Source organism: Bacillus sp. COPE52 (assembly GCF_003355115.1).
Classification (GTDB): Bacteria; Bacillota; Bacilli; order Bacillales; family Bacillaceae_G; genus Bacillus_A; species Bacillus_A toyonensis.
The window spans coordinates 1,783,432-1,841,102 of record NZ_CP031292.1 but is presented as its reverse complement, the minus strand read 5'-3'; the positions used below and the strand labels follow the sequence as shown (position 1 = coordinate 1,841,102).

45 protein-coding genes, 6 pseudogenes and 1 riboswitch (2 of these 52 only partly in view) are annotated in these 57,671 nt (G+C 33.3%); of the genes and pseudogenes, 12 read left to right on the top strand and 39 right to left on the bottom strand.

The features are described from left to right. From DPQ31_RS09305 to DPQ31_RS09295, 3 genes and pseudogenes are all read right to left on the bottom strand, one after another. Nucleotides 1–355: the 5' portion of a protein kinase family protein gene (locus DPQ31_RS09305; RefSeq protein WP_000026521.1), read on the bottom strand. The gene continues 305 nt to the left of window position 1, outside the view; only the first 355 of its 660 coding nucleotides appear in the window; it begins with the start codon at nt 353–355; its stop codon lies beyond the left edge, outside the window. A 435-nt stretch (nt 356–790) separates the two neighbouring features. Beyond that, a pseudogene (locus DPQ31_RS29280) lies at nt 791–1,126 on the bottom strand (WYL domain-containing protein); the annotation flags it as partial. 457 nt (nt 1,127–1,583) lie between these two features. Next, a pseudogene (locus tag DPQ31_RS09295) lies at nt 1,584–2,054 on the bottom strand (ATP-binding protein); the annotation flags it as partial. 507 nt (nt 2,055–2,561) lie between these two features. Here DPQ31_RS09295 and DPQ31_RS29825 point away from each other — a divergent pair. Continuing rightward, nucleotides 2,562–2,672, top strand: a pseudogene (locus DPQ31_RS29825) (IS6 family transposase); the annotation flags it as partial. Nucleotides 2,673–2,743: 71 nt separating this feature from the next. On the opposite strand, the gene DPQ31_RS09290 reads toward DPQ31_RS29825, so the two are convergent. The 3 genes from DPQ31_RS09290 to sdaAB all read right to left on the bottom strand — a co-directional run bounded on the left by DPQ31_RS09290 (nt 2,744) and on the right by sdaAB (nt 5,967). Then, nucleotides 2,744–4,063: an aromatic amino acid transport family protein gene (locus DPQ31_RS09290; RefSeq protein ID WP_087970015.1), complete on the bottom strand. Its 1,320-nt coding sequence runs from the start codon at nt 4,061–4,063 to the stop codon at nt 2,744–2,746. Between the two features lie 293 nt (nt 4,064–4,356). Further along, on the bottom strand, nt 4,357–5,247 hold the full coding sequence (gene sdaAA / locus DPQ31_RS09285; protein WP_087970014.1) for an L-serine ammonia-lyase, iron-sulfur-dependent, subunit alpha: 891 nt from the start codon (nt 5,245–5,247) through the stop codon (nt 4,357–4,359). Nucleotides 5,248–5,268: 21 nt separating this feature from the next. After that, nucleotides 5,269–5,967, bottom strand: coding sequence for an L-serine ammonia-lyase, iron-sulfur-dependent subunit beta (gene sdaAB, locus DPQ31_RS09280; protein ID WP_208731815.1), 699 nt, complete (start codon nt 5,965–5,967; stop codon nt 5,269–5,271). A 714-nt stretch (nt 5,968–6,681) separates the two neighbouring features. On the opposite strand from sdaAB, the pseudogene DPQ31_RS09275 reads away from it, so the two are divergent. After that, nucleotides 6,682–6,837 (top strand): annotated as a pseudogene (locus tag DPQ31_RS09275) (IS3 family transposase); the annotation flags it as partial. Nucleotides 6,838–7,391: 554 nt separating this feature from the next. Here the strand turns inward: DPQ31_RS09275 and DPQ31_RS09270 are convergent. The 6 genes and pseudogenes from DPQ31_RS09270 to DPQ31_RS09250 all read right to left on the bottom strand — a co-directional run bounded on the left by DPQ31_RS09270 (nt 7,392) and on the right by DPQ31_RS09250 (nt 14,978). Continuing rightward, nucleotides 7,392–8,900, bottom strand: coding sequence for a transglutaminase domain-containing protein (locus DPQ31_RS09270; RefSeq protein ID WP_208731814.1), 1,509 nt, complete (start codon nt 8,898–8,900; stop codon nt 7,392–7,394). Nucleotides 8,901–9,764: 864 nt separating this feature from the next. Beyond that, nucleotides 9,765–9,951, bottom strand: a pseudogene (locus DPQ31_RS29115) (hypothetical protein). A 761-nt stretch (nt 9,952–10,712) separates the two neighbouring features. After that, nucleotides 10,713–11,180 (bottom strand): hypothetical protein, encoded by a 468-nt coding sequence (locus tag DPQ31_RS09265; protein WP_000775812.1) that lies wholly within the window; start codon nt 11,178–11,180, stop codon nt 10,713–10,715. Nucleotides 11,181–11,734: 554 nt separating this feature from the next. Next, nucleotides 11,735–13,198 carry an exo-alpha-sialidase gene (locus DPQ31_RS09260; protein WP_199631568.1) on the bottom strand — a complete coding sequence of 488 codons (1,464 nt, stop codon included), beginning with the start codon at nt 13,196–13,198 and terminating at the stop codon, nt 11,735–11,737. A gap of 370 nt (nt 13,199–13,568) precedes the next feature. After that, a complete protein-coding gene (locus DPQ31_RS09255) occupies nt 13,569–14,306 on the bottom strand; it encodes a YrrS family protein (protein ID WP_208731813.1) in 738 nt (245 codons plus the stop codon). Between the two features lie 237 nt (nt 14,307–14,543). Beyond that, nucleotides 14,544–14,978 carry a sodium:proton symporter gene (locus DPQ31_RS09250; RefSeq protein ID WP_208731812.1) on the bottom strand — a complete coding sequence of 145 codons (435 nt, stop codon included), beginning with the start codon at nt 14,976–14,978 and terminating at the stop codon, nt 14,544–14,546. Nucleotides 14,979–15,849: 871 nt separating this feature from the next. Here DPQ31_RS09250 and DPQ31_RS09245 point away from each other — a divergent pair. Continuing rightward, entirely contained in the window at nt 15,850–16,395 is a 546-nt protein-coding gene (locus DPQ31_RS09245) for a hypothetical protein (protein ID WP_208731811.1), read from the top strand. 212 nt (nt 16,396–16,607) lie between these two features. Here the strand turns inward: DPQ31_RS09245 and DPQ31_RS09240 are convergent, their stop codons facing one another. The 3 genes from DPQ31_RS09240 to DPQ31_RS09230 form a co-directional block, all read right to left on the bottom strand. Further along, entirely contained in the window at nt 16,608–18,287 is a 1,680-nt protein-coding gene (locus tag DPQ31_RS09240; protein WP_208731810.1) for an SH3 domain-containing protein, read from the bottom strand. A gap of 616 nt (nt 18,288–18,903) precedes the next feature. Then, nucleotides 18,904–20,544, bottom strand: a complete 1,641-nt coding sequence (locus tag DPQ31_RS09235; RefSeq protein ID WP_208731809.1) for a multicopper oxidase family protein — start codon at nt 20,542–20,544, stop codon at nt 18,904–18,906. 118 nt (nt 20,545–20,662) lie between these two features. Continuing rightward, a complete protein-coding gene (locus DPQ31_RS09230; RefSeq protein ID WP_000842958.1) occupies nt 20,663–21,946 on the bottom strand; it encodes an aminopeptidase P family protein in 1,284 nt (427 codons plus the stop codon). A gap of 204 nt (nt 21,947–22,150) precedes the next feature. Here DPQ31_RS09230 and DPQ31_RS09225 point away from each other — a divergent pair, with 204 nt between their 5' ends. Both DPQ31_RS09225 and DPQ31_RS09220 read left to right on the top strand, forming a co-directional pair. Continuing rightward, a complete protein-coding gene (locus DPQ31_RS09225; protein WP_098226071.1) occupies nt 22,151–23,137 on the top strand; it encodes a F510_1955 family glycosylhydrolase in 987 nt (328 codons plus the stop codon). A gap of 15 nt (nt 23,138–23,152) precedes the next feature. Next, nucleotides 23,153–23,881, top strand: coding sequence for an urease accessory protein UreH domain-containing protein (locus tag DPQ31_RS09220; RefSeq protein WP_222615861.1), 729 nt, complete (start codon nt 23,153–23,155; stop codon nt 23,879–23,881). 50 nt (nt 23,882–23,931) lie between these two features. On the opposite strand, the gene DPQ31_RS09215 is transcribed toward DPQ31_RS09220, so the two are convergent. Continuing rightward, on the bottom strand, nt 23,932–24,807 hold the full coding sequence (locus DPQ31_RS09215; protein ID WP_208731808.1) for a LysR family transcriptional regulator: 876 nt from the start codon (nt 24,805–24,807) through the stop codon (nt 23,932–23,934). 143 nt (nt 24,808–24,950) lie between these two features. On the opposite strand from DPQ31_RS09215, the gene DPQ31_RS09210 reads away from it, so the two are divergent. After that, nucleotides 24,951–25,658: an alpha/beta fold hydrolase gene (locus DPQ31_RS09210; RefSeq protein ID WP_000109315.1), complete on the top strand. Its 708-nt coding sequence runs from the start codon at nt 24,951–24,953 to the stop codon at nt 25,656–25,658. Between the two features lie 71 nt (nt 25,659–25,729). Here the strand turns inward: DPQ31_RS09210 and DPQ31_RS09205 are convergent, their stop codons facing one another. Continuing rightward, nucleotides 25,730–26,644, bottom strand: coding sequence for a membrane protein (locus DPQ31_RS09205; RefSeq protein WP_000994708.1), 915 nt, complete (start codon nt 26,642–26,644; stop codon nt 25,730–25,732). A 244-nt stretch (nt 26,645–26,888) separates the two neighbouring features. On the opposite strand from DPQ31_RS09205, the gene DPQ31_RS09200 reads away from it, so the two are divergent. Beyond that, nucleotides 26,889–27,119, top strand: a complete 231-nt coding sequence (locus tag DPQ31_RS09200; protein WP_000789785.1) for a DUF896 domain-containing protein — start codon at nt 26,889–26,891, stop codon at nt 27,117–27,119. 49 nt (nt 27,120–27,168) lie between these two features. On the opposite strand, the pseudogene DPQ31_RS09195 reads toward DPQ31_RS09200, so the two are convergent. From DPQ31_RS09195 to DPQ31_RS09160, 8 genes and pseudogenes are all read right to left on the bottom strand, one after another. After that, nucleotides 27,169–27,662 (bottom strand): annotated as a pseudogene (locus DPQ31_RS09195) (CcdC family protein). A 15-nt stretch (nt 27,663–27,677) separates the two neighbouring features. After that, a complete protein-coding gene (locus DPQ31_RS09190; RefSeq protein ID WP_208731806.1) occupies nt 27,678–28,073 on the bottom strand; it encodes a DUF2871 domain-containing protein in 396 nt (131 codons plus the stop codon). Nucleotides 28,074–28,220: 147 nt separating this feature from the next. Then, nucleotides 28,221–28,616: a cytidine deaminase gene (locus tag DPQ31_RS09185; protein WP_000358537.1), complete on the bottom strand. Its 396-nt coding sequence runs from the start codon at nt 28,614–28,616 to the stop codon at nt 28,221–28,223. 33 nt (nt 28,617–28,649) lie between these two features. Next, nucleotides 28,650–29,951, bottom strand: coding sequence for a pyrimidine-nucleoside phosphorylase (locus tag DPQ31_RS09180; RefSeq protein WP_001983022.1), 1,302 nt, complete (start codon nt 29,949–29,951; stop codon nt 28,650–28,652). Between the two features lie 36 nt (nt 29,952–29,987). Continuing rightward, nucleotides 29,988–31,169, bottom strand: a complete 1,182-nt coding sequence (locus DPQ31_RS09175) for a NupC/NupG family nucleoside CNT transporter (RefSeq protein WP_000876190.1) — start codon at nt 31,167–31,169, stop codon at nt 29,988–29,990. A 101-nt stretch (nt 31,170–31,270) separates the two neighbouring features. Continuing rightward, complete coding sequence (deoC, locus tag DPQ31_RS09170) at nt 31,271–31,942, bottom strand: deoxyribose-phosphate aldolase (protein WP_001017434.1); 672 nt, start codon at nt 31,940–31,942, stop codon at nt 31,271–31,273. Between the two features lie 306 nt (nt 31,943–32,248). Further along, nucleotides 32,249–33,196: a DNA-binding transcriptional repressor DeoR gene (locus DPQ31_RS09165; RefSeq protein ID WP_000409788.1), complete on the bottom strand. Its 948-nt coding sequence runs from the start codon at nt 33,194–33,196 to the stop codon at nt 32,249–32,251. 369 nt (nt 33,197–33,565) lie between these two features. Next, entirely contained in the window at nt 33,566–34,156 is a 591-nt protein-coding gene (locus tag DPQ31_RS09160) for a TetR/AcrR family transcriptional regulator (RefSeq protein ID WP_097954176.1), read from the bottom strand. A 626-nt stretch (nt 34,157–34,782) separates the two neighbouring features. On the opposite strand from DPQ31_RS09160, the gene DPQ31_RS09155 reads away from it, so the two are divergent. Further along, entirely contained in the window at nt 34,783–35,448 is a 666-nt protein-coding gene (locus DPQ31_RS09155) for a CPBP family intramembrane glutamic endopeptidase (RefSeq protein WP_098226068.1), read from the top strand. 339 nt (nt 35,449–35,787) lie between these two features. Here DPQ31_RS09155 and DPQ31_RS09150 read toward each other — a convergent pair whose 3' ends face one another. The 5 genes from DPQ31_RS09150 to DPQ31_RS09130 all read right to left on the bottom strand — a co-directional run bounded on the left by DPQ31_RS09150 (nt 35,788) and on the right by DPQ31_RS09130 (nt 42,691). Then, complete coding sequence (locus DPQ31_RS09150) at nt 35,788–36,414, bottom strand: LysE family translocator (protein ID WP_098226067.1); 627 nt, start codon at nt 36,412–36,414, stop codon at nt 35,788–35,790. Between the two features lie 234 nt (nt 36,415–36,648). Beyond that, nucleotides 36,649–37,728, bottom strand: a complete 1,080-nt coding sequence (locus DPQ31_RS09145) for a non-hemolytic enterotoxin subunit C (protein WP_001244615.1) — start codon at nt 37,726–37,728, stop codon at nt 36,649–36,651. A gap of 134 nt (nt 37,729–37,862) precedes the next feature. Further along, on the bottom strand, nt 37,863–39,071 hold the full coding sequence (gene nheB, locus DPQ31_RS09140; protein WP_000162968.1) for a non-hemolytic enterotoxin NHE subunit B: 1,209 nt from the start codon (nt 39,069–39,071) through the stop codon (nt 37,863–37,865). 31 nt (nt 39,072–39,102) lie between these two features. Beyond that, nucleotides 39,103–40,263, bottom strand: coding sequence for a non-hemolytic enterotoxin NHE subunit A (gene nheA, locus DPQ31_RS09135; protein WP_098056096.1), 1,161 nt, complete (start codon nt 40,261–40,263; stop codon nt 39,103–39,105). Nucleotides 40,264–40,864: 601 nt separating this feature from the next. Further along, nucleotides 40,865–42,691, bottom strand: a complete 1,827-nt coding sequence (locus DPQ31_RS09130; protein WP_208731805.1) for an APC family permease — start codon at nt 42,689–42,691, stop codon at nt 40,865–40,867. Between the two features lie 144 nt (nt 42,692–42,835). Further along, a riboswitch (cyclic di-AMP (ydaO/yuaA leader) is annotated at nt 42,836–42,983 on the bottom strand. A 140-nt stretch (nt 42,984–43,123) separates the two neighbouring features. Here DPQ31_RS09130 and DPQ31_RS29275 point away from each other — a divergent pair. Then, nucleotides 43,124–43,252 carry a hypothetical protein gene (locus DPQ31_RS29275; protein WP_000038255.1) on the top strand — a complete coding sequence of 43 codons (129 nt, stop codon included), beginning with the start codon at nt 43,124–43,126 and terminating at the stop codon, nt 43,250–43,252. A gap of 62 nt (nt 43,253–43,314) precedes the next feature. Here the strand turns inward: DPQ31_RS29275 and panE are convergent, their stop codons facing one another. Continuing rightward, nucleotides 43,315–44,259, bottom strand: coding sequence for a 2-dehydropantoate 2-reductase (panE, locus tag DPQ31_RS09125; protein ID WP_208731804.1), 945 nt, complete (start codon nt 44,257–44,259; stop codon nt 43,315–43,317). Between the two features lie 174 nt (nt 44,260–44,433). On the opposite strand from panE, the gene DPQ31_RS09120 reads away from it, so the two are divergent. Next, entirely contained in the window at nt 44,434–45,909 is a 1,476-nt protein-coding gene (locus DPQ31_RS09120) for a hypothetical protein (RefSeq protein WP_199631577.1), read from the top strand. Between the two features lie 228 nt (nt 45,910–46,137). Here the strand turns inward: DPQ31_RS09120 and DPQ31_RS09115 are convergent, their stop codons facing one another. Beyond that, nucleotides 46,138–47,097: an oxygen-dependent tRNA uridine(34) hydroxylase TrhO gene (locus DPQ31_RS09115; RefSeq protein ID WP_000246236.1), complete on the bottom strand. Its 960-nt coding sequence runs from the start codon at nt 47,095–47,097 to the stop codon at nt 46,138–46,140. Nucleotides 47,098–47,592: 495 nt separating this feature from the next. On the opposite strand from DPQ31_RS09115, the gene DPQ31_RS09110 reads away from it, so the two are divergent. Continuing rightward, nucleotides 47,593–48,888, top strand: a complete 1,296-nt coding sequence (locus tag DPQ31_RS09110; RefSeq protein ID WP_001030659.1) for an Nramp family divalent metal transporter — start codon at nt 47,593–47,595, stop codon at nt 48,886–48,888. A 57-nt stretch (nt 48,889–48,945) separates the two neighbouring features. On the opposite strand, the gene DPQ31_RS09105 is transcribed toward DPQ31_RS09110, so the two are convergent. The 3 genes from DPQ31_RS09105 to DPQ31_RS09095 form a co-directional block, all read right to left on the bottom strand. Continuing rightward, nucleotides 48,946–49,806: a M23 family metallopeptidase gene (locus DPQ31_RS09105; protein WP_199631578.1), complete on the bottom strand. Its 861-nt coding sequence runs from the start codon at nt 49,804–49,806 to the stop codon at nt 48,946–48,948. 71 nt (nt 49,807–49,877) lie between these two features. Then, on the bottom strand, nt 49,878–50,978 hold the full coding sequence (locus DPQ31_RS09100; protein ID WP_208731803.1) for a sensor histidine kinase: 1,101 nt from the start codon (nt 50,976–50,978) through the stop codon (nt 49,878–49,880). Continuing rightward, nucleotides 50,944–51,642 (bottom strand): response regulator transcription factor, encoded by a 699-nt coding sequence (locus DPQ31_RS09095; RefSeq protein ID WP_000414522.1) that lies wholly within the window; start codon nt 51,640–51,642, stop codon nt 50,944–50,946. The genes DPQ31_RS09100 and DPQ31_RS09095 overlap by 35 nt, the downstream gene beginning before the upstream one ends. 144 nt (nt 51,643–51,786) lie before the next feature. Here DPQ31_RS09095 and DPQ31_RS09090 point away from each other — a divergent pair, with 144 nt between their 5' ends. Further along, a complete protein-coding gene (locus DPQ31_RS09090; protein WP_208731802.1) occupies nt 51,787–52,317 on the top strand; it encodes a GNAT family N-acetyltransferase in 531 nt (176 codons plus the stop codon). A 160-nt stretch (nt 52,318–52,477) separates the two neighbouring features. On the opposite strand, the gene DPQ31_RS09085 is transcribed toward DPQ31_RS09090, so the two are convergent. From DPQ31_RS09085 to DPQ31_RS09070, 4 genes are all read right to left on the bottom strand, one after another. Continuing rightward, complete coding sequence (locus DPQ31_RS09085; protein ID WP_208731801.1) at nt 52,478–53,629, bottom strand: TIGR04053 family radical SAM/SPASM domain-containing protein; 1,152 nt, start codon at nt 53,627–53,629, stop codon at nt 52,478–52,480. Between the two features lie 430 nt (nt 53,630–54,059). After that, nucleotides 54,060–54,815 (bottom strand): class I SAM-dependent methyltransferase, encoded by a 756-nt coding sequence (locus DPQ31_RS09080; RefSeq protein WP_199631580.1) that lies wholly within the window; start codon nt 54,813–54,815, stop codon nt 54,060–54,062. A gap of 394 nt (nt 54,816–55,209) precedes the next feature. Beyond that, nucleotides 55,210–56,838, bottom strand: coding sequence for a peptide ABC transporter substrate-binding protein (locus DPQ31_RS09075; protein ID WP_097959013.1), 1,629 nt, complete (start codon nt 56,836–56,838; stop codon nt 55,210–55,212). Nucleotides 56,839–56,993: 155 nt separating this feature from the next. After that, nucleotides 56,994–57,671 carry the 3' portion of a bifunctional S-methyl-5'-thioadenosine deaminase/S-adenosylhomocysteine deaminase gene (locus tag DPQ31_RS09070; protein WP_208731800.1) on the bottom strand. The gene runs 648 nt beyond the window's last position, so 678 of the gene's 1,326 nt are visible here — the last part of the coding sequence; its start codon lies off the right edge, out of view — the gene reads right to left on this strand; the stop codon is at nt 56,994–56,996.

The following is a 57,671-nucleotide window of genomic DNA, read 5'->3' as shown; positions in this document are numbered from 1 at the left end:
TAGGAATTTTAATCCCCTTATGAATAGCATCGTATAAGGTAATTTCTTTTAAACGTTTCAATACTATGAAATTTTCTCCTTTATATATAAGCCTCGAATAAGAAGGATGATTTCCGATTCTTCGGTATACTTCTGACTCTTTTTCAATTCCTTCTCCTTTTCGAGCATAAACTTTCACTACCCAACCTTTGTGTTCTTTGTGCATAAATACCGCGGCATAATTACCTGTCCCTAAACACTTCCAAAGTCTAGGAATATCTTTAACTACTACAGGCTCGAATTCATCCTCACTTCTTATGCTTACCTCTTTTAATAATTCGTCCTTTATCAATCCCACAAAACTATTTATACTCATCATTTCCACTCCGTTTTTGCTAAAAGGGGTCCCACCCCATCGCTATTAAGCTAAGAAAATACAACTACTCCAGAACGAGATTTTGTCCTAACTTGTAATAAAAATAAATCCTATTGCGATAAAAGACAATAATTTTTCGTTCTGGGGACACCATAAATATTAACTTTATAACAGTGGGCTAGTTTAAAATTGCATCAAAAACCTAATTGAAATTAAATCAGGAATGTTATTTAAACCGATTTTAACCTGCTAATTTGCAGGTGAACTATTTTCTATTTCATAACAATCTACCAGTATTTCTTTTAAATATTCCTTATATTTGGAGCGTAGCATTTCCGGAGAAATGATTTTAATTTCTTTATCGAAAGACAAAAAATACTGAACCAGAAAATCCATCTCCTTTTCTCCAAAAGTCACAATAATGTATTTGTTTTGTTATTCTTCTTGAAGAGACATGTTATCGTAAATGCGTTTATAGAATTGTTCAACCCCTTTCTCACTAACTTTAAAAGAAAAAGGTCGTTGTGTATTGAATTGTTTTCTATATAACGAACTAATTGTCTCTTCAGTAAAAGGAATGCTTTCCTTATCTTCATACTTTGTATATTGAATATAGTCACAACGGAAATTTCGAAATTCTTTTTTGTCTAAATCCCAACTAAAGCAATACCAATTTCCATTTGTGATTAATAATCTTAAGGGTTGAATGATTCTTGAATTGTTGCCATAGCGACAATCATTAATTTCTATTACCTTTTTATTCAGTATGGCAGAGAAGAGTTCTTCTCAAAAGTACGACTCCTTTTTTTGATTTATTCCTACAAATTGGATAACTTGATTTGCCTAATGAACTACCTCTTTTTGCCTCTTTGGGGTCCCATATCAAAAAAAGAAAATTGTACATTTGGACACAATTTAGACGCAAAATATCCAATTCCTTGTACGATAGGGAATCGGATATTTATTTTACTGTTTTATATAGTGTACAATTTCTCGCTTACGAGGTCTGTGTAGCAACCGAACCAAATCTTACTTTAAGTATTAGTGGACATCAAAAATAGTAATGACTAATCCAGATTAACATCCATCCGATTCACAATTACATATACCAATATGTTAAATAGCTAAATAATACAAACGGTATGAAGTGAATTTCTACTCTTTTCATACCGTTTTAAATTTGTTTATAAGTTTCATACGAAATTCGTGGAAAGATGGCAGCATCTCTTTATAAACAAGGATCAAAAGTTACCATACCTGACAACGGAAATATTAATGTAACTCTAGTTCCTTTATTCACTTCAGATTCAATGCCAATTTTCATTCCTAATTTTGAGCACAGTTTTTCGCATAGATACAAACCCATTCCTGTACTTTTGCTAAATCTCCTTCCATTCTCTCCAGTAAATCCTTTTTCAAAAACTCTATTTATATCTTTAGTTATTATCCCTACTCCATTATCTTCTATAGTTAGTATTACTGAGTTAGTTTTCTTAATTGTGTATATACGTATCATTTGTTCTTTGTTATTTGAGTACTTTATAGAATTTCCTATTATTTGATTAATAATAAATTCAACCCATTTTCCATCACTATATACAATCTCATCAATATCCTGTATATCTAATTTTATTCTCTTATGAATAAAATCTCTATAATTTCTTCTAATTACAGTTCTTACTACATCATCAAGGTTGATACGTACAGATTTTAAATTCGGATGGTTTGCTAGCGTTTCGTTAAAGTGTTGGTCGTACGCTTTATAGGAAAAGCCCTAATTTACTTCTTCATATTCCTTCATAATTTTATAAAAGGTGTTTTTCTTTAGTTCTAACATTTCCATAAATATAACAACAGTTATTTCTCTATTCTTCCATTTTGAATGAGTTTCCTCTATGTATGTATAATTATATGTTTTATATCGCTTTAAAGGATATTTCTACATTTCTATTAAAAAATCTTTAATGGGCGCCAAACTTTAAAATAAAAGTCATAATTACTCCAAAAATAAAGGAAGACATACAAGAGGTACCGCCCATGCATATCAACTTAAGAAATTGATTGTTCCCCAAAACAAAAAAACACTACATTCTCATAAATAACTGTTGTAGTGATATGAATTTTTCATTTTGGGATACTTTAAAATATTAGCTTGATAGGTATGGGACAACAGTCTAATATGCTTGAATTATAATCAGTGTAAGTAGCTAAAAAAGTAATTGCTGGAATAGAAGTTAAGCATATGATCAAAAAAGGACAAACTCTCCAAGGTGAGAAATTTGTCCAAAACCATAATCTATTTGATTTCACAATATAAAATTCGATTCCGCTAGCAATCTTTCTTTTTTCATATCTCACGATTTTCACATGAGAACCCAAAATAGTGGATTAGAATAATGATTTAATACTTGCTAGTACAGTAAGGATACCTATAATAATGACAAATACATTGCTCGCTTTCCCTTTGTATTTAGCTAGTACCGGTACTTTATAGATCGCATACATCGGTAATAGACATAAGATAGCGGCTACTAACGGACCGCTAAGAGCATCAATAAGTCCAAGAATACTTGGATTTGCATAAGCAACATACCAACATGTTAATACGACAAAAGTAAGGATGATTGTCTTAACTGTTTTTTCTCCTATATCTTTCCCACGTGTTTGACTGGACTTGATAATCATATCACGCATTACTTCATATGCTCCTATATAGTGTCCAAGGAAAGACTTTGTTATGGCCGTAAAAGCAATGATAGGAGCTGCAATAGTAATTACAGGCGAATTAAGCTCATTAGCAAGATATGACAAGATTGATAAGTTCTGTTCTTTTGCCATCATGAGATCATTTGGAGTCAAACTTAAGGTACTGCTCCAAACAAAGAACATAACAACAGAGAATGTCATAATATAACAAACTTTTTGTATTTGAGCACACTTGGCATTAGTAGCTTCTATTCCATAGGTAGCTCTTTGTTTCATAACAAATGATGAAATCATTGGAGAATGATTAAACGAGAATACGATGATTGGTAGAATCATCAATATCGTTCCAAAATATCCTGTTCCTGTTGAAGCAGTAGAAACATTTGAAAAACTAAGCATTGACGTATTCCACTGTGGAATCAAAGATATTGCGATAAAAAGTAAAGAAGCTATGAAAGGATATACTAGCATGCTCATTATTTTCACAGTGATATCTTGACCAAAATTTAGTATAGCGATAAGACCAAGTACTAATACAAGCGATAAAATGGCCCTTGGAGGTTCTGGCATATGCAATTGATGCACGATAAAACTACTTGCAGTATTTGTAAGTGCAACCGAATACATCAGCACGATCGTATAAATTGAAACAAAATATACTATGTTAAAAATAATACTTGCCTTATTTCCGAAATACTCTCTTATTGTCCCTGTTATCCCCTCATCAGCAGAATTAGAAGCGTAAATCATTTTAGCAAGCGCCCTATGTGAGTAATACATTACAGGGTATGCTAGTATGGTAATTAGTAGTAATGATAATAAACCACCTGAACCTGCATTAATAGGTAAAAAGAGTACTCCTGCTCCAATTGCTGTTCCAAAAAGGCTCAATGCCCAGGTAGTATCCTGCTTATTCCATTTTTTAGGATCTGGATATTTATCATTTTTTACTGCAGTATTATCAGCTTGAAATTCTATGTTTTTTGCAGTATTCCCATTCATATAATACTTCCTCCTTGTGTCCTATTCTTACGTCTCTTTTTAGACTTAGGAATATAGATCGTTCTTGAAAAATGAATTGCTTAAAAAGTGCGCCACATCGTTTATCCTTCTTCTCATTTGACCAAAATCAAAAATTCCACTAGTCATCAACCTGATGGGTTTGTTACCACTTACAAAATATTTCAATTATATAGTAGTATATTTTAGTGGTAATTCCCCCAATATACAGACATGCTTAGGCGAACAATAGAGAATAAATTTGTTAAATTTTTCACAATGTATCCGATAACTGTTCATTGATCTAATTGTTTCTCTCCAAAGATTTTATTTTTAATGGAAATCCCTGTAGGTGTAGAGGCAATTCCGCCTAAACCTGTCTCTCTTAACTCGCGAGGCATTTGTCTTCCAACTCTATACATCGCTTCAATAACTTCATCAGCACTGATGAGATTGTTTACGCTGGCTAATGCGATATCCGCTGCCGCTAAAGCATTTGCCGTTCCAATGGCGTTTCTCTTTACACAAGGAATTTCTACCAAACCAGCGACCGGATCACACACTAAACCAAGTAAATTTTGTAATGCGGTTGAGAAAGCTTCAGAAGATTGTTGTGGTGTTCCTCCGGCAGCTTCTACCGCTGCTGCAGCCGCCATTGCTGAGGCACTGCCCACTTCAGCTTGACATCCTCCGTACGCTCCTGAAATACAAGCGTTGTTTGCGACTATCGTTCCAAATAACGCTGAAGTGAATAGAAAATGAATCATATCTTTATGACTTAACTGCAACGTATCTTTAATACTAAATAAGACTCCCGGGATTGTCCCACTCGCACCTGCTGTTGGAGTTGCACAAATAGCTCCTAATGCAGCATTTACTTCATTAACACCGATAGCACTTTGAATCCCTAGCACCATCAAATCGCCAGAAAGAGTTTTCCTATTTTCTCGATAATTTTTAATCTTAACAGCATCACCTCCGGTTAAACCGGTTGGAGAAAATACCCCGTCGCCCTCGATACTTTTATTTATGGCATTTTCCATAGTCGCTAAATTCCGTTCCATTTTACTCCAAACTTCTTCATAAGAAGTTTTAGTTTGTTTGATTTCCTGTTCCATTGCTAATTCATAAATTGGCTTTTGGCTTTTATTAGCTGCATCCACAATTTCTTTTATGGTCATATACATTTTTTTCACTCCTTAATGGAACTAAAGAATAATAAGGTTAGCTATATTACTTAAATTTCCCAATTCCTTCTGAGCATTACCAGGCAATAGAGAATCCAAAGCGAATGCATATAAATATTTCTTGTTATCTTCTAAACTATGAAAGTTGTTAATTTCCACATCATATTGTTTAAAGATCCTTCGTAAGACAAATTCAAAGTCAGCTCTTTCAGAAATCGCAATAATAACTGGCAATGGCCCATGCAGATCTAAGCTAAATCCGTCAATTTCAACATGTTTGACTTCAATCAATCCACCACCGACCGAAATACCCATCGTTCTAATACTTCGAATTTCATCCTCTAAATGTACATCTGCCGTATTTGGATGACCAGCAGGACTATCACCCGCTTTTTCAATAAAGGTAATGTCAATTCCTTTAGATTCTGCTATTTTAATAGCATCTGGCACTTTGCTGTCATCGGCAGCAAATCCCAATATCCCAGCAATAATTGCAAAATCAGTTCCGTGACCTTTATGGGTTTCAGCAAATGATTCATAATACTTTACCACAACTTTTTTTGGAAGACCTTGAAATAATTTATTGGCAACTGTTCCAATAGCCAAGGCACCTGCAGTATGTGAACTTGAAGGACCTATCATTATTGGCCCAATCACATCAAAACAACTTTTGTATTTAACAATCTTTTTTTCTTTAATAGATGCTACATTCATATTCATATAAACACCCCCATAATTTGTTATTTTTAATTGCAGTTGAATCTAAGTTATTAAAATGACTGATTCAAAACAAGACCTCATTGAATACGTTTTCATTCTCGTGTCAAGTACACTTCCTTTTAATCACATACCTTTCTTAGAGTAATCATGTCAGTATGTCCAATTTTAAAAGGTTACTTGTAATGTCATTAGGATTTTTGCAAAAAACTAGGTTTGATACTTTCTCTAAAGGTAATAAATTTTCTCTCGACGCCCTCATTATAGCTTGTATATTTATGAGCTCAATATTTTTTTATTTTTAGAAAGATTGAATAAACAGAATCTTGAATGAGTAATAGATTACACTTAGCATGTAGCAATTGTGTCCTTTGTTTGAAGCTGTATTAGTTACTAGAAAAGCAAAAATAACACAGAGTTCCTTTCATTAACACATTGATTATATTGAAAAATCATTATAATGATACTTATATTGTCCTTTGTTAAAACATCTAATTTTGGAAATGAAAGCTGTTGCAATAAATAATAAATGTAGATGGCAATGAATCCATTAATGAAACATAAAATCATTTATTGATATTAATAATTAATTTTGTATTAATATACATTTTCAGAAAAAAGAAACTTCTTTTTATACTCTTAACTTGAAGTACTACTTTGACAATATTCACTAATTTACACCATCGATATCTACAGTTATGGAAACCCTAATTAGATTTAAAAAGAGAGAAGTTGTATTTAGTGCGCCCAAAAACATATGAAATGGCCTACCGAGCAATTCAAGAATATATTCAATTTTATAATACAGAAAGATTCCAAGAAAAACTTCACGGCCTTTCCCCGATAGAATATCGGGAAAAGGCCGTGGCATAATACTCTTTTTATTACTGTCTACTTGACAGGGAGATGACCACCAAACAGAGCTAATCCCCAAATTGGCCATAATAGCTCTGGACCTTCCAATGCCCATCCCCTATGATCTAGCCCCCCTTTATTAATAAAACCCTCGGATGTACATCAAACCAGTTGAAGTAACCATTATGGAAACAAGTGAAGCACACAAAAAACAACTCCAAAATCCACTTTTATTGTATATTTTGGGTTACTTGACGTTTACCTTACAAACACAAGTAGAACAGTTCAAATCAATTGAACTGTTCTACTAAGGTTATTTCATTTTTTTAACCTAATCCCATTTTGACAAATTAAATTGCTGCTCCAACAACCACTGCTATCACAAAAACTAAATCACTATATATTTTATGTTTAACTAGTTTTATTGATTATAAGAATATTCATTTTGGTTTTGCAACACCCTCAACGTGAATACATGTACTTTTTCATACGGATATTACTTACCTCTGTAGGTTCATAATCTCTGAATGCCTAAGTAATTGTTTTAAAACAGTTACATCAAAACATAAATTTTAATGTTTAATGACTTTTGATATTTCCTGATATTCCAATGATTTTGAGCTACCCGACTGGATTTTTTTTGCTAATTCATTAGCATAGTTTGTTGTTGCCGGCGCAAATTTATTACGATCCCACTGATGATTTCTAGCGATTTGTTCATCAGACAGATTATAATATGAATAAGTTACTCGTCCTTGCACATCTGGAATTGGATCATCAAAAGTTGTATCAAGATGGTACCATTTCCCTTCAATTTTCACTTGATTCCAAGCATGTGGTTGTCCATTTCCAGTTCCTGTTACAATATGAGTTTCTATTCCAGCCTCTTTTAACAATTGATACGTTAATAATGCATACCCTTGACAAACAGCAGAGCGGTTTGCTAAAGCTTCATATGCTGTATAAGCTTGGAAAGAAGTATCATAAGAAACATGCTTTACAACATAATCATGGATTACTTTTACTTTTTCGTGTTCATCCATACCAGCTTTGATAATGGAATTGATAATTGATTTTGCTTGCGCCTTTACATAGTCCGTTTGTCCTTTGGATTCACGATATGTAATCTTTACTGTAAACGTGTAATTTCCTGGAATACCACGAACGGAATATTGCGTATGCGAAATATTATGATTCAAATATTCGTTAGATTCGACTGCCTTGTCATATTCTTTAACAAGTGTGTTTAGAACCTCATTAATATTAGAGTTTTGGGATTTGTATGTCATCGTTATATTTTCTTTTTGATTATTAATATGAGTTTTTATTTCATTTTGAAATGCGTCTAATAGTTTCCCATCAGGTCGTGAATTATTATTTACAGATGTAGTATTTGGATTCCAAACACCATTACTTTCAAGGTAGTACTGTTTACCATTATCTTGGATCCAGCCTGTTTGCATCGCTCCACTTCCATTGAAGTAGTACCATGCTCCATTTACCTGCTGCCAATTTGTTTGCATCGCTCCGCTTCCGTTGAAGTAATACCATACTCCGTTTACCTGCTGCCAATTTGTTTGCATCGCTCCGCTTCCGTTGAAGTAATACCATACTCCGTTTACCTGCTGCCAATTTGTTTGCATCGCTCCGCTTCCGTTGAAGTAATACCATACTCCGTTTACCTGCTGCCAATTTGTTTGCATCGCTCCGCTTCCGTTGAAGTAATACCATACTCCGTTTACCTGCTGCCAATTTGTTTGCATCGCTCCGCTTCCGCTAAAGTAATACCATGCTCCGTTTACCTGTTGCCAACCTGTTTGCATCGCTCCGCTTCCGCTAAAGTAATACCATGCTCCGTTTACCTGTTGCCAACCTGTTTGCATCGCTCCGCTTCCGTTGAAGTAATACCATGCTCCGTTTACCTGCTGCCAACCTGTTTGCTTCACACCGTTTACATTATAGTAATTCCATACTGATCCAGTTTGTTTCCAACCTGTATCGGCACTTGTGTAAGTAGCTACTGTTGATCCCATCACTGTGAGACCAACTGCCATAGCTAAAACTTTTATATTCTGTTTCATAAATCTAATATTCCCCTTCTCTTGACCTATTTATCTATCAAACATTAACAATGAGGGCGTTGCAAAACTAAAATAAATACTCAATATTATAAAATGACACTTTCATTAGTAAATATTACTCTCCTCACTAATTGTTAGTTAATTCAATCGAGATTTTACGAGCAGTTAATGTAGGATAAATTAGAACAACTAGCTAAAAGATGACGATGCAACTCTTTGTCTTTCCACTTATGAAACGCATAATACATGGCCTCTTTGTTATAAGAGTTATCTTAGTCAATATTAGCGATTAAAGCAAGATTTGACATTTATTTATCTATATAAACATATTAAACATATGGTGCGTGAAATTTTTAAACAGCGCATTAGGGGGGGAATACAGGTCCAATGTTATGTTAATTATACGGAATTTAGATTTATTAACCATTTTGTTGTCGCTTCTGTATACTGAGTACCTGTTATAATAAGAGGTTCTTTACATTCGGGACGTTTGCTTTTTGCAATATTGACTTGATGATCTATGTCTTTCAAACAGCTTTTAATATTTAGGATTTTTTGAGAATCATATTGTTAGCGATAATAGAATGTATGTAATTACGAACATTTATGTGTTGAAATGAAAGTGAACGAATATTCAAAAATTAACTTTCATATTTATAATAAATAAAGAGCACTTTTTAATGTTTTAAAAGTACTTTTAATTTGATGTTGATGTGACGTAACCTTACGTATTTAGAAATTAAAAAAAGTCCCTTAATAATGTTAAAGGAACCTTACTCACACAAATAATCTGTAAATCAATTCATTTTTGATATACAGATCATTTGTATGATAATTTTTATAAATAATTGCTAAATAGTGAATTTACATAAATGCTTTTAGAAGTTCTTGAACTAATGGGATTGCTCCACCTATAAATTTTAAAACTGCCATTGCGATTTCCATATTATTCTCTCCTCTTTTTTCGTATTAAGATGTGGTTAATCTTTATACCCTTATTATAGTAAGCGCTTACAATTATAACAATACATTTTTGTATGCAATATTGCATATTTATACGTTTAGACAAAATTAGACCTCTATTAGTCATTCTTTAATGGTACCATAGCGAGGTGAGAGTCTTTAAGGGTTCTCCTTAATAGGAGGAAATATGGAAAGAGTGCAAGAAATTGACAGTAATCTAAAATTTAAGGGTTGGGTTAAACAGGTATTAGCTGTAGGAGGAATGTTAGGGTTCTGCTACTTAGTGCTATATGTTTTCTGTTTCTTAGTTACTATGTAAATATTATACAACTAAACTAGTAGAGTCTTGCCTAGAGCGGTAAGGCTCTTTTGTTTTGTATGAGATGAGCAAACTACATACAATACCTCTCAGGTTTGTCAGATTACTCTGTATGGCGCCTTGTTTCTCTAGGTTCTAGGAACATTAACTCCTATCATTGAAAGGTAAATAAACTTCTATTTAAAAGTTTCCATTTCTATTGAAAACACAATTGTATTGATAAAAAATGTCTTTTTACTAGATACATATTAAAAAGACAGGCATAAGTTATATTACACTTTGGTAAAATCTTTTTATCTTTGAAAAGGACTTACATCTGATTAATAGATTTGAATCCTTTTTGCATATTATCATCTTTATATTACCATATAAATATAATATATTAAAAACAATTTAAATGCAAAAATACTAGTATGGATACTGCAAGTATTTTTCAAAATAACGTAAACTATGCGGAAAAATAAAATAAGCTGCCCATATGGACAGCTTATTTACATAATTATCGTTATCGGAATTTAACCCTCTAATATTCATTCTAGAAAGTATCCTAGCCAAAAGCGGATGTTTAGTCGCTTTGTTTGAATTATGATTTTAGTAAGGAGTTTTGCTTTATCGCTTACAGATAAAGCATTATCTTTATTTTCAATCGGAGTTTCCCTTTCTTTTGATAAATCATATAGGTAGTTTAATGTCTTAATAAATCCTTTTAATGAAGATGATATTATCCTTGGATTCCATTCACCTTCGCCATGTTCCGCAGTATATATTGGTAAATATCTTCTACTCATATCTACAAAGATAGGGTTTCCATATTCCTCCTCGTGCCCTATGACAAACCGAGACTGTCTCCAATCTCCTTTATTATCTATGCTATACCCCAATTGTTCCTTTTCTAATGCACTATTACTATAAATTATTAATCCACTATATCCAATAGATAGTTCTATTTCTTTAAATGTGTCTAATAGATTATATAATTCGTTAATTTGTAATTTCATCAGTACCCTCACGCAAAATGCTTTGTATATCACTCGATTTAATTTTTCTATTGTAATTATTAAATATTTCGCATTATATGGGAAGTTAAATTAAGTAACTAAAACAAGTACTCTATACATGTAAGGTTAATATAACGTCTCATTATCAATAGCGAGTACAAGGGAGAATCCTAACCTTGCAAGGGAACCTCCTTTTTTGTTCTATGTATTCATGCATTTTTTATACATTCCTATCCTGTCGCTGTTTTGTTCCGGAATGCTGACGGTATAACATATATATATAAAGACACCCTAAGGTACCTTCCTCCGACTTAAACCATCTTAATTTTAATAATATGTATTGAACTCACACCAAATATTATTGTATCAAGCTGGTGTATAGCGATTATTGGTAAACCGTTTTGAAAATTTGCGTTTTGTTGTTACTATCCCATGCCCATCAAGCTAATATTTTGAAGTATCCCCAAAACGAAAATTTTCTTCGTTTTGGGGAACTACCAATTTCTTAAGTTGATGGGCATGTATGGTGACTCCTATTAGAGAAATTTACTAGGTTATGGCTTTGACTCGGTTTTTCTAAAGAATACATCAGGATTATTCTGTCCGTTCAAAATATTTCGATTGTCACCCCAAGCATGGAGCAATGAATGACCTGGACCCGTAATAACTTGATTGTATTCACCCATATAACAAGAAAACACTCTTGGATCAAAATTCACGAAAACCCCACCGCTTGGTATATGATTATTAGGCACTTGAGAAAATTTGGTGCTGACCATATTTTCTTTCCCTACTTTACCAACGCCCTTATGAAGAGAGAATGTTTTCATAAACACACCAAATGTTCCATTACCTATGCCGCCAACATTATTAGGATCATTAAAGCGGTTATATTGAATATGAGCTCCTTTTTTATTGACAGCTACTGATGGAAAGAATGCATGTGGTAAATTATTGGAGATATTCACTTGAGTCCAGTTATTTCCTCCATTTTGACTATAGGCTAAAAAGACATCGATAAAGGTTGTACCTCCAATATTTCTACGTTGATTCCATACTACATAGATCGTACCATCTGGTCCTATACCTGCTTGAGGGATCTCAAACATCCTGATTACCCGTTGCTGCTCTGTTAATATAACAGGACGGAGTTCATTGGCTGGTCCGCATGGTACAACATCCGTAGCCGCTGCTGCAAATAGGCCAGCAGAGACTTGTACATTTATTGGGAAGGTATTTCCTCCATCGATTGACTTAGCCATACGAATGGAACGGTTCGCAGTATTTAGCTGAGCAAATGTGCCTGGCAAACGACTTTCATAAAAGATATATATATTCCCGGCTTTATCCACTACCGGAAAGGCTCCAAACACTGCATTAGCCCCAGCGACAATCGTTTGACTTGGAATAATAGGAGTTAATGTTACACCTGTTCCAAATTTTGAAAAACGAATTTTTGTACCTACATTAGGAGGGCCAAAGTCAGTCCATACAACATATAAAGCCTCATTTCCTGGATTATCAGCATCAGGACCTACTGTAATCCACGCTTTATCTTGATTTCCTGGATCACTAGCAGCTGGAGTCTGCCCTCGCCCAACAACTTGAGGAAGGTTCATAGTTATTGTTTTGTTTGGACTGATCGTTCCGGTTGAAACAGTGATTACACCTTCTTGCCTGCCTCCAATCAATTCATCCCCAATTTGTGAATAATAAAATACTCCATTTCTATCAACTGCTAAAGATGGATCACCAAAATTTTGACCTCCAGGATTGGCTGGTATTGACCCACCATCGGTCCAATTTTTACCTAAATCTTTTGAAAAGGAAAACCCTGAATAACTTGATGCCCCAGCTACCCCTGTGGCATTATTGGTATCATTAAATCCATACAAAATAAAATCTTTAAAACGCGCAAGGCTTGTCTCGCTTTGAGTTATATTTGGAAAACTAGCGATATCAACAGCAGGGTTATTCACTTGAACTTCTTTATCATTTGGTTTTGGTTTTGGCGGCATTTGATCACCCTTTCTATTATTTTTTTCAATATATAATATGAAAAAAACGAAAGAGTGCTTAGACTATTTAATAGATTTAAGTTTTTTTGGAAGAGTCATTTAATCAATTAATTAGTCTTTAAACAAACCGAAAAAACCTTGCTGCTTTTGTTTCTGTACATCTCTAATGTTTTCAAGCAGGAGTGTTGGTCATATAAACATTGATACCACTAAGTCGTTTACTACGAGGAGAATATTTCATTCCTTTCTTTTTTTCTCGTACAACGTAATTAATGCTGTCAACATACCAAAAAGAGTCCTGATTGATAAGGACTCTTTTTTGAACTTTTACAAAAGTAAACTTTTAAACACCTAATTAAAATTCTATTATCTATTTTACCACTTGGACAGATACTGGCTTCCAACCCTGATTCTCTACCCAATCAATATCAACCTTATATTTTTTATTACTTTGTTTATCTCGTATATTACCGTAAGCTTTATTATTACCATTATTCCCAATAAACTCGAAAATCAATTGGCCCTCTGGAACATCAACAGCATAAGAAATTGCTTCTTTCATCTCACTCCAATCTACTGTTCCTTCTTTAAATTTCATTTCAGGTTTTGCTCCTTGCTTTGTACCAATTGGCTTCCAAGAAGGATTAGTTTGAGAACCCTTTTCTTGAGATACCGATTTTTCTGCTTTTTGTTTCTCTTCTAACAGTGCTGCTTCTTTCTCTTCATTTTTCTTCTCTTCTAACAGTGCTGCTTCTTTCTCTTCATTTTTCTTCTCTTCTAACAGTGCTGCTTCTCTCTCTTCACGTTTTTTCTCTTCTAACAGTGCTGCTTCTCTCTCCTCACGTTCCTTCTCTTCTAACTGCGCTGTTTCTTTCTCTTCACGTTTCTTCTCTTCTAACTGCGCTGCTTCTTTCTCTTTACCTTTCTTCTCTTCTATCTTTGTTTCTTTCTTTTCTTGAGCAATTGCTTTCTTTGATGTATCAGAAGGGGAAAACAACTGGTATGTCACTATACCAACTGTCACTAATACCAAAGTAAATGCAATATTAAAAATCACCTTTTTACGACGATTTTGTTGTTTTTCTTGAAACCTGCTTACTTGTCCCATTTTTTAAACCTCCGAGTTTATTTTCTCTTCTAATCTTTATGCGTTTCCTTATAATTCTTAATATTTTTATTAAACGATGGAAATGAATTACAATTCCCATACAAGATTTCATATCATAATAAAATTTGTGTTTTTTCAAGCATCTGACATATGTTATTCAAAAATATTTTAATACATTAAAAATTGATAAGCATCTGTTCGTAAGAAACCTTCAATTTTATTCAAAGGTGATTCCAATTACGTCCACATTAGATCTCCTGTAGAAATCTTTTTCACAATTAAGCCCCTTCTTCCCTTATTTATAATTTTCAAATTAAACTGCCCTCTATGGTACAATAAAGATGTGTTGTTTTCTACTGGGGTATGTCGTAAAATCAAAAGGGATTTTATCTCTTTTACCTTTTTTTCAGAGTAACTTTCACCACTAGGAAACTCTATTATTCCTAATGTAATCTTTAATTCGCTTTCATTAAAAATCCAATCCTTATTAAGTTCCCTTATCTTTTGTATAAAGCTTCTTTTGGTTTTTCCTATATAGATCAATGTTTCATTCTTAGCATATACTCTAGAGATTGCAAATATTCCCTTCTTAAAAGCTTCTTCTCTATTATAAAAATCATTTAAACTATAAAATCCATACCACTTAATATGTACTGTTTCTATTAACCTCACCTCATTTTTAGATAATATTATAATTTCTGAATGTTCAAATTATTATGGATACATAGCCTTGATTACTTGAATTATAAATAGTGCTTTTCAATAATACATTTTATTATTACTAATTTCAATAATGAATATGTGTATATCATCATGAATTTCCTATCATTTGTTTCGTCAAGTAGGGGTAGCGTCAGGAAAATGCGCATTTACAACGTTAAGGAAATCCCCATATTAAAAAGCCCCATTTATCAACATTTATATTGAGGAATTAGGTTCTTTTCGTTATTCCGTTAAAGCGCTCCTTTAATTGAATAACCAAAACCTCTCCTCACTCATAATATCACTTAATTCTTATTAAACTAACGCACCTCGTTAGTTTAAGTGTAATTCTTCACAAATTTTTAGCAGGTTTAGTTAAAAATCTTTTTTATATAAACAAAAGAACTGAGCGAAAAATAACGCTCAGTTCTTTTACAAACATCCCATTTCATAAATGTGCGATCATATTATTTTCGTACAGCTTCAAATGTAATGAGTTGGCTATCTGTTGATGGTTGCTTTTTGAAAGTATAATCGGCAGAACAAGTAATATCAGTTTTACATGCATCATTGAATTAGTAGCTTTACATAGAGATTTTTTAGATTCCACTGATGATCCTTGCAGTTATCACACTAAAACAGCTTCTTTAGTATATTCTATAAAATTTTAAATACAACAATTCCTTATGAAGCATCATCTACTAAGATAACCATCATTTTTTGAGAATTATATTGAACTTACCTTTTTAAATTGTGCAGATAATTTGCAGATATATATTAGCATAAGTACTCTCCATTCGAACATATGATGAAGTGAATGATAGGACAGGGAGGTATCATGATGTTTGCTTATATGTTAACTGCCTTAACACTTTGTTGTATCTCAATTATTATTACATCATATATTTCTAAACGTAAGGGTACCCTAATGGAGTATATGGTATTTATTATGTCTTTTAGTATGAGTATCGGTTTAAGTATAGGTTTTTATTTAGGTATTCTCTTTAAAGGGGAATTACTATATTCTACTTTGCTTGCTATTTTGATTAGTGGTTGTATCGGTCTTTTAGTCGGTCTACGTTTTCACCTATATACTGCCTTAGAAGGAATGTTCTCTGGATTAATGGCAAGTATGATGGGAGCAATGATTACAGAAATGCTAAATGCGCAACAAGCTCATAGTATACTATTCATTAGCCTTTTACTTTCTATAACGATAACTATGTCATGTATAATTCAGCTTTTATCAGAAACCTTTACTACTTATATCCATCGTCGGTTTCTATTATTACTCTCTATTGGCGTAGTAATTATCCTGACTATATTCATAACGTTCCCAGAGCATGTCCCACCAACCTCTTCCACAGAAGAACAACATAAACATTAGCAGCTATAATCGATTCCCTCTAATATTTCATTATATTAGAGGGAATCGATTTCATTAATTTTATATCTTAACAGATGAAGATTAAAAACACTTTGAATCGCTAGCCCAAAATTTCTATATCTATATAATTGATAACACATTAATTTCATAGATATTCAATTCTCTTTGCTTGAGAAGGTATACCATTCCATCTTGAAATAATTAATTTTCACTTAACCAATATATGTTTTTGGATCCATAGCATTGCTCTTCTGTGCATTCCATTCACCTTTATGGATTTCAAAATGTAAGTGCTGTCCTTCAGATTGTCCTGTATTCCCCATTATGCCAAGTTGTTGTCCTCGCTTCACTTTTTGACCAGCAGAAACAGAACGACTCTTTAAATGAGCATATACAGTCGTATATGTTTGTCCGTTAATATTGTGAGAAATAAACACAACATTACCATAGCTTGTAGAATAATAAGAGCGAGTGACTACACCTTCTGCGGCGGCAACAACCGGCACTATTCCTGAAGCAGCAATATCTAATCCGTGATGCATTTGCCTACCACGTTTCTCAAATCCAGAAGTATATCTTCCTACAGCTGGTTGAATAAATTCATTTGTTGTATTTATCTCTTGGGATTGTCGCTGCTCCTCTACATCAGTCTCACTTGTTTTTGATAGGAATTTACTTGATACATAACCGTTTTTACCGTTGTAATTAATTTTTTTCCATCCATTTTGTTCAAATAGAACTTGTACTTTTATTCCTTTTGATAAAGCACCGATTACACCATGATTTGTACCAGCACCGCTTCTTACATTTAACACGCTTACGTTAACATAGTAGTCATCAACTGTTGCTCCAGTAGATGGATTACTTGTTTCAGGTTTTAGTGGTGTACCTCTTTTAACAAATTTTACATATTCACTGCTTACATAACCAGTTCTTCCATTATGATTAATTTTCAACCAGCCATTTTCAACGCCAGTTACTTGCAATGTTCGTCCGGTTAATACACCACCAATTACACTATGGTAAGTAGCAGGACCTGTACGCACACGTAAAGATGTAGCGTCTACAATGTATATGCCGTCAGCTTGAACCGTAACATTATTTCGTTGTTCATTTGCATTAGAACCACTCTTTGAAATGTAATCTTTACTAATATAGGCGTCTTGTCCTTTATAGTTAATTTTGAACCAATTTTGTACTTCACCAGTCACTGGAACTACTTGTCCTTTATACATAGAACCTAAAATCGTGTGGGAAGTACTTGGACCTGTACGAACGCGGAGGGAGGATACGTTAACTTTGTAATCCCCATTCGCTACTTGAAATTCCCCATTGTTATTGTCGCTTCCATTTGAGCCACTGTCTTTCACAAATTGACTGCTTACATAACCCACTTTTCCATTATGGTTAATTTTCAACCAGCCGTTATCTTCTCCAATAACTTGTAAAACTTTCCCTTCATACACGCGCCCCATTATTGCACTAGATGTATTTGGCTGTGTGCGAACACGTAATACATTAGCAGTTACAATTTTACTACGACTCTTACCTATATTCGTCTTTGCTAGTACGCCATTTTTCGAAATAAATTCACTACTCACGTAGCCAATTTTTCCATTATGATTGACTTTCAACCAACTGTTTTCTTCTCCAATAACTTGTAAAACTTCCCCTTCATACACGCGTCCCATTATTGCACTAGACGTATTTGGCTGTGTGCGGACACGTAGAACATTCGTATTTACTGTTACTTGATTTTCATATTTTACTACATCAGTAGTTTGCTCATGCTTCGTGTCTTTTTGTATAACAGTATTTTTCGCTTGAGCAGTACCAATAAATACACTTCCTGTAACAGAAGCTACTGCTACACTAGCTAAAATTTTTTTCATAAGTATAAAACACCTTCCTACAAACATATTCAAGTATCATTATGTTTTTATGTTAACTTCCATTTCTTTTCATTCTAACTATTCAGGAAAAGTATCCTTTTATTATCCACCATCTATACCTAGTAATAAAAGAAACTTAAATCCATTACACTTTGAAAATTCTCTCATTGCTTCAATCTAACACTACACAATGTAGTTTTAATTTCCAAAAAAATAGCTACAAATGATCACCTATAATTAATACTACAAAAATAAAAAAATCATAATTTAGGCCTTCTTCATTTAACTTATACTTTTGCTTAAATATACCTGCCCCCCCTTTCACACTACGAATTGTAGTATAAAATAAAAGAAAGGTCAAATATAAGTATTTAGCCTTTTGTAACTACAATACATTACATTTATCCATTTCTAATCTAATCATAAATAATTATGTTTTTTAATCTCTAAATAACCAAAAAACATTTTTACCTTGTAAACTCTTCCTACAGAATAGCTCTCTCTTATTGTCTGAACTTTCATAAAAATAATATTCCCAATTCACAACATGACATATAAAAGCAGCAATCTACTAAGATAACTGCTTTACATTATGATAAACTACATGAATTTCACATTATTCCGGCTTATTAGGAATATTAGGGTTTGGAACATACTCAGATGTGTAATCTGTATATTTTACTTCCGTTACCATCCCTGCTGAAGCATGGTGTAGATCGTGACAGTGGAACATCCACTCACCCGGATTGTCTGCTACAAAAGATACTTCATATTCTTCTCCTGGTTTTAGATTTAATGTGTCTTTAACAATTGGAGAACCTTCAATCGGTTTTCCATCATTACTTAATACTTGGAAGAAATGACCGTGCAAATGCATCGGGTGATCGTCTCTTTTAGAGCGATTTACTAATTTCACTTTTACTAAGTCACCCTTTTTCACTAGAATTGGATCGATATCTGGAAATACTTTTCCGTTAATTGTATAAACCATTTCATTTCCATTCATTTTCGTATTCAAGTCCATATTATATGTGGCAGTATACTGCTGCTCTAGTGTGAAATTACCTAATTTTTTCTCACCATATTTCGTCATATCTAATTTCGGTAGTTTTTCTTTTTCATTTGCTCTGTCTTTCATCTCTTTACTACCTTCATATTCAATAATGGTTTTCATTCCTTTTGCACCTTTATTTGCTGAATGGTCTTCAACATACCATTTCCCAGGATTGTTAGCAGTAAATTCAACATCATAGCGTTCACCCGGTGCGATTGAAATTACTTTATCCTTTATAACTTTTGGATCGTTTATTGGTTGACCATCTGTCGCAACTACTTTTATATCATGACCGTGAACGTGTATATCATGTGATAGATAACCAGCATTAACGAGTCGAAGACGAACTTTATCACCCTTTTTCACTTTTAACAGCTCTACTAAATCACCGCTTTTACCATTGATTGTGAATAAGTTATACATACCCATATCATGACCTTCCATCTTCATATTTCCATGGTCCATTCCTGCCATATTACCAGAGTCTTTTTTATCACTACCCATGTTCATACCTGAATGATCCATGCCTTTCATATCATCATTCTTTTTCGTATTTTCATTATCCTTAGATTTATTACCTTTTTGCGCTTTTGTCATTTCTTTTAACTGCTTATTAATTTCTTCTTTATCTGTTATCCATTCATCTAACATTAACGTGTAATCTTTATCATACTTTTCATTTGTATCCTCTACAATAAGGGCACCATATAAGCCTCTATCTAGTTGATTTACAGAATCTTGATGTGAATGATACCAATACGTTCCTGGTACGTTCGCTTCAAATTCATAGGTGAAACTTTTTCCTGATTCAACCGCATCTTGTGTCACGCCTGGAATTCCATCCATGTTATTTGGGACAGGATACCCATGCCAATGAATAGATACTGGTGCGGGTAATTCATTTTTTAATGCCACTTTAACCTTTTCACCTTTTTTCACCCTAATTTCCGGACCCGGGGATGAACCATTAAATGTCCAGACTGGAACAATAACACCGCTACTTAGCTTTTGTTTTTCTTCTTTCGCTACTAAAGTAACTTCTGGCCCTTTTACAACTTTCAATGGCTTTGTAGCCGTTTCAGTCTGTGTTGTTTTTTTATCATTCATATTTTTATGATCATTTGTGGTATTTGTGGTCGCAGAACATGCAGCAATTAAAGATATTACGGAGACTGTAACTGCTTTTAATACAAATCTCTTCATAGAAAATCCCTCCTTTTTCTTTTTCAAGATTATTATAGAAGATAATTTTCAAGAAAATATGGAGATATAAAATGAGCAAAATAAAAAGGCACCCAAAATTGAGCGCCTCTTCTAACTATTATTTTGTAACAACTTCATCTTCTTTTACATTTACATTATTGTTACTCATAAACCCTTCAATCTCTTCAACTGTTCTAATGATATCTTTTGACAAATTTTCATAGCCATCTTTTGTTACAAGGATATCATCTTCAATACGAATACCAATTGATTCTTCTTCAATATATAGACCTGGTTCAATCGTAATAACCATACCCTCTTCTAATACTCTTTCTTTGTATGTTCCAACATCGTGAGTATCTAAACCAAGAAAGTGACTGACACCATGATAATAATATTTAGATAGTTCCTCATCTTCTTGAATTAAACCAATAGCTTTACACTCTTCTGCTAGTACCTTTTTTGTATGCTCATTTAATGCAGCAAAATTTAAGCCTGGCTTAATAATCTCTGTTGTTTCTTTCAATGCTTTTAATACAATATTATAGATTTGTTTTTGGCGACTAGAGAATGTTCCATTTGCCGGGAAAGTATAACTAATATCAGCGTTATAATAGTCTTTTTGAGCACCTAAATCTAGCAGTACTAAATCACCATTTTGAATTTGTGCATCATTATCTTCATAATGAAGAACTGTTGCATTTTTCCCACTTGCCAAAATTGTATTGAACGCATGATGCTTAATCCCAGATGACTTCAGTGTGAAATCAAACTGAGCTTCTAATTCATATTCCATCATGTCTGCTTTTGCATGCTTTAACACATTGTAAATACCGTCTTTCGTTACAGCAATTGCTTCTTTAATGATTTCAATTTCTTCCTCTGTTTTAAACACTCGTAATTCACAAATTTCCGGGTATACATTACCAATTGTTATGTGTGGGTACTGTTCTCTTACATGTTTAGCAAATGCTAATGTTTTTGTCTCTGTACCATTCCATTCACGACGCTCTAAATCTAAATATAGATGCTTCACATTTTCTGTAAAAAGTATATTTGACATTGTCTTTTCAAAGCTATCTAAATATACAACTTTCTTTATACCCGAAATTTTCTCTGCTTCTTCGTTAGAAACTGTTTTACCGACCCACTTTTCCATTACTGGATCTGACTTTTCAATAAATAGTGTTTCTTCAACACTATTTCCAACCTTTTTCAACATGAAAATAACATTTGGTTCATCGATTCCTGTTACATAGTAAAAATTCCGATTCGGCACAAATTTATAATGGGCATCTGCTGACATATGAGGTGCTTGTCCAGCAAATAAAATCGTAATCGATTCATCATGTAATGTTTTCGCTAATCGTTCTCTATTTTGAGCAAAAAATGTTGATTTCATAATAATCCCCCTAGCGTTCTATGTATAATTTTGAAACTGATTATCCAATATAATTCATTCTATTATTGTTATAATTTTTCGTCAATTAATAATGTTTATATAGAAGATAAACTTTCATTACTAGGCATCTAATCACTCCACAATTTCTTGACATTTATTCCATATACTTAACATCACATATATATAAGAAAGGAGCCTACAAACGTGAAACATTACGTAGGACTAGCCATTACTTCATTATTTATCATTACAGGATGCTCTAATAACGTAGAAACACCACCAGTAAAAAAAGAAACAGTTCAATCTCAGCCCCAAAATAAAGATAACGCAAATACGATTCCGCAAAACTTCTATAAAGAAATTACATCTGGAAAAATAGCGCACATTCACGGAATTGGCTATGCAGGAAATATGCCTGGTATTTCTATCGCAACTCATAATGGTATAAAAGTTTATCAAAATGGAAAATGGTTTGAAACTGCTACACAGTTACACGATTATATGGGCTTTCAGGCAACTAAAAATGGATTTTTTGCTAGTGGGCATCCGGAACCAGGTGCAAATTTAAAAAATCCTTTAGGATTAATGAAAAGTTCTGATGGCGGCAATAACCTGGAAAAGCTAGCATTCTATGGAGAATCTGATTTTCATAACCTTGCTGTCGGATATAATTCGGAAGCGATTTATTTATACAATGAACGTCCTAATTCTAAATTACAACAAGGTTTTTATGTCAGTACGGACAACGGACAAGAATGGAAAAATAGTAAGTTAAAGGGGCTTTCAAGTACAATCCATGCATTTTCAGTACATCCGGATCAAGCGAGTGTAGTCGCAGTAAGTGCTAAAGATGGTGTTTATTTATCTACAGATTACGGGAATACATTTGAACTATTCTCTAAATCACTTGAATCAACCGCAGTTACATTAAATAATGAAGATGCTATTTATGCCTCTATCAATAAGAAAGGTGAACAAATGATTACGAAAAAATCAATTGCTACAAATGAAGAGGTAAACATACAAGTTCCATCATTAGATGCTAAAGATAACATGATGTATATTGCACAAAACCCTCAAAATTCATCTGAGATAGTTCTTGCTACAATGCAAGCAAATGTATTCCTTTCCACAGATGACGGTAAAACGTGGAAACAGATTACTAAAAATGGCATATTACAATTTAATTAGAAAGGTGAATATAACGTGTTTTCAACAATTAGCGAGTGGAGTTATCAACTCATGTCTCCTTTAATGGATGTCGCGAATGCTACGAAATCAATCCCTCTTTTATTTTCGTTTTTATTAGGCATAGTGGGTACCCTTGCTCCATGCCAATTAACAGGAAACATTAGCGCCATTACAATCTATGGCAATCAATCTTTACAAAAGGGAAATATATGGAAACATATATTGTTATTCATTTTAGGAAAAATAATAGCTTTTACGACACTTGGACTATTAGTATGGTTCTTAGGAAAAGAGATTCAGCAAATATTAACTTTGTATTTCCCATGGTTACGTAAACTGATCGGACCTTTATTAATAATAATGGGGGTAATATTATCAGGTATTATAAAAGGTAGAAACTTCTTCTCTACCATCTTCCCTATCACATCTATACGAAAACAAAATGAAGTCAGCTCATTTTTTCTTGGGTTCTTCTTTTCGTTAGCTTTCTGCCCTACTATGTTTGTGCTATTTTTCGGAACATTAATACCACTCTCTTTAACATCTAATTACGGGTATTTATTTCCTACCTTTTTCTCTATAGGAACTGCTCTACCTGTCGTGATATTACTGTCCATTATCTCCTACCTAGGCTTAAATGGAACACCACTTAAAAAGAGCCGAAAAATAGGGAAAAATATTCAGCGTATAGCTGGTGTACTTCTCGTTTTAATCGGACTTTATGATACCGCCCTATATTGGTAATACATACAAAAGGTAAGCTTCAATGAAATAAGCTTACCTTTTGTATCATTTTATTCATTTTTCTTTTGTTGTAATTGTGTTAGCAAATTCGTAACAAACGCGAGAAACAATGGATCTTTCTCTTTTTTAGGCGACCACTGCATAATGAGTTGCCGCGGGATTTCAATGTCTATCGGTTGCACGATAAAGTCATGAATAATTTGTTTATGAAGTCCTGATAACGGAACGATCGTTATACCGTTAACTTGTAAAGTAAGTGCTAATGCCGAGCTAATTGACTCTGACTCCATCACTTTATTCACTGTTATTTCGTTTTTCATTAAGTATGGTTCAAGTACTTCTTTACAACCAGAAAGTGGCATAATAAAAGGATAATTTTTCAACTCTTTACTAGTAAGATTAGGTGGAATATTCTTTGAAGAAACGATAACATAAGGATCTTCACCAATAACTTCATAGTGAAATCCTGGTATTAGATTTTCTTTTATAGAAATAGAAAAATCAGCACTTCCAGCAGACAGCCAATTTAAAACTTCTTGATAGCTTCCCTCTCTAACTGCAAGCACGTACTGACTTTGATCAATATTACCTAATTGGATACACTCTGCCAAACAATATACAGTAACGGAAGGATACGTAGCTAATACAATCTTATACAAACTTTTATTCTTCAAGTGTAAAGCTGTTTCTTCAAGATTTTCATACTCCATTAGAAGTCGTTCTACACAAACTAAAAATTCTTTTCCATTTTCAGTTAACATCGTTCCTTGTCTAGAGCGCTCAAATAAAGTTAAAGCATATCGTTTCTCTAGTTTGTTTATAATATGCGTTATTGCTGGCTGTGTCATATGTAATTCCTTAGCTGCTAAACTAATGCTGTTCAACCGAGCCGCATATTTAAAAACTTTAAAATCAAAGACGTTCATTCTGTTCTCCTTATATAAAAGATATTTATATCATCTATAAATAACCTTCATTATATTTATCAAACTACTTCCTATACACTAAGTATACACTATCAATTTTACAAAAAAATAAAGCATATAAACATTAGAGGAGTTTTGATTAAATGAGTACTTACGTTTTAGTACATGGAGCATGGCAAGGTGAATGGGCATGGGAATTAGTAAAACCTCAACTAGAGGCTTTAGGTCACACTGTTATTACACTAGACTTACCTGGAAGCGGGAAAGATACAACTCCTTCACAAAATATAACGTTAGATTCCTATGTTGATGCAGTAACAGCTACTATAAATCAACAAACTGAAAAAGTTATTGTTGTTGGACATAGTATGGGTGGAATTGTGATCACTCAAACCGCTGAACTTATACCGAATAAAATCGATAAATTAGTATATCTTTGTGCATTCTTACCACAAAACGGAGAAAGCCTTGGCAGTAAATTAGATGGTGAAGCTGGTCCACAATTTTCAATAAATGAGAACGACATGACAGCTGAACTTATACCTAATCTAATTGAAAAAACATTTTTAAATGCTACCGAAAATGAAGAGATTAAAGAAGCATCTTCCAAAAAAATGCGTCCTCAGCCACTAGGACCATTTCAACAACAGCTAAAAATTTCTGAAGAAAACTTCGGAACTGTAGATCGCATTTATATTGAAACAACTCTAGATAGAGCGATTCCAATTGATTTTCAGCGCCGAATGAATACAGAAACTCCATGCTCGAAGATTATTACTTTAGAAGCTGATCATTCTCCCTTCTTTTCAAAAGCAACAGAACTTGTGAATTGTTTACATGCGTTAAGCTAAATTTCATTTAATGAAAATAGACACCCGCGGGTGTCTATTTATTATGCTAACTAAGGATTGTATGTTCTTCTCTACATTTGCATTCCCTTTTGCTTCATCTCCCACTTTTTATACAGTAATACTGCACCAAATAAGAATACCCCCGCAACAAATGAACCTACTGGTAACATCTTTATCATTTCATCTGGAAATACGAGCGGCAGTAATGGAAATGCATATGCTGCTGGAATACGTACACTAACTATTTTTAATAAAATAAGCATTAAAATCATATTTAATAAAGTGACTATAATCCATGAGTCGATTGCAAAGTACAATAAAGTTCCAACAGTTGCAGATGTAGTTAATACTACTATTTGTTTACATACCATTTTTTCATTGTACATCGGTTTTTGAAGTGATTCATACACAACAACTAATATTGGCGGAATAACCGCTAATTGTTCATGACCAGTGATCCAGCATATACTTATCCAAATGAAATTTAGTATTAGAAATACAGCCATATATTTATATTGGATGTTAACTTTTCTCTCAATACCGCTATTCAATTTAAAAACAAGGACACCAAGCATTAAAATAAATGTTAAAACGAAGACTGAGATAACAAATGACCATTCAGTCGCATTTGTCACTAAAGGTAATAAACCTGTCGCAATAGATGGTGCAAAATTTGATTGTATAATACGTAAAAACAGCATCATGAATATAAGTGTTACGCTTACTTTTGCTATATAAGCTAAATCCATTTGATTCACGATAAACCCAATACCAGCTGTTATTGACGGTGCAATAAAGATTTTTTCTGGCTGCCTTAACCAACCTGGCTCACGATACGCCCATAAAGCAATTGCCATCGCTGCTATTTCCGGCAAAATGACTTCCGGATCATTTAATAACACACCCGCTGTAACCATAGCTAAAATAAAGAAAATAGCAATCGTATATGAGATGATTGTTTCTTTTTTTGAAATTACTGCATTCATTATTACATACTCCCTTTACTTACTACTCTCACAATGTAAAACAAAATTTAATATACCCTACTAAGGTATTGTATATTAATATCTTTTCCATTTCAAGTATTCGTAATTTTTTCATTTTTCATCACCCATTACACTTACAAAAAAAGGATTTTTATAGGCGTTGACACTCATTGAAAGATAGGTTACAATAACTATACATTAGTAAGTAACTAATGTAATTAAATCTAACTTGAGGTGAAAACAAATGAAAAACATTTTATTCCGTATTAACGAATTATCAAAAAAAGAAAAAACATCTGGATTAACAGTTGATGAAAAACAAGAACAACAAATGTTACGTCAAAACTATACAAAAACATTTCGTGGAAGTTTAGATTCCATTTTATTAAACACAAAAATTGTCGATTCAAATGGTTTTAATGTTACACCAGTTGCATTACAAGATGCTCAAATTCGTTTGAAATTAAGCAAATGAAATTAAAACTAAAGAAACAATTGTATAAAACATAAAAGAGCTGGACTTTTCATAATGAAATTCCAGCTCTTTTTCTACTTAATATTGTTGTTTTTGCAATGTAACATACGAGCGATACATCGCAATTCTCCACGACACAATCATCGCAAATGCGAGTAAGAAAAACATCCCGCTTAATTGTGCTAAATCAAGTGTTTGGCTTAAATATGATTTTAATGCGACTCGTACAGCTAATAAACCAATCAAAATAAATATAAATGCTTTTGACGGTTTCATATATATATGTTCGCCTCTTATTTCGAACTTAGTTGTTTTAATAAGAAATATAGAGAAAATAAGTCCTGCGATAATTGCCTCTACTATTTCTAACGATGTTAATCGGAATTCCGGTAAGAAGAACATCATGGCGCCAGTACTCATAAAAATTGGCGGCAAAATAATTTTCTTTTTCGTAACCGGCTTTTTCGCTGACTTAAAGCGAAGAAACATAACACCAACGGCCATACAAACTGCTACGATACTTGATAAAAGTGCTACACTCATACTCTCCACTCCTATCTATTTAATAGACTTTTTGAGTAAAATCATAAACCAAACGAAACCGATACTTATAATAACATGACCTAATCCAGCCATATGGCTTAAACCGTTAAAGTCAGTTCCATTTACTTGTAGAAGACCTCTACATACCATTGTTACGATAGTAATAATTAATCCTGTATTATATACAACAAACCAGGCATGAAAACTTTTTGTTTCTTGTATTTGAAATACTTTAGCTAAAGCAACAGCGACTAAAAAGAATATGAATCCAAGCACTAGTACGTGTGTATGTACAAATTGCAACATAGTGGAACCTTTAATTCCTTGTGCTTTCGTATACTCTCGCGCAAATACTCCTGATAATAAACCAATAATTAAGTAAATGAATGCTGCATTATATAATTTCTTCATTCTATTCCTCCTGCTGTAAACTTTCCATATTCGCTGCAATCATTTTACGCAAAGTTTATGAACGGAATATGAACAAAATATTACATTCTATTTTTAAAGAACAAAAAAGCCATTCCACAATTATTAATTGCGGAATGGCTTTTCAACTTATTTTAAATCATCAATTGTGAAAGCACCAGGAAGTAACTGCTCAACAGTCACTTCTTTTTCGTCACCTTTTACATTCGTTAGTAAAACTCGCATTTTCGGATCACAAAATTCAGCAATCACTTGTCTACAAGCACCACATGGTGAAATAGGTCCGTCAGTTTCTCCTGTAATGACTAAGTAACTAAAGTCGCGCTCCCCTTCTGATACTGCTTTGAATATTGCTGTTCTTTCTGCACAGTTACATAAACCGTAAGAAGCATTTTCTATATTACAACCAGTATAGATTTTACCTTCTTTCGTAACTAATGCTGCACCAACCGGAAATTTTGAATACGGAATATACGCTTTCGATAACATCTTATTTGCTTCTTCAATATATTTTTTCTTATCCATATTATTTCCTCCTCAAAGTAAATGTAATGTTAATTAGTCAGTAATAACAGTATGAACTAATTTAGGAGCCACTGCTGTTTCAGCGATAGAAATATTTTCATAAATTTTTGCTTTTACATCTTCTACATTTTCACGATTTGCGTAGATCGTTACGAATGGCTCGCCTTCTTTTACTGCATCGCCAACTTTTTTACGTAACATTAAACCTACAGCTAAATCGATTTCATCTTCTTTCGTTGCACGGCCTGCACCAAGTAACATTGCAGCGATACCGATTTCATCTGCAACAATATTTGAAATCACGCCTGAAGTTTTAGCAGGTACATCAATTACATACTTCGCTTGTGGCATTTTTTCTGGATTGTCTACAATCGAGCTATCTCCACCTTGATTGCTTAAGAACTCTTTAAATTTCTCAGTTGCTTTTCCGTTTTTCATAACTTCAATTAACATTTCACGAGCTTCTTCTAACGTATTTGCTTTTTTCGCAAGTACGACCATTTGACTTCCTAATACAAGTACTAATTCTGTTAAATCTTCTGGCCCTTCACCTTTTAACGTATCAATTGCTTCTTTCACTTCTAGGGCATTACCAATCGCAAAGCCAAGAGGTTGTGACATATCTGAAATAACAGCCATCGTTTGACGTCCTACATTATTTCCGATGCGTACCATTGCATGTGCTAATTCTTTTGCATCTTCTTCTGTTTTCATAAATGCACCTGCACCTGTTTTTACATCAAGTACGATTGCGTCAGCACCAGCTGCAATTTTTTTACTCATAATTGAACTTGCGATTAGAGGAATTGAATTTACTGTTCCTGTTACATCACGTAATGCATAAATCTTTTTATCAGCAGGTGTTAAGTTTCCTGTTTGTCCGATAACAGCTACTTTGTCACGGTTTACAATATCAATGAACTGCTCTTTCGTAATTTCAACGTGGAATCCTTCCACTGCTTCTAATTTGTCAATTGTTCCGCCCGTATGTCCTAAACCACGACCTGACATTTTTGCTACTGGTACATCTAAAGCAGCAACTAATGGTCCTAATACTAATGTAGTTGTATCACCAACACCGCCAGTTGAATGCTTATCTACTTTAATGCCTTCAATTGCTGATAAGTCGATCGTTTCTCCAGACTCCACCATTGCCATCGTTAAATCTGCACGTTCACGATCTGTCATATCTTTAAAGAAGATTGCCATTGCAAGTGCACTCACTTGATAATCAGGAATACTTCCGTCTGTATATCCATTAATAAAGAATTTGATTTCTTCAGTCGTTAATTCTTTGCCGTCACGTTTTTTTGCAATAATATCTACCATTCTCATTACAATCACCATTCCTTTTTATATGATATGAATCTATTAAAATAATAAACCAACGATTGTTGCTGATAAGAAACTTACTAGCGTTGCACCGAAGAGTAATTTCAAACCAAATCTTGCGACTACATTCCCCTGCTTTTCATTTAAGCTCTTAACTGCCCCTGCAATAATTCCAATTGAAGAGAAGTTTGCAAATGAAACTAAGAATACAGATATAATCGCTGTCGTTCTGTCTGAGAAATTAAAGTTCCCTTGCGCTAAATCTGTCATAGCGACAAATTCATTCGATACAAGTTTTGTTGCCATAATATTACCGGCATTAACTGCTTCATGCCATGGAACACCCATAATAAATGCAAATGGTGCAAATACATAACCAAGAATTTCTTGGAATGAAATACCGATTACACCTTTAAATACTGCATTAATGAATGCGATAAGAGCAACGAAACCAACTAACATAGCTGCTACTGTAATCGCAACTTTAAATCCATCGATAATGTATTCCCCTAGTACTTCAAAGAAAGTCTTCTTCTCTTCTTCTTGCACTTCTAACATATCTTCTTCTTCAGTAACTTCATACGGGTTAATGATAGAAGCAATGATAAAGCCACCGAATAAGTTAAGTACTAAAGCGGTTACAACATATTGCGGTTTTAATAACACCATGTATGATCCAACGATAGACATAGAAACTGTAGACATTGCAGATGCACATAATGTGTACATTCTTTTCTCTGGCAATAATCCTAGTTGTTTCTTAACTGAAATAAATACTTCAGACTGCCCTAAAATCGCAGAAGCTACCGCGTTATATGATTCTAGTTTACCCATTCCATTTACTTTACTTAATGCTAGACCGATAGATTTCACAATAATAGGTAATACTTTAATATGTTGCAAAATACCTATTAAAGCTGATATAAATACGATTGGCATTAATACACTTAAAAAGAATGAAAACTCTTTTTGATTTACTAATCCACCAAATACGAAATTCACACCATCAGCGGCATATTTTAATAATTCCCCAAAACCATCTGCTATTCCGCTAATTAATATATTCCCTACACTTGTATTTAATAGTAAAAAACCCAAAATGAATTGTAATATAACCATCGTTATGATTGGACGATATTTGACTTTCTTTCTATCATTACTAGCAAGCCAAGCGATACCTAAAATCAATACGAGGCCAAAAACACCGATTAAGTATTTCATAAGCCGTCTCCTCCCATTCGTATCCGCTTACATTCTTTTCAATTGTTAAAGCAATAGATACACTATACTTTGTGTATCTATCGCTTTTCACACTTTATTAATTAGTAGTTATCTGTAGCACCTTTTGCATCGTTTAATACGATTGCAACACTAGCGCTTGCTCCAACACGAGAAGCTCCAGCAGCTACCATTTTATCTGCATCTTCACGTGTACGAACTCCGCCAGATGCTTTTACACCAACGTTTGGTCCTACCGTTTTACGCATTAATGCGATATCTTCAGCAGTTGCTCCGCCAGTTGAGAATCCAGTTGAAGTTTTTACGAAATCAGCGCCAGCTTTTACTGATAATTCACAAGCACGAACTTTTTCTTCGTCTGTTAGAAGGCAAGTTTCAATGATTACTTTTACAAGAGCTTTTCCTTTTGCTGCTTGTACTACTTCATAAATATCTTTTTCAACGAACTCATTGTCGCCATCTTTTAAAGCACCTACGTTGATTACCATATCAACTTCAGTTGCACCTTTTGCGATAGCATCTTTTGTTTCGAATGCTTTTGTTTCAGTAGTGCTTGCACCTAATGGGAAACCGATTACAGTACAAACGTCTACATCATGTCCAGCTAATTCTTCAGCAGCTAGCTTTACCCATGTAGGATTAATACAAACAGAAGCGAATTTATATTCCTTTGCTTCCTCGATTACTTTCATAACATCTTCTTTTGTAGAATTAGCTTTTAAAATTGTATGGTCAATTAACTTTGCAATATTCATTATTATCACTCCTCATATCTTTTAACAACTTCATTCTAACTCTTAGTTGAACAAATGTAAATATACTTTTGAAATTTTGTTCATTTTTTTAAAAAGGAATTTTCTTGTAGTAAATAAAGCGCATTCTAACTAAGAAACAATTCACGTTTAAAATCAAAACTTTTATATTAACAATGGTAGTATGTATCTCAATATCCATAATTATTTTTAAAAAGGCAATTTGTATTCAAAAAACACTCCCATAATTCATACATAACAAAATAAAAGGCTTTCTCAAGATGTTAATTTTGAGAAAGCCTTTTATTTCTAACCTTTTTGATAATGTAACAGTTCTTTTGCTGTATGCTGATCAATAATTAATACATTTGCATACCCGCCACGTAACGCACCATCAATTGCTTGTATTTTTCTATTACCACCTGCAACTAAAATAGAACGTTTCTTTAATTTAAGTTCCTCTAACTCAATTCCAATGGTACGCTTATTAATTTCTTCACTACTAATATTTCCGTCTCCGTCAAAGAAACGTGAACAAATGTCACCGACAGCTTGTTTTTTCAGAATGTTCGTTTCATCCTTATCTAAATATCCTAATCGGAATAATAACGCTTCATCACGCACTGTTCCGACAGTGAAAACTGCAATATTTGCTTGTTTCCCCATTTCAATAATGTGATGAATATGTCGATCCTGCTCTACTAATTCTTTTGTCACCGCATTATCAAATATAACTGGGAGCGGTAAATTTCTTGGTGTCGTTTGAAAAGCCTCTGCAAATAAAGCAATGGTCTCATTCGCATATGTATTTACACTCGAATGACTAATACCACCTTTTAGCTGGACAACTTCTACACCTTTCACATGTTGTGGTACGATTTTCCTAGCGATTTCATACATCGTCATTCCCCAGCTTACACCGACGATATCACCGTTTTTCACTGTCTTTTCCATGTACTCAGCCGCATATTTACTAATATACTCAGTAATCGTTGCATATTCTGGCACTGGAGAAAATACTACATGCGCCTCTAACAAGTTGTACTTTTCTTTCAATAAATTCCCAACGTTATCTAAATCAGCAAACGGATCGGCTATACTAATTTGAACAAATCCTTTTTCTTTCGCGTACTTTAATAATCTAGAAATCGTCGGTCTTGAAATATTTAATTTGTTAGCAATTTCTTGCTGACTATAATCGGATTGATAATATAATCTTGCAACTTCAACGCTTAATTGTTGTTTATCTTTTTCCATAGTAACTTATTACAAACCCTTTCCTGTATTTCCCTTTCGTTACAAGCATTATACAGCTTTATGCAAAAAAATTCGACTACCGAATTTTTACTAACTGAACTTCTACTTCACTTAGTATATATAATGAAACCTTTTTGTGTAGATTTACAAACCCAATATAGATACACTTGAAACATATAAATCGATTTATATGTAATTCATTCTTTTTTCTTTTTCTGTAGTAACGATAACAAAGCCGTTCAATAAGAAACATGAAACATCGTCTAAAAACTATTCAAATACCCCTCATAAACAGAAGATACTGTTTATGAGGGGTATTTATTCAATTTAAGTCTATAAAAATTGGATGGAAACAATGCAAGTTCTCACTTATTTAGAATAAGAGAAAAGATGATGTTTTATTTGTTCAATAAAATAATGATGGTGTATATTATCGTTAGATACTCGACTTGCCATAATAGCTCCCTCCATTGAAGATGCAAGAAAAGAAGCGAGCGATATAATATCTATATCTTCTTTAAGTTCTTGTTTCTCTATTCCTTCCTTTATGAGAGAGGCCATTAACATTACTGTATCATCATAACCTTTTGCTGCTGCTTTTTGTAATTCTGGAAATACTCCAGTACTTTCAATTGCGCTATTAAGTAATGGACAGCCTCCAGCAATAGGAGGGTTATTAGCTGCATCTTGATATACAAGGAATATTGCAAGGATTTTATCGATTGCTGTCTTTTTATTTTCCATCGCTTTATGAAAATGGTTCCACATAATCTCACCACTTTTGTCGTAGGCAGCAAGGACAATTTCTTCTTTATTTTTGAATCTACGATAAATAGCTCCTTTAGATAGTTCAGTAGCTGTCATTATATCCTGAATGGATGTATAAGTTATCCCATTAGTATTAAATAAATATAAAGATGTTTCAATAATCTTTTCTTTTACCTTATCAACTTTAGTCATGCTTTGTGGTCCTCCTAATAAAACGAGCTTAATATTCAAGGTGATTTTTACTATGATTTTTTTGAATTTTTATTGTAAGTATAAATAAGTTTGAAGCAAAAATATCTTATCAATCCCTATTTTATAGGAACCTAAAACAATACAGTTTGAGGTTCATTACATTATGTTATCTATAACATTCGAATGAATTTTCTGTTAATAATAATATGAACAATCGGTTAATTCAGTCATATTATACAACTAATTCTATTTAAAACCATAGAAGAAGTAAAAATATATAGTTAATTTTAATGTATAGACATATAACTATTATATATAATTTTTATTAATATGTTTAGCTAAAGGGATGAGCTACTCCCTCTTTCATTTCATTCTATAAAAGGGTAATCATTAATGATTGCTGTAATTTGATTGTAAATAAACAATCGATATATAAATATACTCGGTTTTTACTATTTTGATTTTGTTAATAATTTGTAAAAAGGGTTTAAAAAACTAGAAACTTATAGTATCATTAGATTCCGGACCGAACCGTTCGGTCCGGAATCTTGTATAAATCAGAAGGAGAACCTTATGCAGAAAGAAAAATCAAAGATTCTAAGTAATTTAATTATGGAGGTAATAAGGTGAACTTTATTAAAATGAATCAAAAAGAACTTATTATGCTACTAGTTTATCCAATGTTTACACTATTTCAAATTGGCTTGTTCATATTATTTGGCATATCACTTTTAACTAATGTCAATTTAGTTGAATCAGAATTTGCTCTTGGTGCCATGAGCTTGACTATACCTACTATTCTAGGAGTAATGTTCTTTAGGAAAGAAATTATTCAAAGTTTTACTTATTTTAAAGAGAAGACAATTTTGAAAATAGTAAGTATTCCTATAGTGGTTTTATTTATGGTAATTGTGGAAAATTCTATTATGCATTTTCTAAATACAGGTCAGCCAGAGAACCAAGAACAGGTCCTTACACAAGGGGCAGAGATTCCTATTATATTCACATTGCTCCTATTTGGAATTATGGGTCCAGTAATTGAAGAAATTATGTTTCGCCATATATTATTAAATCGTTTTTCGCGTTATGTTGGTACTGCTATTGCATCTATCATTTCAATTATAATTTTTACAGTACTTCATACGAACCAGCTTTCGGATATTGCTATTTATTTACCTGGATCGGTAATTCTTACTGCGGCTTATCTTATTTCTAACAGATCCATTGCATATGTTATGGCGATACATGTGTTAAATAATTCTATTGCTTTCATTCAAATGTACATGTCATAGTGAGACATATGTTAAACAATGGCATTACTTTCATTCTAAACTAGACTTGTTTCTGTTGCAGAGTTAAAAAATAGAGATAGATATTAATAAATGGGGAGTGCAATTTAGATAGTGACTAATAATTTGTATAATTCCTTGCACGTCAAAAAACCACAGTTTAGATGTAAACTGTGGTTTTTTTTATATAGGGGACCCACATCACAATTCAACTAAGAAAAGCAAATATCCTGAGATAAGAAAATTGGTATGAAGGTGTGAAATCAATTATAAAATGGTAACTTTAGAATAAATGAAACGAGAAATTACCGTCATTGTTTATTTCTCATTTCATTTACATATTTATTTTTGGAAAAATAACCTAACTCCAAATACTAATAATACTGTGCCAGTAATACCCTCTATTGTACGGTTCACTTTTTCTTTTCTTAAAAAAGTTCTTAATTGACGTATTAGCGTGATATAAAGCAAATACCATATTGCTGTCAAAGTCGTAAATGTGAGTCCTAACAAAAGAAATTGGAAGAAATGACTTTGATTGTTCACAATAAATTGGGGTAAAAAACTTAGGAAAAATACAGCAGTTTTTGGGTTTAAGATTGCCGTGGTAAATCCTTGTCTAAAACTTTTAACCGTTCCAATATCCTTAGAGTTTACTTCCACTGAACCTGACATATCTTCTTTTTTAGAAAAGGCACTTTTAATTGACTTTACAGCTAAATAAATTAAATAAAATGCCCCAGCATATTTTATTAATGTAAATAGCATAGCAAATTTCATTAAGATAGCAGAGAGTCCTAGTGTAGCCATTATTGTATGAATCATCATTCCAGATACCGTTCCCAAGACGGTCTTTATCCCACCATTTCTACCATGAGAGATAGTGTTTTTTGTAACTAAAGCAAAACCGGGACCAGGCATCATTATAATAAGGAGTGCTGTAAGGATAAATAATAAATAATTTTCCATGTTCTAATATTTCCTTTCCAATTTTTAGTTTTGCTTACAGTATAACTTTTTTCATTAAAACATTACATATAAAAGGCTTGATCAGAAGTTTATCTGGGTTATTAGTATCAATTTGGCTAAACATTATCCTAAAGCCATATTGATAAAACACATGGCAAACTTATATATCAAACGACAAGTTCAACTCTCACAAAAAACAGGATGAAAAAATAAACAGCGGAACAAGTCCACTGTTTACTTCGTCACGCCTTCATGTAATTTTTCTGTATAATCTTTTACATCTTTCCAGCTATCTTTCGCTGTATTTAAATCTTCTTTTATAAACGTAAACTCTTCCGGACTCATTCCTTTTACGTTTTGTAGTAAATTATTATATTTTGCACCTACTGTATACCATTGATTTGATATATTTTGCAGAGCTGTAATTGCTGCATCAATTGTTTCTGTCATATTTGTTGTTTTATTTTTCACATCTGTCAAAATTGCGACTTCTGCTTGTGCGCCAGAGATTCTATCTTTTAAATTGGCTATTTCTCTTTCTGCATTTGCGATATCTTTTTTCGCAATCGCAATCATCGGTCCGCCAGCGAGACATGTTATTAACGCTACGCAAAGTACACCACCAGCGATAACCATATCATTACTTTTTTTAATTGAATCATTATATGTATTTATTTGTTGCTCTAACGCTGGAATACCAGCATTCGTACTCGCCAAAATCGAAGTTAATTGATTTGTATCTTCTTTAAAACTGTTTGTATCTTTCGCCATTCTATCGCGAAATGCTTTTAAATTCCCTAATAAAATATCGACTTCATTTTGATTTTTTAAAATGTCCGCATACAACTTTTCTAAATCTGCTTTTAATTTACCGCTATCCTTTTGATCAATCGCTACTAGCATACTATTATAGTACGCTTGAAAAGTATTATTGTAATTAATAATATTTTGATCCGTTTTCATAATTTGAGGCTTCATATTATTTAACCAATACGCTGCATTAATTTTTGCATCTCTTTGGTGCTGAACCATATTTCCTTTAAACTCACTATTAATTGAACTTATTTTACTCAAATCAGTCTCTTGCTGATTTTGAATTAATTTTGCATATGAATCCATTGCAAATATGCTCGATGTCGTTTGCGCCATTACATCTTGGAAACCTGCTGGTCCAAGAGAATAATTTTTCGCATTTTCTTGCAATGTTTTTACGTTTTGTTCCGCTGCAAAAGGATGTAAAGGAAACGCGTTACTCGTTGCGAATCCAGCAATCATTATCGTTAAAAGACATTTTTTATAGAATTTATTACGCATAATTATCACCTATTCTTTTTATGAGGATATGAAACGTTAGAGGTAAAAAAAGCTCCTGCTCACTACTGAACAGGAGCTCTCTATTATTTAAAAATCATTTATCTGTACGTAATGCTGTAACAGTTCAATTACTATTATGCTTTTTTCGTATCTACTACTTTAATATCCTCAGCATAAATCTTTTCTGCATAGTCCTTAATGTTCTTCCAGCTATCTTTCGCAATATTTAAATCTTCTTTAATGAAAACAAGATCGTTTGGACTAATTGAATCTACATTTTGAAGTAAAGAATTGTATTTTGATCCCATTGTGTACCATTGGTTTGAAATGTTTTGCAACGCTGTAATTGCAGTATCAATTGTATTTGTTAAATACTCCGTTTGTGTTTTAATGTTCGTTAATCCTGCTACTTCTAATTGAGCAGTTGTAACTTGTCCTGTTATTTTTTGAATTTCAGCTTGTGCATTATCAAGCTCTTTCTTCGCTAAAACAATACCAGCTGTACCACCACCTACAGCTGCTGCACCACCTGCAATTAACGCGACTCCTAGCGGCGTTCCTGCACCAGTTGCAATAACTACTGCACCACCGATAATTGCAATTGGTCCTAACGCTGTAGCAACTGATGAACCGATAATAATTGCATTATATTTACTAATTGCTTCATTGTACGTTGTAATTTGATTTTGCAATAGCGGAATTCCAGCGTCTTGACTAGCTAAGATAGATGTAATTTGATTTGCATCTCCCTTGAAGTTTTGCGTATCTGACGTCATTTTATTGCGGAATTTCTTCAAGTCTTCTACTAATTGATCTACTTGTGCTTTATTTTCATTAATACTACTTGATAATCTAGTTAAGCCTTTCGTAAGAGTCGCTTTATCTTTTGCATCTACCGCAGCAACTAAAGTATCATAATAGTTTTGGAATTTCGTATTGTAGTTAATGATATTTTGATTCGTTGAAATAAGCTGTGGTTTTAATACATCTAACCATTGCTTCGCATTTCCTCTAGCTGTATCTTGGTGCTGAATTACTTTCCCTTTTAAAGCCGCATCAACAGACGATACATTTCCAAAGTTAACATTACCTTGTTTAATAATTGTTAAAGCGTACAGATCCATTACTAAAGCGTTTGAACCTGTTCTTTCCATTGCATCTTTTAGGCCTTCTGGTCCTAATGAGTATTCTTCATAGTCATTATAAGCTTTTGCTACAGCATGAACTGGAGCTTGTTTCACTGTACTTTCAGCTGCATACGTATGGGCCGGCATAATATTCCCTGCTGCAAATACTGCCATAAGTGCTGATAGAGCCATTACTTTATAAGGTTTTTTTGTCATTTTTCTTCTCTCCCTATATCGTTACTTATTTTTAATGTACTTCAACGTTTGTAACGTAATCTTCAAATTGATTTGTTTGCTTATTCATTTCATCACTTACTTTTTTAAGTTGATTGAAATGTTTTTGAAGTAAACTACTGTCTGTATACGTGCCTTCTTCAATATTTGTTTGAATTTGGATCATATTATTATTGAAAACTTTCCAATCCGCTAATAACGTTTCTAAAGTTGCGATTTGGCGATCAATTAGTTCTGTAAAGCTACTTACTTGATCTTCAACGAATGTAATTTGTGTCGCCTCTGCTTCAGTTTGTGATAACTTTTGTATAAGTGGTAGTAGCTCTTTTTGCTTTTGCTGAATGCGAAGAGCTGCTTCCCTCGTTTGACTATCTGCAGCATTTACAATTTCATTACTTAAAGTACCGATAGAAACAAAATCAATTGTTTTCGTTTGTGCAGTTTGATTTGTAATGGTAAATACTTGTTTACCGATATTAATAGAACCTTTAATAATTTCTTGAGGTCTATTCAAAATAGTAGTTAGTTCAGCTTGAATTTCCCCTTGAATTCTTTTAATATCTTCTCTTAGCTTCACAATATCTCCACTTGATCCTTGCAGTGTTTTTATTGCTTCATCAGCTTTAATCGATAAGTTATTGCTATCTTTGTCTAATACTGTTTTAAATCGATTTAACTCTAATAAATCTTGCTCCATACTCTCTTGGATGCTTTGTACTTGCAGTTGTAATTTTCCATATGCATTTGTAAAATCTGCTTTTGCTTGTTCATCTTCATTTACGTTTCCTGCTAGTTCATAGAGCTTACTATAATAACTATTAAATCTAGTACTATATCTCATCATCTCTTGATTTAAATCAATTAACTTCGGATTATATTCATCGATCCACTCTCTTACATTTGCCTTTGCAAACTTTTGATGATTCGTCAAACTACTCATCGCATTCACCTTAATGTCTGGCTGTTGTAAAATAACTAATCCGTATGCTTGTATAAGCGGTGACTGTGATCCTAACATTCTAATTGAATTGGATAATGTATTTGGAGCAATTACATTTTGTGCATATACTGCTTTCACTTCTGTTTGCCCCTCCTTAGCGTAAGCGCTTACAGGAATGAAGCAACTCGTAGATACTGCTGTAACCAATAACCCTGTAATTAAAGTCTTTTTCACTTTAACTCCTCCTATGTATTAGCAACTATTACTATCGCATTTTATTATTCTATTTTCTTGCAATTAATTTGAGATGGTTACAATAGAGAACATTCTCACCGTGATTCATGTACGAACCATCTCTCCTAACTTTTTTCTACAGTACTTACTTATTGTTATAAAACATTTCATACCTTTTCATATGTGCTTAGTATGAATAAAGTTGTATAAATTTTCTATTCTATTGCAATTTTCACATTCATACAGTGAATATATTACATAAAAATATTATTCATTTTAAACTAATTCACGTATAAAAGTATGAAATTTCGTTTTGTTTTCAAGTAAGTTTTGTACTGTAAGGTCATTTAAACACAGCTATTTATATAACGTAAAGAAGTATTTTCATTCCCTTTATTTTCAAGCTCTTATGTCCTTATCCCAAAATAAAATTCGTTTCACTTTCCCGATTAAAATATCCATATATCACAACAGAAAACACTACTTACTCACAACGGATAAAATTATATTAATATAATTTTTAGTTAAATATGCAATAATGCATAGCGTATACACAAAAAGGATAGCTTCACTTTCGTGAAACTATCCTTCAAAAATCTTTTTACTTTTTCAAATGATATGGAACTGTCGTAATAACAACATTTCTCTTATAGAGTAAATACGCACGTATGAGTAAACTTGATTGATTATGAAGAATGTTATGCCAACCTTTTTTCGGAATAAACTGTGGTATAACGACCGTAACTCGATAATTTGATTCACTCGCTTTATATTGCACTGTATCAATGAACTTAGTTAGCGGCTGAATAATACTTCTATAATGAGAATGCAATGTAACAAGCCTTACTTCAGGTTGCCACTTCTTCCATTTCTCTTCAAATTTCTTTTCCTCTTCTCTGTCAAAAGCAACATATACAGCGATAACTTGATCTGCAGAAAGAGCCTTCGCATAGTTCAATGAATTTTCTACTACATGAGTCATACCAGCTACAGGAACGACAATTACATTCCCCTCAATCGGAATAAGGGGCTCACAAGTTTTTAAACTTAATTGATCACCCACTGCATCATAATGCTTCTTAATTCGATGGAACAAGAAGATAATAGCAGGTAAGAAAATAAGGATTGACCAAACTTGTGCAAATTTCGTTAAAAAGAACATGCTCATAACGATAAAACTAATGACTGCTCCAATTAAATTAACCGTTAATCTTAAAGCCCATCCTTCAGGTTTTTCACGAAGCCATTTTAATACCATACCCGTTTGAGAAAGTGTAAATGGAATAAACACACCTACTGCATATAGCGGAATTAAATGTTCTGTTTGACCTTGGAAAGCTACAATTAAAATAATCGAAGCAACTCCAAGTATAATAATACCGTTTGAGTAACCAAGGCGGTCTCCTCTAATCGTAAACATTCTCGGTATGAATTTATCTTTTGCAAGGTTAACTGCTAATAATGGAAATGCAGAATACCCTGTGTTAGCAGCAAGAATTAATATTAAAGCTGTTGTGCCTTGTATGAAATAGTACATGAAATTACGTCCAAATGTTTGTTCAGCAATTTGGGAAACAACAGTTACTTCTTTACTCGGCGTCACTCCGTAATAATAAGCTAAAAATACAATTCCTGAAAATAACACAGCAAGTAATGCACCCATCGCAAGCAAAGTTTTCGCTGCATTGTTTGGTGCAGGGTCTTTAAAGTTTGGAATTGCGTTTGAAATCGCTTCAACACCTGTTAAAGCCGAACTACCTGATGCAAATGCTCTTAACAGTAAAAACAAACTAATTCCCGCAACCGGCGTTCCAATCGGCGTGTGTAAGGCCTGCGAAACGTGACCAGTTAAAATATTGTATATCCCTACACCAATTAATATAAATAGTGCTAAAACGAATAAATAAACAGGATATGCTAAAATGGAAGCTGACTCTGTTACGCCTCTTAAATTTAATATGGTTATAAATATAACAAATATAATCGCAATGATTACATTATGTGCATGTAAGCTAGGAAAAGCCGATGTTAACGCATCTGTACCTGCTGATACACTTACTGCAACAGTTAAAATATAATCAACTAATAAAGACCCTCCAGCTATTAAACCTGGATTCATCCCTAAGTTTTCTTTTGATACAACATATGCGCCTCCGCCATGTGGATAGGCAAAAATAATTTGACGATAAGATAAAATAAGAGCTGTCAATAATACTAATACCCCAACAGCTATCGGAATGGAATACCAATACGCAATCGCTCCAACACCTGCTAAAGCAATTAAAATTTGCTCTGGTCCGTAAGCAACTGATGACAATGCGTCAGAAGATAGAATGGCTAGCGCCTTCGTTTTATTAAGCTTTTGCTCTCCTAACTCAGTTGATTTTAACGGCCTTCCAATTAAAAATCTTTTAATAGATGAAACCACAGCTGTCCACTCTCCAATAATTTTGTACGAACGATTCTGCTTGTTACAGCCAGCAAACTATTTCTTCAGAAAACAAAAAATGTCTACAAGCCATAGCGAAATAGACTTGTAGACATTATTTTTTTTGTCGCACAAGCTCCACCTTCCTTCTCAATATAACGCTTACGAGGTTAGCTGTCGGATTCGGGCCTATGAGTAGCCCTACCTTTTTTTAAGGATTCACCCCATCGGATTATGTACTAATCCGTAAGAACGGGTCCCCCGTACCGTGCGGTTTCAGCGATTTAGAAAATTGAAACTGTGGATTATAATACTCCTTTATTTTCAAAATGTAAACAAAAATTTTTAAAAAGAAAAAATTTAAAATGATTGCGCATAATCCGCTGATAAATATACATAATGAATACTAAAAAACCCTTAAAGGAGACCCGTATGTCTAAAAAGAAGAAACCGCTTTTTTCCGATTCATATTTAGATGCAGTAGCAAATGAAATTAATCAGTTATATGGTAAACGTGAACAGGAAATAAACTTGACAGAAAGAATTAAAAGAAACAAATAATTTGTCATACGCAAATAAAAAAGATAGCAATACACTTATATATTGCTATCTTTTTTATTATTTCATACATCTAATTCTATTACGGGTTTGTTAAATGTCATTTCTTCATACACCTTCAAATTTTGATATACCACTCCTAGTAATGGTGCTTCTAAAGAAATTTGTTCTGCTACATCTAGTAAGTATCCTTGCAAATGCTTCCCTTCAATAAACGAACCTTTTTCCATATCACGCTGCATGGAGGACTTCATATCATAAGAAATTTTATCAATTGTTTTCATATGTTCCTGGGCAATATTATCTTTAACTGGAGCTCCTAATACCCTCATAATTTGCACAGATTCCTCAAATAAATTTCGGATAAATTCACGTCCACCTTCACTTTCACGAATTGGTCCTATCGGTGCACGCATTAATGTTGTAACGCCTGACATGACAGTAATAAATAAATATTTATGCCACATATCTTGCGTGATATTTTCACTTAAAACAAAGCTAGCTTTCGTACCTATAAATGCTTTCGTAATACGCTTTATTCTCTCTGAATCTTGAGGCTTAATTTCTCCAAATACAAGTCTGTTGGCAGCACTAGTTTGTACAATTTCTCCTTGATCGTTTAACGTCGTCTCAATAAAGCATAAACCGCCCATTACTTTTTCCCCGCCGAATTCTTTTTGTAATAGCGATAAATGAGCGATACCATTTAACAATGGAATGATTACAGTATTTTCGCCAACAAACGGCTTCAAATCTTGAATTGCCTCGTTTAAGTGATACGCCTTTGTTGAAAATAAAATCACATCAAATGGAGAAGTTCTATCTTCTTTCGTTATCAATTTCGGTTGAAAGGAAAAATCTCCATTCACACTACGAATAACAAGTCCTTTTTCCTCTAATTGTTGTTTTCTTTTGCTGCGAACGAGAAATGTAACATCTTCTCCCTTTTCTACTAATCGGCCACCAAAAAATCCACCGACGCCACCAGCTCCTAATACTAAAATGCGCATACAACATCCCCTTTTCCTCACACAATTATACTAGTTTTAGTATACATAACATTATACATGTCCCTTGTTAAATTAGCTGAATTTTCATTCTTAATCTATTGAAAAAACAAGGTTATTTTCAAGAAAAATTGGGCATGTTGTTTCTATAGCTTATACGGAAAGGAAACAATGCAAATGGAGGCAATGCAAACAATCGAAGAAAAAGATGTAACAACAGCTATATTTCAATTTATATTCCCGTTTTCGTTTAAAACTGGATATGAACAAAATATGTTCCCTTTCTTACAAAAAAATAATTTCCGTCCTTTTCGACTTGATCATCTTGAAGATGAAAATACATATTACGGACAGTTTCAAGTTTCACATCAAAATATGGAAGCATACTATCTTTCATTTACGAATAAAATTCTTTTTCCCCATTCAGAACATCAAAAGGGACTACAGCGCTATTCTAAAGACCTTAATTTAAATGGACATTTAACAACAAATCTTATTTCCGTTCCATTCAAGATACATTCTATTGATGTAACACTTTGTCCTTATGAGCTTGGCTTTTTAACAATTCGAACAGAAGTCAAAACCGCTCCAAACATGACATTATCAGAAGCCATCGAATTTGCTTCTCGATTCCGTGTGCTTGAAACTAGAAATGATACAACCGAGACCATTTGTATTGAATGTGATGGAAAAAAATATTCACAAGTAGAAAAACTTATATTCGGCGATTTATTTCATGGCTTAACAGACTTCTTTGAGAATAAGAGGTTGCGGAGTTCATACTTTCAAACATTCCCTTTCTTTGAAGACCAACGAATGTATGTACAAACTTTATTATCTATTAATAAAAAGTCAGACCTTCATGTAGTTGATGTATATCGAGCTTCCAGTCTTTCCGGATTAACAGACGATGGTAAGCCGTATATTAGTGCAAATAATGTTCCTTATATTCACGATTATTTAACAAAGCATTCTTATCAAAGATGGGCTCCTAACCGTTATTTTATTATGGAAGAACATATTTTCACATGTATAACAAATGAAGGTGAACGAGAAGTCACTAAACTTGCTAGTCAAATGTACGGAGAATTTTATTACGCTTTATTATTAAACCTATTTCATAAAATTGTTTTATTAAAGATGGCGAACGCTTATGCTGAGCTAAATATTGAACAAGATACAAATGAAATAGAGAAATTAATTTATTCAATCAATTCGTTTACAGCGAATTATTTTTCTTTAGAATTAGTATCTCAATCACAAAGTGAAGATATTTTCTTCCGCTTAAGAAAACTTTTTAACATTGAAATTTTATACTCGAACGCGAAACAAAATCTTGATAGTTTGTTTAAATATCAAGAAAATGTTGCCGCTAAAAAAGATAGCCTTTTATTATTAATTTTAACTCTCTACTCTGTGGTGGGCCAAATGTTAGGGTTTACTATGATTGACCTTTTAAGAAACACAGATTCAAACAAAATATCATCGCCCCTTGAATTTTTTGCACTGTTAATAGCAATTAGCGGTATAGTCATTTCCTTTATTTTAGGTGCACAAAGTTTATACCAGTGGGGTATACAGCATCGAAGAAGACAAGCGTGGGTAAAACAAACTGTACTTTCTGCTGTGAAAGAAAAAGAGGATAAAAATTAAAGACAATTCTTTTTAAATTACAAATACATGATACGCTTCAGTAAATGAAATTTTTATCAGCGATTTTTCGAATATATCGGCGCAACTCGGAATATATCAGCGATTTTTTAAATATATCGGCGATTTTTCAGATATATCGACTTACCGACAAAAAACAGAACCTGACAATATAAAAAGGGTGCTCCAAAATAAAGTTTGGAGTACCCTTTTTTATTACACGAATTCAGCTTACTTACCTGCTTCGATTTTCTCTAATGCAGCAGCTACTTGTTCTTCCGTTAATTCATGTTGTATTACGTAGCGGTTACGTGGGCTTACACGACATTCATGAGAACATGCACGTAAATGTTTTGCTTCGTTTTCTTCAGAACATAAAATTTTCTTGTTACATTCTGGATTTGAACAGTTTACATAGCGCTCACAAGGTTCACCTGTAAAGTGGTCTTTACCAACAATAACATGTTCTTTTTGGTTTACTGGTACAGCAATACGCTCATCAAATACGTAACATTGTCCATCCCATAGCTCGCCTTGTACTTCTGGATCTTTTCCGTACGTTACAATTCCGCCGTGAAGCTGACTTACATCTTCATAGCCTTCACGAACTAACCAACCAGAAAACTTCTCACAACGAATTCCGCCTGTACAGTAAGTTAAAATCTTTTTACCCTCAAGTGTTTCTTTGTTTTCTCTAATCCAATCTGGTAATTCACGGAATGATTCAATATCTGGTTTAATTGCACCTTTAAAATGCCCTAAATCGAACTCATAATCATTTCGTGCATCAATAATAACTGTATCTTCTTGTTTCATCGCCTCATAAAAATCTTTTGGCTCTAAATATTTTCCAGTTATTTCTTTTGGATTAATGTCGTCTTCTAGACGAAGTGTAACTAATTCTGGACGCGGACGCACGTGCATTTTCTTGAATGCATGGCCTTCTTCTTCATCTATTTTAAACACGATACCATCAAAACGTGGATCATTGTTCATTGCTTCCATGTATTTCTCTGTTTGTTCTACAGTTCCAGAACAAGTTCCATTAATACCTTCTTTTGCTACAAGGATTCTACCTTTTAATTCAAGTGAATTACAAAATTCTAAATGCTCTGCAGCGAATTCTTCAGGGTTTTCAATTGTTGTGTACATGTAATAAAGTAATACTCTGTATGGTTTTGTAGTTGCCAATGTATTTCTACCACCTATCTAATTTTTAAAATCATGTATAAGTTAACGTTCATATCAAAACATATATAATAAGAAAATGTATCCAAAGTTTTATGCATCCCATTTTCTTCTCTTTATACTATTTTCTATAAGTTAACAAAAATAAAAAACAAGATTACACACCAAAACACTATGGTTATGTTGCAATCCCAATATATTATATATCATACAAATCCATTTCCATCAATTAATATGCTGTATAATAGGCTTTTTGTTCACATAAATTTCAAAAACAGTCCTTTAATTTATTATCTTCTCCTTTATTCAGCGCCCATAAACTTCCAAAATATTTTTGTATTTCCACACCATTAATTGCACAAAGTCATATAATTTGCATTAAGGAAACTTTTATGTTCAAATGAAATCAACACATAACATATATAAATGTATTGAAATAATGAGTAAGAATAAATACAATAATTTCATCAAGTTAAGATTTCAAAGGGGAACACTACTATGAATAAAGATATTTCAAAAGACGAACAAATCCCTTCTCAAAGTACAACTGTTCAATCAGCACATTTAGCGCTAAGCGGACAAACGAAAGGCTTAAAAAGACTATTACCATTCTTAGGGCCTGCTTTCATCGCTTCAGTCGCTTATATTGATCCTGGAAATTTCGCAACGAATATTGCTGCTGGTTCACAATATGGTTATTTATTACTTTGGGTAATTCTCGCTTCTAATTTAATGGCTGTATTAATTCAAACTTTATCAGCTAAATTAGGAATTGCTACTGGGAGAAACCTTCCAGAGATAGCTCGCGAAAATTTCCCGAGACCTGTTTCCATCGGTTTATGGATTCAAGGTGAACTTGTTATTATGGCAACTGATTTAGCTGAATTTATTGGGGCAGCACTCGGATTGTACTTGTTATTCGGAATTCCAATGTTACCAGCAGCTTTAATTACAGCAGCTGGATCGTTTATTATTCTTGAATTTCAACGCAGAGGCTTTCGTCCATTAGAAGCAATCATAACAGGGATGATTTTTATCGTTGTTATCGCTTTTGGTGTCCAGGTCTTTTATGCAAAACCGGAATTAAGCCCTCTTCTTTCAGGACTATTTATCCCAAAATTCCAAGGCGTGGATAGTATTCTTTTAGCAGCTGGTATTTTAGGTGCGACAGTTATGCCACACGCAATATATTTACATTCCGCCTTAACACAGCGCCGTGTAGTCGGAACAAATGATGAACAAAAGAAAAAGATTTTCCGTTTCGAATTCATTGATATCATTATTGCAATGGTTATCGCTGGAGCCATTAATGCGAGTATGTTAATTGTAGCAGCTGCTTTATTCTTTAAAAACGGCTTGCACGTTGAAGACCTTGACGTCGCTTTCAACCAATTCAGTAATTTAGTCGGTCCTGCATCCGCTGCTTTATTTGGAATCGGACTTTTATCAGCAGGATTATCTAGCTCGTCTGTCGGTACAATGTCTGGTGACATTATTATGCAAGGATTCATTCGCATGCATATTCCGTTATATTTACGCCGATTTATAACAATGATTCCACCTCTAGTTATAATTGCTTTAGGTGTAAACCCAACTTATGCTCTCGTTATGAGCCAAGTTGTCTTATCGTTTGGGATTGCCTTTGCATTAGTACCGCTTATTATGTTTACAAGTAGTAAAAAGATTATGGGGGCACTCGTTAACCACCGTATAACAACTTTCATCGCTTGGATAATTGCTGCACTCGTTATCGTTTTAAATATTTTCTTACTGTATCAAACATTTATAGGGTAATGAAAAAGGGTATTCCAATCAAAAATGGAATACCCTTTTTAGTAAAATAATTCTCTTCTAATTACCTTTTACGTATGTACCTCTTTCCGGCATCAGCGCACCTTTTTTAGTTCGAAAATAAAGTGGCAAGCCTTCCGTACAAAACATACTCACCTCGGATGGATTCTCTCTTTGATGATGGATGTGTAAATGCGGCTCACTTGAACTTCCAGAGTTACCAACTTGGGCAAGAACGAAGCCTTCATTTACATGTTGTCCTTCTTTAACTTTAATTGACCCTTTCTTTAAGTGAGCGAGAATCAAAAATGTCCCTGTTTCATCTAACCGTAAATAAATATGATTCCCGGCCATTGACTGAAAATCATCTGATCCCGGAACTAAATCTTTTTCATCATTATTAACTGATACAACTGTTCCAGAAGCTGGCGCCATTACTGTCGCTCCGTATATTCCATAATCCTCTAACTTACTACTTTTCACTTCAGCAGGTGGAATGAGAATATCATATGCCCATCTTTCATTTGGTTTTATCACATGATAATTCTTCTCTAGGCGATCACCACCCCACCCTACTAACGCCCGCTCATTCAAAGGAAAACGAACGACTATTTTAGGACTCGTAGACTGTACATCTGCTGGGTATGCAATTCTCCCAATGTTAGCGAACCACCCGACAGGCCAAGCTCCAATGATAGAGAACAGAACTATTAAAAGTAGCGTTCTATCTATTCGCTTTCTAAAGATGCCTTTCCAAGCAAACATTACTACTGAGCCTATCAAAATAAAAATCGAAACTACGCTAAATGCTTGTATCCACCACCAAACAACGACTGATATACTACCATGAGCTAAATAAACTACACTCCAACTTATAATTAAAAAAGAAACTATACTTGCTAACAAACTTTTCTTCCACATGCTGTATCCCTACTCTCAAATCTTTGTTCTCAATGATACGAAATAAAAATTACGGCATATGAAAGAAATACTTACGACTTTCTTACTTTTTTATACTGTGGTAATTTCACAGTGAAAATTGTTTCTTTATCGTTACTACATACAGTTATATCTCCTTTATGGAGCTGAGCTATACTTCTCGAAATTGCAAGTCCCATTCCTTTCCCACCCGTATGAGAGCTACATGATTTTTCACCACGATAAAACTTCTCAAAAACGTAAGGAAGACTCTTTGTCGGAATACATTGTCCAAAATTTTTAATTTCTACTTCAACATTCCTTTCTCTTTGGGAAATTTGAATTGAAATTTCTTTTCCATCTTTCCCGTACATAATGCTATTACTAATTATATTTTCAAATAGTCTCACTATAAGTGCTACATCAACTTTTACATATAGCTCTTCATTACTTTTAATATAAAAACTCATATTGGCATCATCTAACTGTGGTAAAAAATCAATCATGACCTGTTCAATTAATGCTTTCATATCTACTACATTTTTATGTAATTCAATCTCTCTATAGTTTATTTGACAGTATTCTAATAAATCTTCAACTTGATTTTTTAGTTCATAACTTTTTCGCTTTAATATGCTTACATATTGTCCACATTCTTCTCCATGTGAATGAAGCTTATTTTCTAGTAAGTCCGCATAACCAATTAGAGATGTTACAGGCGTTCGTAAGTCATGTGAAATATTACTAATCATTTCATTTTTCATTTCCTGTGATTTTTTTTCATTTTCAATAGACTCTTTTAAACTTTTGGCCATTCTATTGACATTCGTCGCTAACTCACCAATCTCATCGCTTTTCGAAATAGGTATATGTATTTCCAAATTACCATTGCTTATTTCCTTCACGTTCTTATTGATCTCATTCAATCTTTTTATAGTTGTCTTTGTCAGTAATGCAAAATATATAGTGGTTAACAGCAGAAAAAACATAAAATAAACAAACGAATATTTTTCTTCTAGCGCGACAACGTCACTATATATACTTCCAAATAAAATTTGAACTAATATGATACTTACCGTAGCTAACAGAATACTACATATAAATGCAAAAAAGAATTTAGCTCTAATTCCTTGTAATGATTTAATCTCCAATTTTATACCCGACTCCCCAAACATTTTGTATAAACCTCGGTTCTTTTGGATTCTCTTCAATTTTATTTCTTAATCTCGCAATATGAACCATTACCGTATTATTACTTTCATAGGCCCTTTCATTCCAAACACTTTCATATATTTCTTCAATCGTAAACACACGGTTCTTTGCAGCTGCCATTAAGTGCAAAATATCATATTCAGTTTTTGTAACATTAATTGTTTGTCCATATATCTTTACTACTCTAGAAATTTCATCTATTTCTAAACCTTTAATGTTTATTTTCTTTTCCATTACTTGGACAGCAATTTGATTAAAATATGTATACCTTCTTAATTGAGCTTTCACTCTTGCTATAAATTCAATTGTACTAAACGGCTTCACAATATAATCATCTGCCCCAGTACTAAATCCAATTACTTTATCTACATCCGATGATTTTGCGCTTAAAAACATAATTGGTAAACTATATTTCTCTCTAATCCTTCTACACAGTTCTATACCATCCATTTGAGGCATCATAATATCAAGAATAGCAAGTTGAATACTGTTATTATTTATTATCTCTAATGCCTCTTCTCCGTTATGAGCACTAAAAACAGTAAAACCTTCTTGCGTTAAATTCACATTAATAAATTGAACAATATCTAGATCATCATCTACAATTAATATTGAGTTTTTCTCCATTTCTAAACCTCTTTTTTGAAATATATTCCACATCCAATTTTAACATAAATCAAACCTGCCCTTTCATCTTGAATAATCTTTATTTTCAGTTTAAATTATATAATAACAAATGCATTCTAGTTTCATAAGAAATGGAGTGAAAATATGTTTCCTATATTAAAAACTGACCGACTCATTTTGCGAGAACTTACGGAAGAAGATGCACCGGGTATACTAAAATGCTTTTCTAATACTGATGTACTGCGCTATTATGGCCAAAAACCATTACAGAATGTAGATCAAGTAAAGCAAATTATTAATAATTTCAAGTTGAGTTACAATGCAAGAAACGGTATAAAATGGGGCATCGAATTAAAAGATAAAAAAGAACTCATTGGAACAATTGGTTTTCACGATTGGTCTTCTGAGCATAAACGAGCAAATATAAGTTATGTCTTTCTCCCTGAACACTGGGGAAATGGCTATGCTACGGAAGCAGTTTCTGAGGTTATATCATACGGTTTCCACACGCTTCATTTAAAACGGATTGGTGCAATTGTCTTTCTTGAAAATGAAGCTTCAAATAAGGTGCTATTAAAATTAGGTTTTGAAAAAGAAGGCGTTCTAAAAAATTATATGTATCAAGATGATATTCCATATGATACGAATTTTTATGCTTTATTAAAATCGGTTTAATAGAATTTATGTGTGAAGAATTCGTATCCGTACAACGGATCCAAATAGTAGATTTTTAATGAGGGATGGAAAAAAACGATCGGTTTTCATTTCTTATCGTACGATTGATGCGAAGTACAATACATTATAAAATCTAAAAAAACGGGAAATGAGCAAACTTTTACTCATTTCCCGTTTTGACGTTCTTTTTCTGTTTTCTCAATGCTTTTGGAATGTATACACAGAAAGGTTCGCTTTCCATGTAATCCCCCGTCATCGCATATGCTCTAGAACGAGATCCCCCACAAACATATCGAAACTCACAAACACCGCACTTGCCTTTATACTTGTCCGGATTACGAAGGTTTTGAAAAACAGGGGAGTTTCGATAGATTTCAGCTAGTGCTGTCATTCTAATATTCCCGGTTTTAATAGGCAATAATCCACTTAGATATACATCTCCAATATGAGAAATAAATACAAAACCGTTTCCGTCATTCACCCCTTTTGGAGCACGACCAAGCCCATCAATTCGCCCTGTCGTCCCATTCATCAATACATCCTGATATTGAATGATCTGACTTGTCTTGCTATTTTCTTTCATTTTTTCTTGAAGCACAACTCGTCTATAGTGCTGACCAGCTGTTGTTTTAATACCAAAAGAAACCTCTTTACTAAGTTTATATAGCCAATGGAATACCCTTTCATGTTGGGCTGGTGAAATCATATCTTTTTCCTTACCTCGTCCTGTTGGAACTAAGAAAAATATACTCCAAAGTACACATTTTAATTCTTCTATTAACATTGCCATTTCTTTAAGTACATCCACATTATAATTAGAAACAACAGTATTAATTTGAATAGGAATTTTTAATTCATGCAAATAACGAATCGCATTCATTGTTAATTGAAATGATCCTTCTGTCCCTCTAAAATGATCGTGTATTTCAGCTGTTGGCCCATCTAAACTAAATGCCCATCTAGCAAGTCCCACTTCTTTTGCTTTTTGAATCGTTTCTTTCGTCACGTTTGGAGTGGCACTTGGCGTCATAGAAACTCGAACACCTTTTTTCACTGCATATTCCGCAATATCATATACATCTGGACGCATTAATGGATCTCCACCAGTAAATACAAGCATTGGATTTTCCATTTCATATATATCATCAATTAGTTTTTTTCCTTCTTCGAATGTTAGCTCTAGATGATGACGATGATACTGTGCTTCTGCACGACAATGCAGACATTTTAATTGACATGCCCTTGTTAACTCCCATATCACAATAAATGGATTTTCATTAAAATCACGATTAATCAAGATTAACCCTCCCATCAATTGATATTCTAATTGTAAAGTTATATATGTATTTATGGTGTGAGATGTATCACAAATAAAAATCTTCAGTTATAATAATGCCTCTATACTGCTATTAATCTAATGTTTCTACCTTCCTCTTCAACAATCACAAAAGCTCTTTGTTAAAAATATAAACACCCCTTTAGACTAAATGACCTAAAAGGGCAAAGCTTCACAACTTTTTATAAACATCGCGGCTTTCTTCAACAGATTTTTTTAGTTAGAAGACTTAAATCGTAAAAGGTCATAAAAAATAAAGGACGATACATATTATGCATGAATAATATGTATCGCCCTTTTAATTGTTGTTCAACAATCGCTCCCGGTTGTTGAAGATCTTAATTATTACATGATAATCTACAATTCAAATAGGTACTTCGATTAAAGTCCCTTTATGTCCGGTTGTTTAGACATTTCCTAGATAGGTTCGCGTCATGTTTTGGAGAACAATTTTTCCATTCTTACTATGTTTTTCGAATAACTCTGACAGGAGAAAAACAAATTTTTTATATTCTTCGTCATCCTTTTTCGGAGCATAGGACGCTGATAAATTCCTTCCCAAAAAACCTTCATAATCAAAAAGTAAATCATTTTGATACTCTTTAAACTCATACTTTCCATCCTTAAAAAAGGTGTTGAATACTTCGGGAGTTTCCTCTATTCCACCGCTAAATCCTGTGAAATTCGGGCAGGTTTTCTGGCAAATTTCTGCATTCTCTTTCATAATCGAACTAGTTAAATCTCTACTATTCCAAACGAGAGCAACATTTGCCTTTTGTTTCAAGATTCGTTGGCATTCCATTTTGAAAGCTGCTTTATCAAACCAATGAAATGCTTGAGCAACAGTTACTAAATCCACACTATGCTCTTTTAAAGTGGTATTTTCAGCAGTTGCTTTTATTGATTGAAAACGAGTATATAGTTTTAACGATTGCTCAGCCATCTTTCTCATGTCATCATTTGGCTCAACTCCAATAACCTTTAAACCTCTTTCAAGCAACTGGTGGCTAAATATCCCCGTACCTGAACCAATATCAGCCACAATTCGGTCCTCTTTCAGTTGGTTAGCCGAAAACAAATAATCAATATATGCATTAGGGTAATCGGGGCGATATTTCGCATATATATCGGCCTTGTCGTTAAAATTTTCTGTTGTTCTCAAAGTACTACCTTCTTCCCCACGATATTATGTACAGAAATAGGAATTAAATAATTAATTCCAGCTTCAATCTCTAAGTCTACAACTTAAGAATACAGCCAAATGGATCTGCCTTAGTTCCAATATGAATCCCCGTTAATATACCCTAATTTTTTAATAACTGACCAGTTTCTCAGTATTAAAATTAAGAAATTGAGCTTTTTTCTTAGCTATTTAATTTCGTTTACTACTAACTTCGTTTTACTTAAATAAACTGCTCAATCTGATTTTTTTGCAACTTTTTGTGAATACGTAACAACAATTACGCATTCATCTTTTTCATGTGCTGGCAACAACCCTAAAGGGTTTCCCAACACTCTGTAAAAAAACCTTACTTTTAAAAGTAAGGCTTTTTTATTTACTTCTTATCAACATAAGCATTCTTATAAGTATAGACGCCACCAAATTGATGTTTTGCAATTCCTTTTACATAATCCTTTTGTACATAAGCTGAACCAAGATGATAAAGCGGTGCCACGGCAGCGTCTTCTAATAAGACCTGCTCAGCCTCTCGCAACGCTTCCCATCGTTTCTCCGGATCAAGTACAAAATCATTTTTCGCTTTCTTTATTAAATCATCGTAATGAGAATTCGAGTAACTCATTTTATTATTCGGATTCCCCGTCGTAAATAATTCTAAATAATTAATTGGATCTTTATAGTCAGGTCCCCAATTTGCCATCGTTATATCGTAATCACCTGTTTGTTCTAACTGTAACTTTTGCTTAAATGGCAGCTGTTTAATTTGTAACGTTAATCCATTCAAATTCTTTTCTAAATCACCTTTTATATATTCTGCCATACGTTTTGCATTATCTTGTTCAAACGTTAAAAACTCGAGGTTTACTTGCTCTACTCCAAGCTCTTTTTTCGCTTCTTCCCAAATCTTTTGCGCATTTTGCAAATCATATGAAGAAATATTTCCGTTTTCTTTTCTAAAATCTTTGCCAGTCTCTTCATTCATATGACCAACTGGTACAAGTCCATTTGCAGGTTTTGCCCCGTTATTAATAAAGTGAGTAACAAAATCATCTTTATTTAATGCTAATGAGATAGATTGACGTACTTTCTTATTGGCTAACGCATTATTTTTCTCATTAAAACGTAGCATAGCGATTCCAGGATCACTTGACATATGTAATTCCTTATTCCCTTTATACTTGTCTACAACTTGAGAATTAATAGGTACTCGATCCAAATCGCCGGCCTCATATAAATTTACAGCCGTCATTGTATCCTTTACAATATGAAAATTTATTTCGTCTAATTTCACTTTCTTTTGATCCCAATATGTAGCATTCTTCTTTAATTGGAACTCTTGTTCATGTTTCCATTTTTCTAATACAAATGGGCCGTTATATATGAGATTACTAGGTTCCAATCCGTATTTATTTCCTTGTTCTTTCAAAAATGATTCATGCTGTGGTAAGTATATCGGCAGTGCTAACAACTGTAAAAAATACGGAATTGGCTGTTCAAGTTCAACCTCTAACTTATAATCATTTATAACTTTAACCCCAAGTTCATCAAGTGACATTGTTCCCTTATTTATTTCTTTCGCATTTTTCACATGAAAGAACATGTCCGCATATTGAGATGCCGTTTGCGGGTTAACTGCACGTTTCCATGCAAATATAAAGTCATTTGCTGTTACATTGTCTCCATTTGACCATTTTGCATCTTTACGCAAATCAAATGTATATTTTTTACCATCTTCACTTCTTTTAAACGATTTTGCTACTGCTGGAATAGGATGATCTTGATCATCTAGCACATACAATCCTTCAAATATGTTTTGCATAACGTGTGATGATGTCCCATCCATCGTTTTTGCAGTATCAAGTGAAGGAATTTCTTCTGATACTGTTACATTTAACACTTGTTTTTTAGCCTCTGTATCACTTTTATTCGCTTTATTATTACAAGCTGTTAAAAATAAAGATGTAATAATTGCCATTACCATTAAATGGCTCTTTTTTCGCTTCATGAATTGTTCTCCTTAAAAATAAAATATTATAAACGTTATATATTATAACAGAAATATTAACAGAAAGATGCGACATTATATTGAATATTTATTCGCTCAAGAAAAAAGCTGTCCTTTTTAAAAAAGGACAGCTTTTTCAAACAACTTGCACATACCTATCTTTGTAAACCTCGTTTATAACGACTTGCTTCAAATATAATACGCTCTTCATCTAACGTTTTACATTCACCATTCCAAACGACACGTTTTCCGTTAATAATTACATCACTTATATCTTTTCCACTAGCTGCATATACAAGGTGTGATAACACTTCATCAGCTGGTTGTAAATGCGGTTTATTAGACGGATCAATCGTAATAAAATCAGCACACTTTCCAACCTCAAGTGATCCAGTTTGTTTCATACCAATTACTTCTGCAGCTCCTTTTGTCGCTAGAGAAAGTGCAGTTTCTACTGGCAATGCTGTTGCGTCTTGATGCATACCTTTTTGTAATAAAGTTGCAATGCGCATTTCTTCAAACATATCTAAATTATTATTAGACGCAACACTATCTGTTGCAATCCCTACTTTAATTCCTGCTTCTAGCATCGCTTTTACATTCGCTATACCAGAACCTAGTTTTAAATTACTATTCGGATTATGAGCTACTCGAACATCATGCTCTGCTAAAAATGCACGCTCATTTTCATTTAATACTACACCATGCGCAATAACTGTTGGGCGTTTAAACAATCCGCAACTTGCTGCATATTCTACCGGACGTTTTCCGTACTGTGCTTCAATATCACGTACTTCACGCTCTGTTTCTGAAAGATGAATATGAACCATCGT

Bases quoted from the DNA above. Each gene is read 5' to 3' on its own strand.
- panE (WP_208731804.1), bottom strand. From the start codon at position 44,259: ATGCGCATTTTAGTATTAGGAGCTGGTGGCGTCGGTGGATTTTTTGGT.
- DPQ31_RS09075 (WP_097959013.1), bottom strand. From the start codon at position 56,838: ATGAAGCGAAAAAAGAGCCATTTAATGGTAATGGCAATTATTACATCT.
- DPQ31_RS09180 (WP_001983022.1), bottom strand. From the start codon at position 29,951: ATGAGAATGGTAGATATTATTGCAAAAAAACGTGACGGCAAAGAATTA.
- DPQ31_RS09230 (WP_000842958.1), bottom strand. From the start codon at position 21,946: ATGAAATCAACATTTTTTGCTCAAAATAGAGAACGATTAGCGAAAACA.
- nheB (WP_000162968.1), bottom strand. From the start codon at position 39,071: ATGACAAAAAAACCTTATAAAGTAATGGCTCTATCAGCACTTATGGCA.
- DPQ31_RS09110 (WP_001030659.1), top strand. From the start codon at position 47,593: ATGAATAAAGATATTTCAAAAGACGAACAAATCCCTTCTCAAAGTACA.
- DPQ31_RS09175 (WP_000876190.1), bottom strand. From the start codon at position 31,169: ATGAAATACTTAATCGGTGTTTTTGGCCTCGTATTGATTTTAGGTATC.
- DPQ31_RS09205 (WP_000994708.1), bottom strand. From the start codon at position 26,644: ATGAATGCAGTAATTTCAAAAAAAGAAACAATCATCTCATATACGATT.
- DPQ31_RS09235 (WP_208731809.1), bottom strand. From the start codon at position 20,544: ATGAAGAGATTTGTATTAAAAGCAGTTACAGTCTCCGTAATATCTTTA.
- DPQ31_RS09165 (WP_000409788.1), bottom strand. From the start codon at position 33,196: ATGGAAAAAGATAAACAACAATTAAGCGTTGAAGTTGCAAGATTATAT.
- DPQ31_RS09265 (WP_000775812.1), bottom strand. From the start codon at position 11,180: ATGAAATTACAAATTAACGAATTATATAATCTATTAGACACATTTAAA.
- DPQ31_RS09270 (WP_208731814.1), bottom strand. From the start codon at position 8,900: ATGAAACAGAATATAAAAGTTTTAGCTATGGCAGTTGGTCTCACAGTG.
- DPQ31_RS09255 (WP_208731813.1), bottom strand. From the start codon at position 14,306: ATGGGACAAGTAAGCAGGTTTCAAGAAAAACAACAAAATCGTCGTAAA.
- DPQ31_RS09120 (WP_199631577.1), top strand. From the start codon at position 44,434: ATGGAGGCAATGCAAACAATCGAAGAAAAAGATGTAACAACAGCTATA.
- sdaAA (WP_087970014.1), bottom strand. From the start codon at position 5,247: ATGTATATGACCATAAAAGAAATTGTGGATGCAGCTAATAAAAGCCAA.
- deoC (WP_001017434.1), bottom strand. From the start codon at position 31,942: ATGAATATTGCAAAGTTAATTGACCATACAATTTTAAAAGCTAATTCT.
- DPQ31_RS09150 (WP_098226067.1), bottom strand. From the start codon at position 36,414: ATGGAAAATTATTTATTATTTATCCTTACAGCACTCCTTATTATAATG.
- DPQ31_RS09200 (WP_000789785.1), top strand. From the start codon at position 26,889: ATGAAAAACATTTTATTCCGTATTAACGAATTATCAAAAAAAGAAAAA.
- DPQ31_RS09160 (WP_097954176.1), bottom strand. From the start codon at position 34,156: ATGACTAAAGTTGATAAGGTAAAAGAAAAGATTATTGAAACATCTTTA.
- DPQ31_RS09190 (WP_208731806.1), bottom strand. From the start codon at position 28,073: ATGAAGAAATTATATAATGCAGCATTCATTTACTTAATTATTGGTTTA.
- DPQ31_RS09095 (WP_000414522.1), bottom strand. From the start codon at position 51,642: ATGGAGAAAAACTCAATATTAATTGTAGATGATGATCTAGATATTGTT.
- DPQ31_RS09085 (WP_208731801.1), bottom strand. From the start codon at position 53,629: ATGGGAGGGTTAATCTTGATTAATCGTGATTTTAATGAAAATCCATTT.
- DPQ31_RS09245 (WP_208731811.1), top strand. From the start codon at position 15,850: ATGTTTGCTTATATGTTAACTGCCTTAACACTTTGTTGTATCTCAATT.
- DPQ31_RS09100 (WP_208731803.1), bottom strand. From the start codon at position 50,978: ATGTTTGGGGAGTCGGGTATAAAATTGGAGATTAAATCATTACAAGGA.
- DPQ31_RS09240 (WP_208731810.1), bottom strand. From the start codon at position 18,287: ATGAAAAAAATTTTAGCTAGTGTAGCAGTAGCTTCTGTTACAGGAAGT.
- DPQ31_RS09090 (WP_208731802.1), top strand. From the start codon at position 51,787: ATGTTTCCTATATTAAAAACTGACCGACTCATTTTGCGAGAACTTACG.
- DPQ31_RS09105 (WP_199631578.1), bottom strand. From the start codon at position 49,806: ATGTGGAAGAAAAGTTTGTTAGCAAGTATAGTTTCTTTTTTAATTATA.
- DPQ31_RS09215 (WP_208731808.1), bottom strand. From the start codon at position 24,807: ATGAACGTCTTTGATTTTAAAGTTTTTAAATATGCGGCTCGGTTGAAC.
- sdaAB (WP_208731815.1), bottom strand. From the start codon at position 5,967: ATGAATATGAATGTAGCATCTATTAAAGAAAAAAAGATTGTTAAATAC.
- DPQ31_RS09260 (WP_199631568.1), bottom strand. From the start codon at position 13,198: ATGCCGCCAAAACCAAAACCAAATGATAAAGAAGTTCAAGTGAATAAC.
- DPQ31_RS09290 (WP_087970015.1), bottom strand. From the start codon at position 4,063: ATGAATGGGAATACTGCAAAAAACATAGAATTTCAAGCTGATAATACT.
- DPQ31_RS09210 (WP_000109315.1), top strand. From the start codon at position 24,951: ATGAGTACTTACGTTTTAGTACATGGAGCATGGCAAGGTGAATGGGCA.
- DPQ31_RS09185 (WP_000358537.1), bottom strand. From the start codon at position 28,616: ATGGATAAGAAAAAATATATTGAAGAAGCAAATAAGATGTTATCGAAA.
- DPQ31_RS09145 (WP_001244615.1), bottom strand. From the start codon at position 37,728: ATGCGTAATAAATTCTATAAAAAATGTCTTTTAACGATAATGATTGCT.
- DPQ31_RS29275 (WP_000038255.1), top strand. From the start codon at position 43,124: ATGTCTAAAAAGAAGAAACCGCTTTTTTCCGATTCATATTTAGATGCA.